Source organism: Planctomycetota bacterium (genome assembly GCA_035384565.1).
GTDB lineage: Bacteria > Planctomycetota > PUPC01 > DSUN01 > DSUN01 > DAOOIT01.
The window spans coordinates 1-40,904 of the sequence record DAOOIT010000053.1; the positions used below are offsets into that span (position 1 = coordinate 1).

23 protein-coding genes and 1 tRNA gene are annotated in these 40,904 nt (G+C 67.7%); 8 read left to right on the top strand and 16 right to left on the bottom strand.

Annotation, left to right across the window (positions count from 1 at the left end; all coding sequences use genetic code 11):
- The first annotated feature begins 139 nt into the window (after positions 1 to 139).
- Complete coding sequence (locus PLE19_17635; protein HPD16773.1) at positions 140 to 2,425, top strand: hypothetical protein; 2,286 nt, start codon at positions 140 to 142, stop codon at positions 2,423 to 2,425.
- Between the two features lie 15 nt (positions 2,426 to 2,440).
- On the opposite strand, the gene PLE19_17640 is transcribed toward PLE19_17635, so the two are convergent.
- Entirely contained in the window at positions 2,441 to 2,875 is a 435-nt protein-coding gene (locus PLE19_17640) for an FHA domain-containing protein (GenBank protein HPD16774.1), read from the bottom strand.
- 630 nt (positions 2,876 to 3,505) lie between these two features.
- On the opposite strand from PLE19_17640, the gene PLE19_17645 reads away from it, so the two are divergent.
- Complete coding sequence (locus PLE19_17645; protein ID HPD16775.1) at positions 3,506 to 5,314, top strand: hypothetical protein; 1,809 nt, start codon at positions 3,506 to 3,508, stop codon at positions 5,312 to 5,314.
- Here PLE19_17645 and PLE19_17650 read toward each other — a convergent pair.
- Together PLE19_17650 and PLE19_17655 are read right to left on the bottom strand one after the other, a co-directional pair.
- The gene (locus PLE19_17650; GenBank protein ID HPD16776.1) at positions 5,311 to 5,943 is read right to left on the bottom strand and encodes an NAD(P)H-dependent oxidoreductase; all 633 of its coding nucleotides are present in this window, start codon (positions 5,941 to 5,943) and stop codon (positions 5,311 to 5,313) included. The genes PLE19_17645 and PLE19_17650 overlap by 4 nt on opposite strands.
- Before the next feature lie 82 nt (positions 5,944 to 6,025).
- Positions 6,026 to 8,452 carry a hypothetical protein gene (locus PLE19_17655; GenBank protein HPD16777.1) on the bottom strand — a complete coding sequence of 809 codons (2,427 nt, stop codon included), beginning with the start codon at positions 8,450 to 8,452 and terminating at the stop codon, positions 6,026 to 6,028.
- 271 nt (positions 8,453 to 8,723) lie between these two features.
- Here PLE19_17655 and PLE19_17660 point away from each other — a divergent pair, with 271 nt between their 5' ends.
- Positions 8,724 to 9,707: a uroporphyrinogen decarboxylase family protein gene (locus tag PLE19_17660; GenBank protein ID HPD16778.1), complete on the top strand. Its 984-nt coding sequence runs from the start codon at positions 8,724 to 8,726 to the stop codon at positions 9,705 to 9,707.
- Positions 9,708 to 9,712: 5 nt separating this feature from the next.
- Here the strand turns inward: PLE19_17660 and PLE19_17665 are convergent, their stop codons facing one another.
- The 4 genes from PLE19_17665 to PLE19_17680 form a co-directional block, all read right to left on the bottom strand.
- Positions 9,713 to 12,751 carry a VIT domain-containing protein gene (locus PLE19_17665; GenBank protein ID HPD16779.1) on the bottom strand — a complete coding sequence of 1,013 codons (3,039 nt, stop codon included), beginning with the start codon at positions 12,749 to 12,751 and terminating at the stop codon, positions 9,713 to 9,715.
- A gap of 232 nt (positions 12,752 to 12,983) precedes the next feature.
- Entirely contained in the window at positions 12,984 to 13,715 is a 732-nt protein-coding gene (locus PLE19_17670; protein HPD16780.1) for an amidohydrolase family protein, read from the bottom strand.
- Between the two features lie 178 nt (positions 13,716 to 13,893).
- Positions 13,894 to 14,655 carry an amidohydrolase family protein gene (locus tag PLE19_17675; protein HPD16781.1) on the bottom strand — a complete coding sequence of 254 codons (762 nt, stop codon included), beginning with the start codon at positions 14,653 to 14,655 and terminating at the stop codon, positions 13,894 to 13,896.
- Positions 14,648 to 15,988: an aminotransferase class I/II-fold pyridoxal phosphate-dependent enzyme gene (locus PLE19_17680; GenBank protein HPD16782.1), complete on the bottom strand. Its 1,341-nt coding sequence runs from the start codon at positions 15,986 to 15,988 to the stop codon at positions 14,648 to 14,650. The genes PLE19_17675 and PLE19_17680 overlap by 8 nt, the downstream gene beginning before the upstream one ends.
- Positions 15,989 to 16,117: 129 nt before the next feature.
- On the opposite strand from PLE19_17680, the gene PLE19_17685 reads away from it, so the two are divergent.
- Positions 16,118 to 17,197, top strand: coding sequence for a uroporphyrinogen decarboxylase family protein (locus tag PLE19_17685; protein HPD16783.1), 1,080 nt, complete (start codon positions 16,118 to 16,120; stop codon positions 17,195 to 17,197).
- Between the two features lie 33 nt (positions 17,198 to 17,230).
- On the opposite strand, the gene PLE19_17690 is transcribed toward PLE19_17685, so the two are convergent.
- Entirely contained in the window at positions 17,231 to 19,645 is a 2,415-nt protein-coding gene (locus PLE19_17690; protein ID HPD16784.1) for a heparinase II/III family protein, read from the bottom strand.
- 295 nt (positions 19,646 to 19,940) lie between these two features.
- A tRNA-Ala gene (locus PLE19_17695) sits at positions 19,941 to 20,016 on the bottom strand.
- Positions 20,017 to 20,082: 66 nt separating this feature from the next.
- Between PLE19_17695 and PLE19_17700 the strand changes: the two genes are divergently transcribed.
- Both PLE19_17700 and PLE19_17705 read left to right on the top strand, forming a co-directional pair.
- The gene (locus PLE19_17700) at positions 20,083 to 23,292 is read left to right on the top strand and encodes a hypothetical protein (protein HPD16785.1); all 3,210 of its coding nucleotides are present in this window, start codon (positions 20,083 to 20,085) and stop codon (positions 23,290 to 23,292) included.
- 114 nt (positions 23,293 to 23,406) lie between these two features.
- A complete protein-coding gene (locus tag PLE19_17705; GenBank protein HPD16786.1) occupies positions 23,407 to 26,151 on the top strand; it encodes a hypothetical protein in 2,745 nt (914 codons plus the stop codon).
- On the opposite strand, the gene PLE19_17710 is transcribed toward PLE19_17705, so the two are convergent.
- From PLE19_17710 to PLE19_17735, 6 genes are all read right to left on the bottom strand, one after another.
- Positions 26,138 to 28,324 carry a hypothetical protein gene (locus PLE19_17710; GenBank protein HPD16787.1) on the bottom strand — a complete coding sequence of 729 codons (2,187 nt, stop codon included), beginning with the start codon at positions 28,322 to 28,324 and terminating at the stop codon, positions 26,138 to 26,140. The two genes, PLE19_17705 and PLE19_17710, sit on opposite strands and share 14 nt — an antisense overlap.
- A gap of 79 nt (positions 28,325 to 28,403) precedes the next feature.
- Positions 28,404 to 30,737: a DUF4838 domain-containing protein gene (locus tag PLE19_17715; GenBank protein HPD16788.1), complete on the bottom strand. Its 2,334-nt coding sequence runs from the start codon at positions 30,735 to 30,737 to the stop codon at positions 28,404 to 28,406.
- Positions 30,738 to 30,904: 167 nt separating this feature from the next.
- Complete coding sequence (locus PLE19_17720; protein HPD16789.1) at positions 30,905 to 31,855, bottom strand: aldolase catalytic domain-containing protein; 951 nt, start codon at positions 31,853 to 31,855, stop codon at positions 30,905 to 30,907.
- Positions 31,856 to 31,898: 43 nt separating this feature from the next.
- Positions 31,899 to 32,945 carry a 3-dehydroquinate synthase gene (gene aroB / locus PLE19_17725; GenBank protein ID HPD16790.1) on the bottom strand — a complete coding sequence of 349 codons (1,047 nt, stop codon included), beginning with the start codon at positions 32,943 to 32,945 and terminating at the stop codon, positions 31,899 to 31,901.
- Positions 32,946 to 33,164: 219 nt separating this feature from the next.
- A complete protein-coding gene (locus PLE19_17730; protein HPD16791.1) occupies positions 33,165 to 34,358 on the bottom strand; it encodes a prenyltransferase/squalene oxidase repeat-containing protein in 1,194 nt (397 codons plus the stop codon).
- The gene (locus PLE19_17735; protein HPD16792.1) at positions 34,355 to 35,824 is read right to left on the bottom strand and encodes an efflux RND transporter periplasmic adaptor subunit; all 1,470 of its coding nucleotides are present in this window, start codon (positions 35,822 to 35,824) and stop codon (positions 34,355 to 34,357) included. Before PLE19_17735 ends, PLE19_17730 begins: the two co-directional genes overlap by 4 nt.
- Positions 35,825 to 35,979: 155 nt before the next feature.
- Here PLE19_17735 and PLE19_17740 point away from each other — a divergent pair, with 155 nt between their 5' ends.
- Together PLE19_17740 and PLE19_17745 are read left to right on the top strand one after the other, a co-directional pair.
- Positions 35,980 to 37,407 (top strand): beta-glucosidase, encoded by a 1,428-nt coding sequence (locus tag PLE19_17740; GenBank protein ID HPD16793.1) that lies wholly within the window; start codon positions 35,980 to 35,982, stop codon positions 37,405 to 37,407.
- 10 nt (positions 37,408 to 37,417) lie between these two features.
- Positions 37,418 to 38,803 (top strand): hypothetical protein, encoded by a 1,386-nt coding sequence (locus PLE19_17745; protein HPD16794.1) that lies wholly within the window; start codon positions 37,418 to 37,420, stop codon positions 38,801 to 38,803.
- Between the two features lie 225 nt (positions 38,804 to 39,028).
- Here the strand turns inward: PLE19_17745 and gltA are convergent, their stop codons facing one another.
- Positions 39,029 to 40,450 carry an NADPH-dependent glutamate synthase gene (gene gltA / locus PLE19_17750; protein HPD16795.1) on the bottom strand — a complete coding sequence of 474 codons (1,422 nt, stop codon included), beginning with the start codon at positions 40,448 to 40,450 and terminating at the stop codon, positions 39,029 to 39,031.
- Positions 40,451 to 40,904: the final 454 nt, after the last annotated feature.

A 40,904-nucleotide genomic window follows, 5' to 3' on the forward strand; every position in this document is an offset into this window, starting at 1 on the left:
GGGCTATCCCATTTCGCTCCTTCGGAGCTCCCGCAGCCACCTACAATTCCGGCCCGCAACCGTCCCACCGCGCTTGACACCGCGCGTTCAGCGCCTACGATAGGCCCCAACCAACCCGTTGCTTCAAGGAGGCCCAGGCATGCTGGCTCACTGCCTAACCACGCTGTTGCTGTCGGTCGCGTTGCTCGTCGTGGGCCTCGCCGCCCTCGCGGGGGCAGGGGAGGGCTTGCCGGCCGGCGCTGCGCCGAGGGCGTTGGACTTTCCTCACTTCCCCGACCGCCTGCATGCCTTCGTGTGGCGGAACTGGGGCTTGGTAGACCTCGACCGCCTGGCGAAGGTGCTCGACACCTCGCCGGCGAACGTGGCAGCGGTCGGGGCCTCGATGGGCCTGCGGCCGGCGCCGCCCGTGCCGCCCGAGCAGAGGGCCCGCGGCTACATCACCGTGCTCCGGCGCAACTGGCACCTGCTGCCCTACGACCAACTGCTCACGCTCCTCGACCTGTCGGCCGAGCAGCTCGCCTATGCGCTGCGCGAGGACGATTTCCTGTTCATCAAGCTCGGCTCGCTCAAGCCGCAGTGCGAACCGCTGCGCTACGCGCCGCCGAGCGAGATCGCGAAGGTTCGGGCGGCGGAGATCAAGCGCACCATCGAGGAGGTGTTCGGCGACGAGTGGTTCGAGCCGGCCGAGCCGCGCTTCGCCTTCGTCCGCGAGCTCAGCGCGCCCCTCGCCGCCCCGCCCCCGAAGCCGGCGGATGGCCTGCGGTTCATCTACTCCTACTTCGCCCTCTTCGGCGACCCGTTGATGAACCCCGACCTGGACCCGTTTCCCGACGGCCTGCTCCAGCGCCTCGCCGCGCTGGGCGTGAACGGCGTGTGGATGCACACAGTGCTCTACACGCTGGCGCCGAGCGCCATGTTCCCCGAGTTCGGCGCGGGATGGGAGACACGGCTCGCCAACCTGCGGAACCTGGTCGAGCGGGCAGGGCGCTGCGGCATCGCGGTGTATCTCTACATGAACGAGCCGCGCGCCATGCCGGCGGCGTTCTTCAGGAACCGCCCACAGATGCGCGGCGTGCAGGAGGGCGACCACTTCGCCCTGTGCACCTCGGCGCCCGAGGTGCGCGCGTGGCTCAGCGACGCCCTGGCCCACGTGTTCCGCAGCGTGCCCGGCCTCGGCGGGGTGTTCACCATCAGCGGTTCGGAAAACCTCACGAATTGCGCCTCGCACGGCCAGTGGCTCAAGTGCCCGCAGTGCAAGAGCCGCGCGCCGGCCGAGATCATCGCCGAGGCCAACGCGGCCATCGAGGCCGGCGTGCACCGCGGCAGCCCCGAGGCCAAGGTGATCGTGTGGGACTGGGGCTGGAACGACGCCTGGGCGCCCGACATCATCGCCAGGCTGCCCAGGTCGGTGTGGCTCCAGTCGGTGAGCGAATGGTCGCTGCCCATCGAGCGCGGCGGGGTGAAGACGGCGGTGGGCGAATACTCGATCTCGGCCGTCGGCCCCGGCCCGCGGGCGACGAAGCACTGGGCGTTGGCGAAGAAGGCCGGGCTGAAGACCTCCGCCAAGTGCCAGTTCAACAACACCTGGGAGATGTCGGCCGTGCCCTACCTGCCGACGCTCGACCTCGTGGCCGAGCACTGCGCCAACCTGGCGGCCGCGGACGTAGACGGCTTTCAGTTGAGCTGGAGCCTGGGCGGCTATCCGTCGCCCAACCTGGAGATTGCCGCGCAGTTCAGCCGGCGTCCGTGGCCGACCCGCGACGCGGCGCTCGATGCCGTGGCCCGCGGGCGCTTCGGCCCCGACGGCGCGGCCCTGGCCCGAAAGGCGTGGACCGCTTTCAGCGACGCCTTCCGCGAGTTCCCCTACTCGTGCGGCCTCTACACGGCCCCGATGCAATACGGCCCGTCGAACCTGCTCTTCGAGCGGCCCACCGGCTATCACGCCACGATGGTGGGCTTTCCCTACGACGACCTGAAGTCGTGGCGCGGCGCCTATCCGACAGACGTGTTCCTGTCGCAGTTCGTCAAGGTCGCCGACGGCTGGAAGCTGGGCCTCGGGCCGCTGGCCCAGGCCGCGCAGAAGGCGCCGCCCGAGCGGCGCGCCGACGCCGAGGCCGAGTTGCGCTTCGCCGAGACTTGCTGGCTGCATTTCCAGAGCATCGTGAACCAGACGCGCTTCGTCCTCGAGCGCGACGCCTTGGTCGCCGGCCCGGCGCCGCGCTCGGCAGGCGAAAGCATCGAACGGATGGAACGAATGCGCGCGGCTCTGGAGAGCGAGATCGCCATTGCCCGGCGCCTCTACACGCTCTCGCGCCTCGACTCGCGCATCGGCTACGAGGCGTCGAACCACTACTACTACGTCCCGCTCGACCTTGCCGAGAAGGTGCTCAACTGCCGCCGGCTTCTCGTGTGGCTGGGCAGGTGATCAGGGGCAGGCGTGTCAGGAGACCCTGCGCGTGGCGGCGGCAGACAGGGCCTCTGCCTCGCCATCCCGCATCTCGGTGACGCGCGAGTCTCCAACGTCGGAGTCCCCGGGGTCGCGCGGCTCGACGGCGATCAGGGCGGGGGCGCCGGCCTCGGTCATCAGCTCGAACACCAGGGTCACGTGGCCCAGCCGCAGCGAGTCGCCATCGGCCAACGGCTCGGTGGAGACGGGGCGGCTGTTGATGAAGGTGCCGTTGGAGCTGCCGACGTCGGTGACGAGCCACTTGCCGGGGGGCACGCACGAGAGCTTGCAGTGGCGGCGCGAGACTGAGGGGTGCTTGATCACGATGTCGGCTCGGTGGGAGCGCCCGACCAGGTAGCTTCCCCACGCGCGGAGGGGGAATTCGCGGGGCTGATCCAGGCCCGCTGTGGCCACGAGCTTGGCATTCATCAAGTCACCTCAGGCCCTCCACCAGGGGCAAGGCAACGGACCCGTGCTGCCCGCGAATGGTAACACGGCTGCGGCGCGATGTCAACGGCTGGACAGCCGCAGGCGCCTCAGCGGAGCATGGCCCCCCGTTCTGGCGGCCCCCGCCACGGAGGCATCCAAGCCCTGCCTGCTCCTCACCTGTATCACCCTGTGAGAGCGAGAGTGAGGCAGATAGGCGCAACGGGCACGGAAGGCCCCGGGGCGCCCAGGCGCCATACTTGCTCACCCCAGGGGGGAGGGAAATGAGCAAGTATGGGCGGGAAGGGCATAGAGCCGCCCGGATCGCCAAAGCGCCATACTTGCTCAACTGAGAGGGGGAGGAAAATGAGCAAGTATGGGCAGGAAGGCCGTAAAGCCGCCCGGATCGGCAAAGCGCCATAGTTGCTCAGCCCTCGGGGGCGGCACAGGTGAGCAAGTATGGCGACGCGTGTCTGGTTTCCAAGACGATGGGGGAGGTCGGAGGGGGGCAGGCGTTGGGACTGCGGGCCATGCTTGCCCAGGCTCCCGCGCTTGAGTTCGTGTGGGGCATTGCGTATCCTGAAGGCGGTGACCGCCATGGACGGGAACGAGCATTGGCAGAAAGGAAGAGCCGTGAGGGCAAGCGTGTGTCTCGCATTCGCTCTCGCCGCGGGCGCCGCTGCGGGAGACTTGCCCAGGAAGGTCTACGCCCATTACATGGGCTGCTTCTGCGCCGGCACCGACGCCATCTGGTGGCACGCGCAGAGCGGCCTGGGCACGATGGACTTCCCCGGCGAGGTGGTCAACCAGAAGGACCCGCTCAAGCGTGACATTGTGAGCGTCATCAACCGCGCGAAGAACGCCCCGTCGTTCGGCGGCACATACCGGAACTTCGCGCTGGCGCCGACCAGACGCCTCTCGCGTGAGGTGGCCGCCGATCTCGAGATCCGCCGGGCCATGCGCATCGGCGTGGACGGCTTCACCTTCGACGCCTGGGCCGGCGGCCAGGGGGCGCGCGACCTGTTCGACCTGATGTTCCGCATCTGCGAGGAAAAGGATTACCCCTTCGAGCTCACCGTCACCCTGGACACCACCTGCCTGGATGTCAACGACCCCGGTCTCAAACAGTACCAGGGCAATCAGTGGGTGAAGACCCTCAAGTGGCTGGTGGACAAGCACGGCAAGAGCCCCAAGCTCGCGCGGCGGAACGGCAAGCTGCTCGTCCTCGGCTACCAGTCTGTATGGCCCTGGGTGGGCCACCTGTGGGATGTCGTGGGCAAGAGGATCGGTTGGGAAGACAAGGCGAAGATCGAGGCCGAGGTGATGCGGCTGCGGTCCAGTCCCGAAGGCTGGGCGCTCATCGGCGAGGCCTACCGCGAGATCGAGCGCCAGGTGGGCCAGCCCATCTACTGGGAGTTCTGCCTCAGCGCCTTCGAGCACGGCCTCAGCCCCGCCGCGCGCGCGAACTTGAAGCCCTTTGGCCCCGACCCGCGCGTGAGGGCGGTCGAGATCATCGCGAAAGACCTCCCCGCCATCGGGATGTTCCTGTGGGAAGGCCAGGACGTGCCCGGCGTGGCCAAGGCCGCGCTGGCCGCCGGCGCCGAATGGTGCCACCCGATGAAGCTCCAGTACGAGAACTACGGCTGGCTCCAGATCGCCAGCCCCGGCCTCGACTGGGTGCGGGGCGATTGGGCCGCCGCGCGCGAATGGCCCTCCACCCTCATCCAGCTCATCACCTGGAACGATTACCACGAGAATACCAATGTGTCGCCCGGGATCAACACGCGCTATGCCTATTACGACCTCACGGGCTACTTCATCCAGTGGTGGAAGAGCGGTAAGCTGCCCGCACCCGACCACGACCGCGTTTACGTCTTCTCCCACAAGTACACACACGGTTCGAAGATCTTCCCCTTCAAGGAGAAGACGCGGGCCGACAATGTGATCGAAGTGCTCACCCTCCTGCCGAGGCCCGCGAGGATGCGCCTGCCGGGACGCGAGGCGGAGTGGGACGCACCGGCGGGCATGTCGTTCAAGCAGGTGCCGCTCACCGCCGGACCCGTCGTGGCCGAGCTTCTCCGCGAGGGCAAGGCGGAGATTCGCCTCGAGCATCCCGAGCCGGTCAGCGATCGCCCGTTCCGCCAGGACACGGGCAAGACGGCCATCTCGACCGAGGAGGCGCGGCTGTGGCGGGAGGACTTCGGCCCGGACGAACCAATGTACGGCTACAGCGAGTATGGCGATGCGGACGGCGACGGCCTGCCCAACTGGTTCGAGATGCTGTGGTTCGGCAAGTTCGGGGACATGGCCACGGCCGCGGTGTCCGAGCCCGATGCGGACCCCGACGGCGACGGAAAGACGAACCTGGAGGAGTGGCGGGAGCAGACCGACCCCACCCAGCCGCCGGCCGCTCGGCCCGTGCCGTCCGAGCCCAAGCCCTAGAACCTGGCCGCCAGCGCCTTTGCCTTGGCGATGGCCTGGGCCTGCTTCGCCGCGGCGACGTCCGGGCCGCCCATCAGCGTCGGTTCGACCACCACCGACCTGATGTCGGTGAAGCCGATGAAGCCGAGGGCCAGCTCCAGGTACTTCTTCTGGAGGTCGTACGCTTCGCCGGGCGTGCCCTCGGGGTACTCGCCGCCGCGAGCATAGGCCACGAAGGCGGGCTTGCCCGTGACCAGGCCCGTGTAGCCCTTCTCCGGGTCGTACGAGAAGGTGTAGCCCGGCTGGATGAGGATGTCGAGGTACTGCTTCAAGCGATAGGGGATGCCGAAGTTCCACATCGGGACGGCGAGCGCGTACTTGTCGGCGGCCTTGAAGTCTGCGATGATCGCCTCGACGGCCCGCCAGGCCGCCAGTTCCTCGGCCGTGTGCTGCTTGCCGTGCAGGATGGTGTACTTCGCCTGAACCGCCAGGCCGTCGAAAGCGGGCAGATTGGCCTGGAAGAGGTCCAGCGTCCTCAGCTCGTCGCTCGGGTGTGCCGCCCGATATGCCTCGACGAAGGCATCGGCAACCGCGACCGAGTGCGACCGCGCCGCGCGCGGCGATGCTTTGATGTAAAGAAGCTTGGCCATGTTCGACCCCTCCTTTTCGGGATGAAGGCCCGTCCCCGCTCTCTGATTATAGCGCGTCGGGCGCGCGGGGGCGCAAGATTCCTCACGGCGCGGCGTCTTCGGTGACATCGAGCGTCTTCGGCTCCAGCCTGAGCACGAACATGCGGCGGTAGCACGACGGCGCCCACAGCACGCCTCGCTTCGCGTCCCACACGGGCGAGAAGGTGATGCTGCCGATCAGCGACTCTGTATCCTTCGAGCTTCGTTTGGCGAACGACCACTGGCCGTCGGCGCCGCGCTCGGCCTGGAAGCTGGCCTTGGGGATGCCCAGGCGCACCCAGCGGTTCCCTGCGGGATCGTAGGCCACCTGCCTGCCGTTGAGGAACCCGATGCCGAGAAGCACCATGTCGAGCGGTGGCAGGTAACAGGTCTCGCGGGGCCTCACGCGCTCATCGCCTTCCACCATGCCCGCGTTTCTCGGGTTCAGGGCCTCGATGGCGCCGCTCTGAAAGTCGTAGCGGAGGACCTCTCCGCTCATCTTCCCATAGGTTCTCGATGAGTGCAGGTAGAGGATGTTGCGCTTGGGGTCCCAGGTCATGCCGTCTTCATCGCCGTGGACGGCTTTCGGGAGATTCCCCTTCACGGGCAGAGCGGTCCACTTCATCGCCCTGGCATCGAAGACGCCGAAGAAGGGCTGCGTCTGCGTCCCTTCCATGCTGCCGCCTGTCCAGGCCACGACGCCCTTCGGCGTGCCGAGGCACTTGGTGGTGTAGGTCTCGTAGCCGAACGGCTGCTCGCGCGTGAAACGGGTCCAGTCGCGCTTGTCGGGGTCGTAGACGTGGGTGCCAGCCTGGTGGGGCGCGACGATGAGCTTCGTCACGGGGTCGAAAGCGAAGTTCTTGTAGGTGTGGTTCAGGCAGTCGGGGCGGCCGGTGAAGAGGGTGCCCTTGCCGATGCCGCCCGCGATGTAGCCGATGCTCCAGCGGTTGATTGCAACGTGATAGGTGTGGACGGCGTCCGACGGGTCGGCGCAGTGGCCGCCCGACCAGGTGTAGAGCTGCTCCCGGTCGGGGTCGAAGAGCGCCGTGCCCCACGAGGTCTCGCCGCACGTGGCAGGCGGCCTGGGCACCTCGATCCAGTGGTTGGCGGGCATGGCCGCGAGCATGGAGTCCACCTCCTCACGGCTGCCGCGCGGCGCGGCGTCGTACCATTGCGGGTTGTACTCGGGCACGACGCTGCGGTAGAGGCGGACGGGCGCCGGCTCAACCGCGGCCGGCGGGGAGGGCAGGGCCTCGATGCGGACCATCCAGGTGCTGCTCGACATGAAGTCGCGGTAGTAGTTGCCGCCGATGGCGAGGGCCACAAGCGTGTCGTCGGCGAGGGACACAACCGGGTTCAGGTTCATGAAAAGGGGGAAGTCGTCCTTCGTCTTCACCTTCGTCTCATCGCCCGCTTTCACGGCGAGTTGCCAGCCATTGTCGGGATCGAAGAGCCACACGTCGGGCGAGCAGGGCTGGAGGAAGTTCTGGTAGGTGAGCTTGCGGCGGGCCGTGTTGCCGCCGAGGAGCGCCAGCTTCTTCGCCTTGGGCAGCCAGACCATCTGCGCGCCGCAGCGGGCCTCGGGCACCGCCTTCGACCGGAACTGCCGCCACGCCCGCTTGGCGGGATCATACAGCCATGTGTCGGCCAGCACATAGTCCCCGTGGTCCCCGCCGAACAGCACGAACAGCTTCCGCTCGGGGTCATAGCCCACGGTCGGCGCATAGCGCGGCGTCGGCTCTGTCGCCAATGACGCTGCCTTCTCGTCGAGGCGCCAGAAGGCGTCCTCGGCCTTGGCGATCGAATCAGCGGACAGCTTGCCATCGGCTGCGGGTAGCATGGCGTAGTAGGCATTGCGGGCCGCCGCCACGTCGTCCTTCTGACGCTTGGCAGTGGCCTCAATCGCGCTCCGTTCCTTCCCCGTCCCCTCGGTCACCATCGCTGCCCATTCGCTAGTTCTGAGTGATAGAGCCCAATTGCCCACGGAGCCGCGCTCCATGCCGCCGGCGAAGCCGCCGAGGAGGAGGATTTCCTTGTTGAACGGGTCGGGCACGAGGGCGGCGCCGATGAGGCGGGGGTGTCGGGTGCGCAGGAAGCAGGGCGAAAGGTCGGCGAGGGGCGAGTTCTTCGGCTTCATCTCGCCCGCGAACTGCTTCAACTCGGGAGGGAGCTCGACGACGAGTTTCTGAAACGGGTCGGCGATGGTGAGGATGGGAGGGGAGGGGGGTAACTCGCCCTTCCACGCTTCCCAGGCGCCGGTCGCGGGGTCGAAGGCCATGTCCTTCGATGGCGGGTCGTCCTCCCGCTTCGACTTCTTCAGGTCGCCGCCCAGGGCGAGGAGGCGCTTTGCCGCATCGTCCCACACCACCCTGGCGCCGAGGCGGTTGCCAAACGTGTGCTGGTCTACCAGCGTCCACTTGTTGGCGGGCAGTTCCGCTGCGACGGCGCCCCCGCAGGCCATGGCCAGCAGCACGCTCATCAGTGATCGCATCGAAGCCCCTTTCCCGGTTCGGGCGCGAGAGAACCTGCGCAATTCCTGGAGGCTGTCATCGTGGCCTGTCGAACGACCTTTCAGGGGCTTATCGTCTCAAGCCCGCTCGCATCCTTCGCTGAGCGCCAAGCCATTGAAAGGTGCCTCGACAGGCTCGGCATGACAGCGCCGCGAGGCGCATCCTACTTCGGCGACCGCCAAGGGTCAACTGCGGCTTGACACTCAGAGGCATCCGGGCTAGAAGGTGCAGAGCGTTTCTGAGGAGAGGTGCATGACCAGCCGCGAACGCTTCCGCGAGACAATGCGCTACGGGACGCCCGACCGCGTGCCGTACTTCGAGGAGGGGCTGCGCGACGACGTGCTCGAGCGGTGGCACGAGCAGGGCTTGCCACCCGACGCCGACCTCGCCGCGATGTTCCACGTGGATGCCCGCGAGCGAATGCCGGTGAACATCGAGCCCATCCCGCCAATGGAGCGGCCCATCACGACGCGGGCGGATTTGGATGAACTCCGTCGCCGCCTCGACCCCGCCGATCCGCGCCGCCTGCCCGACGACTGGCCTGCGCGCGTCGCCGCCTGGCGCTCGCGGCAGCACGTGCTCGAGCTCCAGCTCCACCGCGGCTTCTTCCTCTCGATGGGCGTCCGCGATGCGCGGACCTTCGACCCCGTAGTCTACCTGCTCCACGACGACCCGCGCCTGGTCCACGACATTCTGAACCTCTACGGCGAGTTCGGCGCGCGCCTCGCCGAGCGAATCCTCACCGAGGTGGGCGCTGACTGCGTCGTCTTCTCGGAGCCAATCGGGGGCAACGACCGCCCGCTTCTTTCGCCCGAGACGTACGGGCGATTCGTGTTGGCCAGCTATCGCCCGATCCTCGACGCGGCGCGGCGGGGCGGCGTCGAAACGCTCGTCTACATGACCTACGCGAATGCACGCCCGCTCCTCCCCGGCGTGGTGCGGGCGGGATTCAACTGCCTGTGGGCCTGCGAGGTGAACGTGGCGGCGATGAATTACCTGGCGATCCGCCGGCGCTTCGGCCGCGACCTGCGTCTGATCGGGGGGATTGACCTCGACACGCTGCTTCAGGACAAAGCGGCCATCCGCGCCGAGATGGAGCGCGTGATTCCCCCCCTCCTCGCCCAGGGCGGCTACGTGCCGCTCGCCGATGGCCGTGTTCGCGCCAACGTCCCCTTCGAGCACTACCGATACTACCGCCAAGTGCTTGAGGAACTCACTTCCAGCCCGGGCTTTTGATCTCCTCAGAACTCGATCTGCCCGACGGTGAAGGTTTCCTTCTTCTCGGTGAGGCGGAGGGTCAGGCTCTTGCGCTGCTCGTTCGGGCGACCGTAGTTGGTGAACACGTCCACTTGCAGTGTGACGGCGCCGATGAGCTGGGCCGCGCTGGAGCCGTAGTAGTTGGCCTGGATGGTGTACATTCCCGGCATGGCCTTCTTGAGCAGGTACTCCTCGGGGCCATAACCCTGGGTGAAGTCGCGGCTCACGTTGCCGCCAATCGTGGTGCGCTGGTGGCCGTAGAAGGCGCGCTCGCCCGAGGGCTCGACCACGTGGAGGTCCATGTCCGTGTTGTCCGCGTCCCAGGTGAGGATGATCCGCACATCCACATCCAGCAGCTTCACGAGGCGGGGGTCCACGTTGGGCTTCTCGATGCCCGCGGCCTTGGCCTTGGGCAGCAGGGCGTTGAGTTCCATGAGGGCGATGAGCTCGATCTGCTCGAAGCGGTCCCAGGTGTTGAGCACCACGTGATAGAGGAGCTCGATGGCGCGAGAGTAGAGGGCTGCAATCTCGGCCTTGTCCCGCTCGGCCTGGTCCACCGAGCGCTTCTTGTAGGGGATCTTGCTCAAGGCGTCGGCTCGGCGGGCGAGGACGAGGGCGAGGTCGCGCCACGACTGCGGCTCCTCGGGGCGCATGCGAAGCGCTTCCTCGAAGAGCATCGAGGCCAGCTCGAGGTTCCGCAGGCCGTCGAGCTGGGCCAGGCGATGGGCCAGCACGCGAACGAGGGCGGCGTTCTCCAGTTCCAGCTCGGCCACGTTGGATAGGACCTGGAGAGCCGTGGCCTCCTGCTTGGCGGCGAGGAAGTGGTTGGCGCAGTCCAGGAAGAAGGCGGGCGAGGTGCCATACTCGTCGCGCTGCTTGAGGTACGCCGCGAACGCCTCGTCGGGCTTCGCCCTGCGAATGGCCTCGATGTAGGGGGTCTTGGGGTCCCAGGCCTTGATGGCGATGGCGGGGGCGGTCGAGCGCTCGTCGGCGGCGCCGTTCCTCTTCGCCTCCAGCCGTGAGAGGAGTTCCCCGCCGCGCGCCGCGCCTTGCACCGGGGCATCGTCTGCGTCGGCCATAGGTCGGCCCGTGGTCGCCGGCGCGGCGGGGCGGGCTCCGTGCGGGTCGCGGGCGGCGGGGGCTGGCGCCCCTTCGGCCGGAGGCGCTCCCGCCCCGCCCCGGGCAGGCGCCTCGTCCTTCGTCTCCTGCTCTTTGTAGCGGAAGTTCGCGGGGTACCGGAACTCGGTCTCCCACCACTTCACCCGCTCGTTCCAGAGGGCCACAATGGCCGCGAGTTTCTGCTCCTTGCTCTTCTCGTCGGCGAGGCGCTGCTTCTCGACGATCTCGATGTACTGCTCACGCACCTTGGGCAACGACTTCGGCGGCAGGATGCGGTGCTGGACGTACTGCTCGAGGCTGTCGAGCACGATGAGCGAGGTGTAGGGGGTGACGATCTCGTACTGCTTGCCGACGGCCACGATCTCGCTCTCGTTCCTCTTGAGGAAGACCTCGAGGTCGGCGACCTTCTTCTGCGCCCACAGGCGGCGGAGCAGATTGCCCTCGACGGCCTGGGAGCGAAGCACAGTATGGACGCTCCGGGCAGACGGCTTGCCGCCGGCGCCGTAGGCGAGGGTGACTTTGCCTGTCTCGCCCTTGAGCTTGCCGGCGAGGGTGAAGCGGCCGTGGACGGGCTGCGTGAGGCGGGGGAACGTCTCCTCCACGCTCGCGCCATCGGTCGTGGCGCTCAGGAAGGCGAAGGCCGCGTTGCCGATGTTGGGCACGATGGCCTTGTTGTCGAGCTTTGCCAGGTTGAAATACTCGCCGCCCGTGGCGAGGGCCAGGTAGCGCAGGAAGGCGTGGTTCGCCGTGGCCTGCCCGTTGAAGATGTAGAGCGGGCACTGGATGCCGGTCGGCTCCTCCTTGCCGAAATTCGAGATGCCGTCGGTGAAGAGCAGGCACAGGTCGGGCTGGTCGCCCGGGGGCAATGCGATGCTGCCGATCTGGGTGCCGCCGTCGTAGACGACCGACTTCAACTCGGCGAGCAGGGCATCCACGCCGCCCAGGCGCTTCGGCGGCTCGGCCTCGTGGCGGAAAACGATGAGGTCTATGGCGGGCGTCTTCGGCAGCGAGCCGAGATAGGCGATGAGGATCTCGAACTCGCGCGCGTGGTCGGCCTTGGCGCGCGAGGCCGAGGCGTCCCAGAGGACGGCCACTCGGCCTGGTGCTGGCCTCAGCGTGTCGCCCGGGGCCTGGACGGCTGGGAACTCGTTGATGCAGAAGTAGACCTGGCCATCGGGCGCCTTCTCCACCAGCACCGCCTGCTTTGCCACGTCGGGCAGGGCGACGACGAGGTCGCTGTCGAGCGCCACGTCCTTGCCCTTGCTCTCGGCGAGGTAGGTGTCCTGGAACTTCGAGAACTGGAGCCCGGACGGGCCGCCCGTGGCCTTGGGCTCGGCCGCGCCCTTCACCACCTCGATGCGGAGGGCGAACTCGTCGAGCTTCTCCTTGAACGCCAGCGGCAGATGGTAGGCGGCGCTGCCTGCTTTGTCCACCAGCTCGGCCACGTAGTCCACGCGAACCGTGCGCGTGCCTTTGGCGGGGATGGGGAAGACGCGGGTCTTGAAGTTGTTGCCCTTCGTCCACTCCACCAGGCCGGGATCAATGCCCTGGCGGACGATTTTCTCGTAGACCGTGCGCCCCTTCTCCTTCTCCACCACCACGCCGTCCACCATCGAACCCGCGATGTCGAGGGCATAGCCGCTCACGGTGGAGCCTTCGGGCAAGGGGAAATACAGGTCGCCCTCCAGCACCCGCTCGTGGGGGTTGAGGAAGGTCATCGTCATCTTCGTCTCGGCGAGGTAGCCGAAGATGCGACTCTCGACCGTAAGTTTCGTGATACGAAGCGCTTCGGGCTTCGGGGCATCGGGCCGCACGCGCACCACCAGCGCGGGCGCCAGGCTTTCCCCCGCCGCTGCCGCTGAGCCGACCAGGGCGGCTGCCAGCACGATCAGTAGCCTCTTCATCGCAGGTCTCCAGTGCAGGTAGCGAATCGCGCCATCGGAGCGCATCATATCCCGCTACTTAGACGCGCGGCGGCCTCTCCGGTTCCTCCGAAGACTCAGGCATCTGGCACGGCACCCGCCCATTGGGCGCAGCAGCCTTCTGGAGTGCGGCGGGGGGCGCCGCCTTGGGATGGCTTCCGTGGACCCTTGCCTCCTGCGGTGCCTGGCAGCGCGCCCCCCTGCGCGCCTGGCGTCATTTCATCACGTGGCGGTCAAGCACGCGCTGCGGGTTGGCGTAGAGGACTTTGCGCTTGACGCTATCAGGCACGCGGGCGTAGAGGACGGGGCCGAGGCCGAAGGCCATGTCGAGATCCAGGAAATCGGACCCGTAGATGATCTTGTCCGTGTCGAGAACCTGGCACATCTTCTCGAATTGGCCCTTGTGAAGGACGGCGCACGTGTTCTGGTAGACGTTGGGCAAGCGGTTGACGGCCTCGGCGAAGTCGGTGGAGGCGTGGCCGATGATGAAGCAGGCGCGAGGAAAGTCCGTTGCCCACTGCCGGAGCCTGGCCGGGTCGTCCCACGAGTGGTTGAGAATGGGGCAGCCGTGCGCATCGGCCCAGGCCAGGACGGGCGTGAGGTCCACATTCAGGCTCGTCTTGCCCTGGTAGTGGGGGATGAGCTTGATGCCGCGCAGGCCGGCGGCCCAGCAGCGGTCGAGTTCGCCGAGCCAGAGCGCAGGGTAGTTGACGTTGAGCGTGGTGAAGCCCACGAAGCGGGTCGGGTGCTGCCTGACGAGGCGGATGATCGCGTCGTTGCCGAGGGTGTAGTCGGACCCCACCCCCGTGAAGGAGAACGTGAAGGCTTGCACGATGCCGTAGCGGTCCATCTCGCGGACGACCGCCGCGTCGGTGCTGTAGGGGATGTGGTAGTAGCTGAAGCCCGGCTCGAAGTGGGTGTGGGTGTCAATGATCGCCTCGCCCACGGGCAGAGCGCCCCGGCGAGCTCTGTCCAATAGCGGTTCGGTCATAGCTTCCCTCTGGCTGCCGCCTCAGATGATGGGGCTCGAATGGACAAGCTGGACATGGTGGACACGTCGCAAGTCGTCCCCAGTGCGTCGTCCACGTCGTCCATTGTGTCCATTCCTGTCCATTCTCTCCTTCCTACTCACTCACTCCTGCGAGAAGCGCCTGGAGATTGCCCGAGGCAATGGCCGCTTTGGCCTCGTCGGGGATCTCGGCGAAGCGGAGCATGGCGACGGGAATCGCCGGGTCGAAGGCCGGGAGGTTGGTGCCGAATACGAGCCGCCCCGCGCCGAACTCGGCGACGATGTGGTCGAGGTTCCTGTAGAGCCAGATGGCGGAGGTGCAGACCCGCAGGTTTGGGCACAAGGCCAACGCGCGGAACAGCATGCGGTTCGAACGGATGCGGTACTCTGTTGTGATGACGGGCAGATCGCAGAACGCCCGGCACACGGCGATCAGGGCCAACCAATCGGTCTGGAACTGGCCGTAGCTCGTGGTCGTCGAGAAATCTACGAGGAGGGGCATGCGATGCTCCTGCATCGCCTCGCAGAAGTCGCCAATGGCCTCGACGCTGAAGGGGACGAAGAACTCGCCTGGGTAGAAGCGCAGGATGCGGACGCCGGACGTGAGGGCGGCGCCGAGGAAGCGCGGGGCGTCGGACCTGTGGCCGACCGAGGGGACGAAGCTCCATGCAGGGACAAGCCGCTCGCCCACAAAGCCCAGGGTGGCGGGATTCCCGATCTCGGGGTGCGCCTGCCGGGCCGCGTAGTGGCTCACCACGGCCCGGGCGATGCCATAGTGGTCCATCTCCGCGAGCAGCGCCTCGGGCGTGTCGTACCACTCGGCGGCCGGCTGGACGGGCTTGCCCACGTGGGCGTTGAGGTCGAAAAGCTCAAGCATAGACCGAAAACACCTTGTTGATGGCGTTGGCCACCTGGCGGCAGTCGCGGGCGGTCCACCACTGGTTGATGCCCACGCAGACAGCGCGATTGGTGAGCGAGAGGGTGCGTGGGCACATGCCCTCGGCGTAGTGGGCCGGGGCGTCGCCGAGGTAGTAGGGGCAGGTGTAGGGGCAGCCCTCTTTCGTGGCCGACTTGCGTTCGAGAATCTGCTCCCAGTACTGGTAGTAGTGCCAGTCGCGCCCGCCGCGTGTGCCGCGCGCCCAGGCGCCCACGCCCTCGGCGCGGAGGGCGTCCGAGAGCTTGTCGGCCAGGGCCTCGTCCTCGGCGATGAAGAACAGGTTGTTGCCGATGTCGCCGTGGAGGTCGTTGCTGCGGCGCGGGACGACCCGCTTGAACGCCTTGACGCCGGCCAGCACGCGGCGCGCGTTGGCGTTGAACCGCCGCGCCTGGGCCTTGGCCTTGCGGAGCTGCACGAGGATGACGGCGCCCTCGAGTTCGCTCATGCGGTAGTTTTCGCCGCAGAACAGCTCGCCGGGCCGCCGCTCGCGCGCGTAGCGGTCGGGCCGCCAGCAGCCCGAGCTGTCGTGGAAGCCGGTCGCGCGGGTGTGCAGCCATTCGTCGTTGGTGAGCACCAGGCCGCCCTCGCCGCCGCCCGTGATCTTGAACGAGCTGACGCTGAAGCAGCCCACGTCGCCCAGCGTGCCCAGGAACCTGCCCTTGTACGTGCCGCCGCAGGCCTGCGCCGTGTCCTCGATGACGAGCAGCTTGTGCTTGCGCGCCACGGCCCGCAGCGCGTCCATGTCGCACGCCAGGCCGCTCATGTGCACGGGCACGATGGCCTTGGTGTGCGGCGTGATCTTGCGCTCCACATCGCGCGGGTCGAGGGTCAGCGACTCGTCCACCTCGGCGATGACCGGGATGGCCTTGGCCGTGACCACCTGCGACGCGGTGGCGTAGAAGGTGTAGCCCGGCACGATCACCTCGTCGCCCGGCCCGATGCCGCACGCCACATAAGCCGCAGTGAGGGCCGATGTGCCCGAGTGCACCGCCAGAGCGTGCTTCACCCCGAAGAGCTTGCGCGCGTAGGCCTCCAACTCGTCCACCTTCGTGGGCTTCTTCGGGCCGTAGTAGCGCGCGAGCCAGGCCGAAGGGACCTCCTCCCGCTCCAGAATGCGTCGGACCTTGCCGCGCGTGGCGGGGCTGTAGCCCCACACTTCGCACAGCGCGAGCAATTCCTCGACGCCGATCTTGGGCTTGCCCTTGCCCTCGAAGGCCGTGACGGCCTTGTCGCCACCGTTCAGCGCCAGGTCGGTCTCACTCCATCGCTTCATGATGAGTCTCCTGTGGACCCGATGTTATACACCTTCCCGCCGCCGACGCAAGCGTGCTTGACCCTCGTATGCGTTTCTGGTTCAGTGGGACATCGCCTCAGCGGTCCCGACAGTTCCAGGGGATGGCCGATGAACAACCGCGAGCGCTTCCTGCGGCTGATGCGCTACGAACCCGTGGACCACCCGCCTCTCTCGGTGGGCGGCCCGTGGGCAGAGACGCGGGCACGCTGGGAAACCGAAGGCCTGCCGAGCGGCGTGGACCTGTACGACTACTTCGGCCTCGAGCCGCTCCGCATCGCCAACGTCAGCCCCGAAACCCGCCTCTTCCCGCCGTTCGAGCCTCGCGAACTCGAGCGCACCGCCGACTACGTCGTCAAGATCAACTCACGCGGCGTCAAGGTCCAGATGTCTTGCGCGATGGAACACAGCGGGCCCGAGCACTACCTGGAGTACCCGATCAAGGGCCGAGCCGACCAGACATGGCTGGCGGCACGCCTCGACCCCGCCGCGCCAGGCCGCGACGCCAATGGTTGGCGACAGCGCCTGCGGAAGGCCCGAGCTTCGGACGCCCTCACGCTCGTGGACTTCGGGTCCTTCTACGGCGACCTGCACGAGCACATGGGCACCGAGGCGATGAGCCTGGCCCTTTACGACCAGCCCGAGTTTGTCCACTGGTACAACGACCGCATCGCCGCGCTGTGCGAGAGCGCTATCCGCAAGGCCGTGGGCACGGGCCGGGTGGACCTGATGGGCGGACACGAGGACATGTGCTTCAAGAACGGCCCGCTCGTTTCGCCCGCCATGTTCCGCGAATTCCTCACCCCGTACTATCGCCGCACGGTCGGCCTCGCACGCTCGATGGGCCAATGGCTCTTCTGGATGGACTGCGATGGCGACATCCGCCCCCTCATCCCGCTGTGGCTGGAAGTCGGCGTGAACCTGTTCGCCCCGTGCGAGGTCGCAGCGGGGGTGGACGTGCGGGCGCTTCGCGCCGAGTTCGGCCGCGAGGTGCGCCTGCTCGGCGGCATTGACAAACGCGCCCTGGCCGCCGGCCCAGCCGCCATCGAGACCGAGGTCGTGCCCAAGCTCGCCCTCGCCCGCGACGGCGGCTACCTGCCCGACATTGACCACGGCATCCCGCCCGACGTGCCCTTCGCCCACTATCGCTACTACATCGAGCTGCTCAAGGCGGAGTACGGCGTCCGATAGAGGCCCCGCCGGGAGGGGGCTAGCCTGCCCTTCCTATCTCGGGGTGGAGAGTTCCCCGATAAAGTTGCGGAATTCCGGCCGCTCGGCCCACGCCCTGTAGCGCGGGTCGGCCGACCATTGTCGGTAGTTGTCCTCCACCGTGTTCGTGAGCCGACGGTCGAGGAGGGGTCTGCCGGCCTCGGCGATGCGGATGTGGCCGCCGACCTGCCCCGACGTGTCAAAGACCACCTCATACGTCGTCTTGCCCGCGACCACGATCCTGGCTCCCAGCCTGCCTTCGACCTCGATGCGTTCGACCACAGGCATCGCCTCGGTCTGCTGGTCGGCGGCGAAGAGAACGACCAGGAAGCGCGTCGAGGCAGGACGCTCCCGGGGCGAGAGCTCGATCCTCCAGCCCTCGACGCCAATCGAGTTCTCCCTGTTGTGCTCGTTGCGGGCGCCTTGGTGCTTCGCATAGGTGTCCTGGGTCGGGCCGTAGTTGATCCCGTCAACCTCGAAGTCGTGCCACGGCCCTCCGATGGTGCGGATGACCCGTGCCTCTTCGCTCGGCTCCAGGATGCGCGCGAAGAGTCGTCCCCTCATTCCTGGCCACTGGTCGTCAATCTTGAATGTGTCGCCGCCCGTGTGGAGGAAACGGCCGCCGGGTCGGGGGTTGGGCAGCTTCGCCTTTCCATCGGCGCTCAGTGCGAACTGCTTGTCGGGCGGCAGCGACTCATCGGCCTCCCTCCTCCCGTTCCACCCCGGCTCATAGAGGGAGTGGAGCATCCAGACCGTCTCCAGGCCCGCTTCCGCCGCGATCACTCGGTCGAAGACCACGAAGATGTCGGGCCGCAGGTAGAGGAACTGGCGGGTGATGGACTTCACGCGCGTGGGCGGGTAGGAGTGCGTGGCATCCCCTGCCGCATAGTCGAAGAGCGGGGAGGTCTCGTAGGCGACGATCTGCCCCTCGCGGAAGGGCCGGTCGGCTGGCTTCGGCTCGGGCAGGCCCCAAAGCGGCCACCACGCCTTCGCCTGAACAGGGGACTGGCCGCCCCTGCGGACCACGTTCCCCGTCGGCCTGCCCTGCCAGTCCACGTGGGTGATCGGCTCGCTGCCCACGGTGATGGAGTTGTGGGCAATGGTCTGGCGGGCGTACTCCGTGATGTGGGGCAGGCTGTCGCTGTGGACCTGGGAGCCGGCGAAGCCGAGTGCCGCGTTGTTGAGGGAGTGGACGGCCCCCGTGTCGGCGGCCAGCATCCCCCGCTTCTCGATGATGAAGTGCAGGTTGTCCGCGTTGTTGCGCCCCCACCAGCCGTCAATCTCGCCGTAGCGGCCGCAGCGGAAGAGCGCATACGTGGCGTCGCGCGTCCAGTCCGAGCGCATCACGACGTGGCCGTTCTCCGGGAAGAGCCGCGCGGGGGGCAGGTGGGCCGGTTCGACCCTCGGGAGTTCGGGGTCATACCAGAGCAGCTTGCCCCAGACGCCGCCTTGGCCGAGCGCGCTCTTGCCCCAGCCCATCGAGATCTTCGAGATCACCTCGTCAACCCACCACTGGCCCAGGCCGTCGTGGAACCGAGTCGCCGCCAGGACCGCCAGGCTGTCGCCCTCGAAGCATGCCGGCGTCACGGACATCCAGTGGCCGCACATCGCGTTCACGCCGATGTGGACCACCATGGGGCTCGGCGCCCACGGGCGATAGTGGAAGAGGTACCACTCGGGCGTGTGGGCCGCAAAGTCGCACTTCGAGACCCAATCCTGCCCCGTCGCGTTCGACCACGCGACAGCCATCGTGAACCACTCGCTGTAGAAGTGCTCGCCATAGTAGCCGTGGCTCATCGAGCTGCCGCCGCGGCCCTGGGACCACAGGTTGTTGTACTCGATGCCGCGAACCAGGTCGCTCGGATAGCGCTGCCTGAGGTCCTGGTCGAGGAACTCGTCGTGGCCGTGGCCCCAGGCGGCCAGGTCGAGGACGACGTGGGGCCGCCACCGCTCCTTCCGCACGATCGCGACGATCCGGTCCGCCTCGGCCCTCTGTTCCTCGGGGGAGAGGCCGGCCATGACGAGATCCGCCGCGAGCGGATAGGTCTGAACCCACGACGGCTCGAGCTTCGCCCGCGCCTTCTCCAAGTACTGCCGGTCCTCCGTCAGGTGGTAGAGAACGCCCAGAAGGATCGCAGAAGCTTTGCCTTGGCTGGCGAGTTGCTTCGCCCATACGAGTTCGCGGGCGAGCCGGGGCTGCGTGAGCCGCTCGCGCAGGCGCGGCAGGTCCGCCTTGGTGAAGAGCAGCCGCGGATGTTCCTTCCGCGCCAGCGGGCAATCGGCAGGCACCTCCACGCCGCCGATGACCACCCGCTCCGCCGAGAAGGCCGGGGAGGAAGACGGGGGCGAGAGAATGAGGAGAAGGGACAGAGTCAGAACCGGTCCCACGGCCTTGGCGAGCGCGCGGATGAACCTCACCCGTCTTGCCATGCTGGCCTCCTCTCCGAGAGCCCCGCTTGCCCCAAGGATGCCCTGCGAAGACTCCTACCACGTTCCATCGCTAGGGTCAAACTGGGGCACATCTGGAGACGCCAGAGAGCGTGTGGACGCGGTGCGGGCGACCTCTGGGACGCGCCTGGGCAGGGGGGCGTAGCCGTTCGGGCGGCCCACGCGGCCATGCGGCACAGCACGACCGAGCGGGCAAAGAGATCGGAGAGGCGAGAGATGTGGCTTGCCGCAGAAAACCGAAAGCCCGCGGATTCGCGGGTCTTTCGGCCTTCCGGGCTGGTGGAGATAACGGGGCTCGAACCCGTAACCTCCGGCTTGCAAAGCCGGCGCTCTCCCAATTGAGCTATATCCCCTTTTCTGCTTCAATTGTAGCGTGCACGTTCCGCAGAGTCAACCTTCGGCCGCACAGGAGAGCCGACGTGCAGATTCGAGCGTTCACTCTCGTCGCCTTCGCAGCCGCCATGTCGCACGCCGCCGACGTGACCATCCGCAGGTCCGACCCCACCCACACCGAGTTGGCCGACAAAGAGGCTCCCGCCTACATGGTGAAGGCCGATACCTACGCCGCCGAGGTCTTCGCAGACGGGCGCGTGCGATTGCGGGCGGGCAAGACCGTGCTCATCAGCAACCTGGTCCTCGAACTTGGCCGCAAGGTGAAGTCCCTGCGCGACATCGTCCTCGACGCGCAGGAGCGCCGCATCACCCTCCGCGAGGGCGAGCCGGCCGAGAGTCCGCAGTCCGCTATCCGCCATCCGCAATCGGACCTGCCCGATCTGCCCGGCTTCACGCTGCATTTCCTGCCCGACAAGGTCGAGATCATCCCTGCGTCGCTCCGCGCGCCGAAGGGCAAGGGCAAGGCCGACGCGCCGACGTTCGACATCTCGGGCGTCTTCGGCGACGAGGCGCTGGCGGTGAGGAACCTCCGCAGCGGCGACGAGGATGCCCTCCCGGCCAACTACATCTGCTCCCGCCACATCTTCTCTTTCTACCAGATGTACGGCCGCTACTGGCCAGAGATCGAGGTCGCCTATGCCGACGGCACGCGGCTGGAACTTCGCGGCATCACGGGCGTGGCGCACTACGCCATCGGCAAGCGCGACCCCTACACCAACGAGGCCCTCAACTCGAAGCGCGGCTACTTCGCCCTCCGCGAGGCCAAGGGGGAGAACGTCATCACGCTCGCCATCGCCCCCGGCAAGGGCGCCATCGAGCCGGCGCCCTACTTCACCCTCCGCCCCGACAAGCCCCGCAGCCTCTTCTACGAGGATGAGCGGGTGCTCTACCACCTCGACTTCGCCAAGGACTACCTCGTCCCCGGCAAGTGGCTCCTCCGCTGGCGCACCGAGGACCACCTCCAGCGGGAGGTCGCCGAAGGGGAGCAACCATTGACCCTCGAGGCGGGCGCGCCGTCCGAAGTCGTGGTTGACCTGACGCCGAACGAGATGGGCTACTTCCGCGCGCGTCTCACCCTCGCGCGGGCGGAAGGGACCGCCGCGCTTTCGCGCGAAAGCGCGACAATCCGAAGCGCCCAGCGAATCTGGGATGTCTCCTTCTCGCGCATCCGCCCCGAGAACCCCAGTCTCCGAGCGCTGGATGGCAAGGGCGGGGTGGACAGCGAGATGCTGTGGGCGAATATCCTGGGGATGCGCGGCATCCGCCTCAACCCTTCCTTCGCCAACACTTGGCGCGAGCACCACAAGGCCGACGGCTCGATTGACTGGGAGGCCTGGGCGAAGAGGTTTGCCTCGTACCTGGAGCCGGCAAGGCAAGGCACACTCAAAGGCCTCTTCTCGTTCACGGGCCTGGACTGGTCGGGCGACCTCGACAAGTGGTTCGCGGAGAAACACCCCGATGCGGAGCAACGCAAGAAGGCCATCGTCGAGGCCAAGGCCCGCTACCTCACCGAGTATGCCCGCGAGGCCGCCAAGTTCGGCGTCGCCATCTGGGAGCCGATCAACGAGCCTGACCTCTCCATGCCGCCCGAGAAGTACATCGAGGACATCCTCAAGTTCCAATACCCCGCCGTGAAGGCGGGCAATCCCCAAGCCAACTTCCTCGGCGGGTCCCTGTGCGGACTTGACAAGTATCGCTGGCTCCGCCGCCTCTACGAGCTGGGTGGCGACAAGTTCTTCGATGGCGTGTCGTTCCATCCCTACACCGGCAACGGCTTCCAGGAGGTCTATCGCTCCGAGCTGGACGAATGGTGGCAGGTGCTCCGCGACCACAAGGACACCTCGCACGGCATCTGGATGACCGAGAGCGCGTGGCACCGCGGCTGGATGTTCAACGACTACGTCTACGACCGCTTCAACGCCTTCCGCCAGAGCCAGGCCCGCCACGCCGCCCTGATGCACCTCAATGCCGAGGCGATGGCCATCCCACGCGACCGCATCTACGACTTCTACCTCGTCGAGCATGGCTACAACGAGTTCTTCCTCGTCACCTACAACTACCCCACTCCCGCCGCCATCGCCATCCAGGTGATGAACGAGTGCCTGCGCGACGCGAAGTTCGAGCGGGAGATTCCGCTGCCCACGTTCGGCCACTACTTCCAGCTCTACCGCGACGCTTCGCGGACCGTTGCCGTGGCTTTCACGAGCGACGAGCCGGCAGAGCTGGACCTTGCTACCGACGCCCCCGAAGTGGTAGCCACGGACCTGATGGGCAACCGCCGCACCATCAAACCCGAGGCAGGCAAGCTCCGCCTCACCATCTCGGGCGACCCGACCTACCTCGCCGTGGGGGCGAAGAACAGGATTGAGCCGCTCTACGACGGCCTCCGCGTCCGAATCAACATGGCGATACCCACGCTCGGCGCGACCGCCTCGGCCTCCTCCGTCGCCAAGCCCAAGAAGGGCGAGCCGCTGCCGCCCTCAACCGCCATCGTGGGCGACCCCACCTGCTGGTCATCGGCAGGAGCGCTCACGGGTGCCCGCCGCGGCTGGGATGAGGACGAGTCCGGCAAGGACCAGTGGCCCGACTGGTTCGAGGTCAAGCTCCCCAAGCCCGTCCCCGTCGCCCGCGTCCGCGTGTGGCATGACTACGGCGCCTGGGAGCGTGTGCTGCGCGACTGGGACGTCCAGGCGTTCGTGGACGGCCAATGGAAGACCGTGGATTCGGTTCGCGGCAACCGCCACCGCTTCGTCACCGAGCACCGCTTCGAGCCTGTGACGACTGACCGTGTGCGGGTGCTGGTGCACATGGTCAATTCCTGCCTCTTTGAGAGCATCGAGTGGATCCCCAAGCTCTCCACGCTTCGGGCCGTGGAGGTCTATGGCTTGGACGGCGGCCCGGCCAAGGCATTCTTCGTCCACGAACTGCCGAAGAAGCGTATCGTCGCTCCGGGCGGCGAGGCCGAACTCCGCTTTCGCGTGCGCAACATCACGAGCTCCGCCATCCAGGGCGAAGTGGGCTTGAGCCTGCCCGAGGGCGTGACCGCGGAGCCGAGAACCAGGCCGGTGGCCATCGAGCCCAGGGGCGAGGCCGAGTGCGTGTTCAAGGTGAAGCTGGGCGGGCAGGCGGCGGAGGGCCTTTACACTGTGCTGGCTTACCTCACCGATGAGGGAAAGGCCGTCGCCAGCGCCGATTTCGCGGCTCGCGTGTTGTGTTGCAAGCGAGAGAAGAGATAGGACGGATAGGACCGATGGGACAGCCAGGGCAGGAACGGACCTGCCTTATCTGTCCCATGGGTCCCATTAGTCCTATCCGTCCTGTCTGTCTTACCAGCAAGGAGCGTGACGACCATGCGGCGAGGCATCGTGGCGTTCTCAATCGTGCTGGCCTTCGAGGCAATGGCCGCCCAACGGCCCATTCAGGTGCTGGCGACCACGGGCGACTGGAAGAACCAGCCCTGGTATCAGAACCTCTGGATGCGCGACAAGGAGGGCAAGCCGCAGATCTACCGCGGCCGGTACATCGAGCAGAAGGTGGAGGCCATCGCCCCAGGCCGCTTCGCGTTCACCCATATCCCCAACTACATCGCCCAGCAGTATCTCGATGCCGATTATCTGAGCCAATTCGACGTTCTGCTCATCGGCGACCTCATGGTCCACCTCTCCGACCAGTTTCAGACCGCGGTGCGCGATTTCGTGAGGAACGGCGGCGGCTTGATCTACTGCGCCAACCACAAGTGGGGCATCGGGATGAAGGTGAAGGGCCAGCCCTTCGAAGAGGCCCTGCCCACGGCGTGGCCTGAGGCCAACGAGTGGGGCGAGTTCGAGAACTGGGTGGATGTCGAGAGCTTCATGCCGGACCTCCTCAGCCGCCGCCATCCGATTGTGAGGGGGCTGGACTGGGCGGCCGCTCCGCCCCTGGGCCGCGCCGTGAACATGCCGGCCAAGAAGGGCGCCACCGTGCTCCTCGCCACGCCCCGCATCGCAGTCCTGCCCTGGCAGGTCATCGGCCCCTGGCCGAATCCAGGCGGCACGGGCGGCTGGGACGTTGCCTACGAGCCTGAGAGGAAGATTGACCTGTCGGCCAGCTATACGGTCGAGGGGCAGAGGGAGCCTCTCAGGTGGCAGCGCGCCAGGGCCCGGGGCACGGGCGTCCTCGACCTCAACAAGCTGCTCACGCCGAACGACAATGTGCTGGCCTATGCGGTGCTCTATGTCAAGAGTCCCGACGCCCGCAAGGTGCTCTGCGCCGGCTTCGCCGACGACGGGATAAAGGTCTGGGTCAACGGGAAACAACTGCCCGGCGATCCCAAGAAGGCGGGCGCGTGGCCCGGCAAGGCCGAGGCCGAGCTGGCGCGCGGCTGGAACGAGGTGCTGATCAAGTGCGTCGAGAAGACCGGCTGGTGGGGTTTCAAACTCGAACTCCTCACGCCCGACGGCAAGCCGATGCCCGACCTGGCCTTCTCCTACAAGCCCGCGGCCATGCGGGCGCGCGAGCAGGAATACGTCGAGCAGGCCCCCGTGCTCACGGCCTGGGACTTCGGGCGGGGCCGTGCCGTCTTCTCCGCCTCCATCTTCGCCAACGACGAGCAGTCGGAGAAGTTCGCCCAGGGTTGGCAGGATTTCGGCAAGTACTACGCCCAGCTCTTCGAGTGGGTCGGAGCCAACTCGAAGAACCAGAGGGCGACACTCAGGGATGCCCAGGCCGAGGTGAGGGCCAGCGTGGACTTCACGAGACCGCTCAACGCCATTGCCCCCGGCATCTTCAGCATCCACGGCAATGAAGGGATCAGGGACGTCGCCCTAGAGAACTACATGGCCCTGAACCCCAAGGGCGCCATCTCGCGCGGCTATCCCGATGCCACGGCCATCGAGGGCGTACCCGCGGGCGACAAGGGCGACAAGTGGGAGCCGCAGAACGACAACGACGACCCGAACGTCACTGACTGGTCGCGGATCAACAAGAAGGGCATTGACGCCTACATCGCCGAGTGCCAAGCCTACGGCACTGAGCCGATCCTGTGCTGCCACGGCATCCAGTACGGCTCGCCCAAGTGGATGTGGAAGGAGGGGCACTGGCTCGGCGAGGCGACAGAGCGCGACGCCGCCGAAATCGCGGAGATGGTCGGCGCCTTCCTGGAGCACGCCAACCGCGGCCGCAAAGGCAGCCCGAATTACGAGCTGAACGTGAAGTACGTGGACCTTGGGAACGAGCCCGAGCTCGACCACAAGAGCCTGCCCGGCTGGGTGCGAATCGTGAAAGCCGTCGGCCAGCGGGTCCACCGCGACCACCCGGGCGTCCTCGTCGGCTCCTACGCCCCCTACCAGATGCGCTACATTCGCCAACTGCTCGACGAGGCGGGCGGTGAGATTGACTGGCTCTCCTTCCATCCCTACGGCTGGACGGCGAGCGAGTTCTACCGCTTCACCGATGGGATTCAGGCCTACGCCCGCTCGAAGGGGCTGAGCAACCTGAAGCTGATGATCACCGAGTGGGACTTCTGGATCCAGGGCCGCGAGAAGTTCGACTACATGATGACCCGCTGGTTCGCGTCGGTGCCGCGCGAGGACCTGTTGGGCACCATTCACTACCGCCTGTGGCAGTACGTCGAGCCGATCTACATGTTCGGCGTGCTATGGGCCGGCTGGGGGCCGAAGGACGTGGTGGGCCCGAGGGGCACGCCGATCCACGACGCCTACGATGCCTTCTGGATCTGGCGCGACTTCCGCGGCCGTCGCGTCGCGACGACGAAGGCGCTCGCCTCCGCCGACACGAGCCCCCGCCTCCTCGACCACCTGCACCTCGATGCCAGCGAGAACGGCGGCAAGCTCAACGCTCTGCTCTACTACGGCTGGGCCTACGACGGCACAGGCTACAAGGACTATGCCAAGGGAATCGCTTACCCGAGGGTGAAGGTGAGCCTCAAGCTCGCACTGCCGCCCGCGACGGCGGCGCGAAACCTCACTATCTCGAGAGCCACGGGCGAGGGCTTCGAGGTCCTCGCCAAGGGGGTAGCGATTCCGGCAGGAGCGAAGGAGCACGTGCAGGCGATCGAGGCCGAGCCGCTGACGGCCTACTCGATCACGGTGGAGTGAGCCGCCACAGCCGCGTGCGATAGGCGGGCATGGCCACGCGAATCGTCTCGCTCGGCTCGGGCGAGCGCTCGCAGGTCCACAAATCGGTCGCGATGGCGGGCCGGGGCAGGCGAATGACCTTGTCGCCCGCCGACGCGGTGTGGAGGCAGACGAGTGAGCGATTGGCGTAGATCACGTCGTCGCTCTCGCACCACACGTGAGCGCCGGCGAAGCGGGCCAGGTTGCGGAGGAGCTTCGGGCCGAAGTTGAGCATCGCCAGGTACACGCTCCGCCAGCCGTCGTGGTGGCGGAGGGCGAAGGCGGGCTCGCCGCCGTCGCGCAGGCGCCCGAAGACGCAGGCCTCCGGGTCGTCGGCGAAGAAAACGGGGCCTACCGAGCCTTCGGTGCCGAAGCTGAGTCCCTCGCCGCCTCGCGTGAGCGGGTAGCCGCTGTCATCCACCATCACGCGAATCTGGCGCCGCTCGCGCTTCCAGCCGAGGCGCAGGCCGACGAGTTCCGCGCCAGTGGCGGGGTCGAGGCGCGTCTCGTCGAGGACGGCGGCCGCGTAGGTCCAGCAGAACACGCGGTCGCCATTCTGCCAGCGGCGGATGCCCTCGGCGGCACGGGGCGAGACATAGGCGCAGTTCACGAAGACGAGCAGGCGGTACTGGTCGCCGGGGAAATCGGGGTGCGCCAGGTCGTGAAGCTCGTAGGTGTCGAAGGGCACGCCCGCGAGGCCCCACTGGCGGGCCGCGAGGTCGAGCAGCAGCGGGTGGTGGCACTCCAGCTCGAAGCGGATCAACTCGCCGCTCATCGCCGCCTGGAACATCGGGGTGTCCTCGGAGCACACGAAGGCCACCTGGCTCGCCGAGCGGCGGTTCCACTCGACCGCCCGCTTCCCGATGTCCGAGAGCCGCTTCATCTCCGCCACGATGGGCGGCGGGGTGTAGTTGCGGCAGCGAATGTCGAACCACCAGTAGGGCGTGCCCGTGACCAGGTTGTGCGCGTGCTCGCGCTGGAGCAGTGCAATCTGCTCGTCCATGTCGCGCCCGCAGAAATTGAGGTCCCACTTCCACAGCTTGTCGGGCAGGGGGGGAGACTGCGGACCGCGGATTGCGGGTTGCAGATTGGCCTCTGGAATCGCCGCCACGGTGACGAGGTCTACTTCGGTGTAGTGGAGCTTGCCGCCCAGGTGGAGGCTGTGGGGGAGGCCGAGATAGCCCGAGGGGCCGCCGGGATAGCGACCGTCGTAGCTCGTGATGTCCGACACGAAGTCCACCCACGGGCTGTCCTTGAGCCGCTGAATCAGGCCGTGGCCGTATTCCTGGATGTAGCTGTAGACGCCGGTCTCCCACCACAGGTAGCTGTGGAAGCCGCCGCACAGGATGGGCGTGCCCGCCGCCTCCTTGGCGGCGCGGCAGACGGCGATGAGATGGTCGGCCAGCGTGGTGTTGAGGAATCGGTAGTAGTCAATCGCCGGCCGCTCGACGGCGGGGTCGCGCAGGCTGAACGGCCCCCAGATGTGGCTGCCCTTGCGCAGGTGGCCCGTGGGGCAGGTTGCGGTGTCGAAGGCGGCCTTCGGGTCGTTCCACGCCGCGCGGAGGGCCGCCTCGTCGGCGTAGGTGCGGCGCAGCCAGGCCCGGAACTCGCGGGGGTAGACCCCGTGGTAGCGACCGCGCGTGGTCTCGTCGGTGTCGAAGATCAGCCACTCCTCGGTCGAGCCGGCGTTGAGCATGAAACCGATGATGCGCGGCGCCCAGCGGGTGGTCTTGAGCCAGGCTACGAAGTCGCGCACGAGGCCACAGACCTTCTCACACCAGACCGATGAGGCGATGTTGCAGACCGACAGATCGCCGCCTTTGTGGACTTCGCTGGGATAGGCCTGGGCGAACCAGGGGGCGAGGAGGCCCAGGCGCACGCGGATGATCCAGCGGGTGTCGCCGCCGTGCTGTTCGAAGAAGGCCAGCTTCCTCTCCGCGTAGCCCCAGTCGTAGCTTCCCTCCCCCTTCCAGCAGTGAATGCCGGCCTCGATCCAGATCATCAGGAGTTCGGCGCCGCCCTCGACGAAGCCCCGCACGACGGCGGGATCGTCGAAGGCGCAGCTCGTGGCTGTCATGCCGTGGAGCGGCTGGCCCTCCACGACGAGGGTCGGAACGCCATTGCAGGTTTGCACTTCCGCGCGGGCAAAGGCCAAGACGATGTCTCCTGGCAAGGGCGAGGACGGCCTGAAGGCGGAACTCCAACCCAGGACCGCCTGAAGGCGGGACTCCGAACTACTCCGTGAAGCGAATGGGGCCGAAGGCCATCATGTTGTTGCTGGGTCCCGCGAAGGTGGTGTTGAGGCGCTGGTACTCGCGGGGCTTGCCGTCGCACACGCGATGGCGGGTGAAATTGCCGAACCACTGGGCGCCCGGCGCCGGGGCCACGGCGTCGGCGAACGCGGCGATGGGCACGAAGACCTCCAGGCTCCAGAAGTCGGCCCCCACGTGCGCCGCGGCCTTCAGGCCCTCGCACGTCCACTCCACGCTGCGCCCTTTGGCGTCGAACACGGCGCCGTTGGGGTTGATGATGAGCTGGTAGTAGCCGGTGCGCTGGCCGGTGGCGTCCAGGAACAGCTCGACGTTGTCGTTCCACCACGCGAGGGAGTCGTCGCGTCCCTGGATGTCGCGGCGGAGCCTGTCGGGCGTCGGTTCGGTCATGCGGAAGCCGAAGGTCACGCCGCGGGGCGTCCACACGGCCTTGAGCGTCGTGGGGAACTGGCACTGGGGGCTCGCCTTGTCGGTGGCGCGGATGAAGGTGACCGCTTTCGCCTTGTTCCAGACCTCTTCGTCGAGCTTGCCGTCAATGATCGGCTCGGCGGCGGCTCTGGGCACGACGAGCGGCGTGCGGTTGCCGCTCTCGGCGTAGTCGCGGGCCTCGGCGAAGAAGTCGGCCAGAGGCTTGCCGAGGTAGTCGAGGCGCTGGAGCACCAGGGCATCGCCCGCCGCCTCGCGCCGTGCCTGTGCGAGCAATGCCTCCATCCTGGCGATGGTTTCGGGCGGATAGCTCACCTCGTAGATGCCCTTGGGCGAGAGCGTGGCGTCGGGCCAGCGGCTCTTCTCCCAGCCGTCTGTCTGGAGGGCGACGAGTTCGCGCATCGTGGCCGCGGCGGCGCCGAACATGCGGCGGCAGTATTCGGCGATCACGGCGTCCACGTCGAGGTCGGGGTTCCACAGGCACTTCATCCAGACGTAGAGGCTGAGGTTCTGGCGGTCCCAGTGGTCGCGCTCGCCGTTGATGAAGCTGCCGACGGTCTTGCGGCGGTTCGCCGCGTAGTGGCGCTGGACGACGCGGGGGAAGAGGTAGGCGGCGCGGGTCTGGTCCTCGGGCCAGCACGAGTAGTGCCAGTTCTGGATGCGGCGGCCGGTCAGGCGCACCCAGCCATCTATGTTCGCCTGCTCGCTGGCGGCGATGGCCGGCTCTTTGCACTGGGCGAGGCCGGGCATGCCGCAGAGCTGGACCTCGACATTGTCGGGGAACTCGACGCCCGGGGGCACGTTGGTGTAGTTCTGGTAGGGCAGGTAGATGACGGTCTTGTCGGGCCAGCGCTTCTTCACCTCGCGGGCCAGGTTGGCCACGAAGGTGGCGATGACCTTCGACGCGGTGCCGTACTGGCCGCCTTCGGGCTGCCAGAGCTTGCGGCAGTGCTCGCAGGTGCACGAGACGGCCATGTCGTTGGGCGACACCGTGATCGAGTTGCCGATGGGCGGCTTGCCGCCCCAGGGCGCCTTGTCGCCCCTCTCGTAGAAGGCGGCCAGGGTCTCGAGGTAGGTTTCGAGCGTGCGGGGGTGGCCGTAGCAGAGCATGTCGAGGTTCCGCGAGCCATCGGAGCGCCGCTCGAAGCACTCGGGCCGCTCCTTGCCGTAGATGGCCGGCCAGCCCGTGGGGCTGTGCACCTGGAGGCGGACGGGCCAGGCGTCGTTCGACCGCATGCGGCGGTGGTGGGCGCCGGTGTGCGGTGTCACCGTGGGGCCTCCCGAGGGCCAGATCTCGCGCTTGAGGAACACCGGCGCGTCCTCGACGAGCACGGGGGGGACCACCAGGTCTCTGCTTGTCGGCACCGAGGCGCCGATGTCGCCCGGGAAGTACCAGCGGACGCCAACGAAGCGCTCCAGGAAGTCGTAGATGCCCCAGGCCGTGCCGCAGGACAGTGTGTGCGGGGCCACTTCGCCGTCGCGGCCGGCGATGAGCACCTTGTCGCCCTCGGCCCGGATGGCGAATCCCTCCACGGGCATGCGGTCGCCGCCGAGGCTCGGCTCGCCGACCACGATGGCCGTGCCGTGGAACTTGCCCTGGATGATGGGCAGCTCGGCCCCTGTGGCCAGCTTGATGAAGTGCTGGAGGTCCTTCACGGCGGCCTGGAGGGCGGCCGAGTGGCGCTCGTTGGGCACCACGACAGCGATGCAAGCCTTCGGTTGCCCGTCCTGGACGAGGACGACGGGCGGGCCGCCCAGGCGCCGTATCGTGCGTGGAGGCGTCAGGTCGCCCGTTCTCGGCACTCCGCAACCTGCTGCGACGAGGCCGACCACGACAACGCCGACCGTCTGGAGGCTCTTTCGGCCGCTCACGGGCGCTCTCCTTTCGGTGCTAACCTCCCGCGGGTTGCGAACCCGCGGGAGGTTGGGGTCGGGAGGGTGGGGTCACGGGCGCTCGCCCTCCGGCGGCACGTCCACGACCCCCCAGACTCGCCCATCTTCCTCGCCCCAGGGAGTCTGGGGAGACTGGGACCGAACCCTCACGCCAGGGTATCGTCTGTGACGACGCTGTCGTAGAATCCCACAATATCCTCGCGGCGGTCGGACTCCATCCAGGCCATGGCGGCGCGGGGGTGTTCGTTCATGACGCCCGAGACCAGGTAGGGGATGTGGTAGCCCCAGTAGATCTGTTTGCTGAGGGGGATGATCTTGTCCTGAATGGCCTTGAGGAGGGGCCGGACGCGGAACTTGGGGTTCTTCAGGAACGACATGAGGCATTCGAGGGGGCAGTTGCCGGCGCCGCGGCCGACGCCGAGCAGCGAGCCGTCGAGCATGTTGCAGTTGTGGATGATCGCCTCGATGGTGTTGGCGAAAGCGAGCTGCTGGTTGTTGTGGCCGTGGAAGCCGATGGTGCGCCCGGGGAGGGCGGCGTGATACTTCTTGGCCAGGGCCTCCACCTGCTCGCAGTACATGGCGCCGAAGCTGTCCACGATGTAGAGCACGGGCACGCGGCTCTTCGCCACGTCGTCGAGGGCCTCGTCGAGGTCGCGCTCCATGACCTTCGAGACGGCCATGAGGTTGATCGTCACCTCATAGCCCTTGTCCAGGCAGTGCTCGGCCATCTCGATCGCCTTGTCCATCTGGTGGACGTAGCAGGCGACGCGGATCATGTTGAGGACGCTATCGGCCTTCGCCGGGATGTCGTCGTGGTCCACGCGCCCGATGTCGGCCATGGCCGAGAGCTTGAGCTCGGTGTGGTTGTCGCCCACGATGCGCCGCAGGTCGGGCTCCGAGCAGAACTTCCAGGGGCCGTTCTCCGCCCGCGAGAAGTACTTCTCGGAGCTGATGTAGCCGATCTCCATGTAGTCCACGTGGGCTTCGGCGCAGGCGTGATACACGGCGCGCACGAAGTCGTCATCGAATTTCCACTCGTTCATCAGGCCGCCATCGCGGATCGTGCAGTCCACCACCTTGATCTGCGGTCGAAACATCAAGCTCTCCTTGGCTTCATGGGCGTGGGGGCAGTCCACAGCTTCATTGCCCCCGGATGTCCTTCAGCGCGGCTCGGAGGGCCTCGGGCGGCACCTCGATGGCGTATTGGCCACACGGCGCATAGACCTGGCCGATCGCCTCGATGAGCACGAAGCGCGGGGCGCCGCCGCGGGCCTTCTTGTCCCGCGTCATGAGATCGGTCAGTTGCGTATCCCGAAGCCCCTGCGGCAGGTGTACGGGCATGCCCAGACGCTCCAGCACGGCCACGCAACGGCGCGAGACGGCGGGCGCGGTCACGCCCAGGCGCTCGCCGAGGCGGCAGGCTCCCACGATGCCGATTGCCACCGCCTCGCCGTGGAGGAGCGCGTAGCCCGTGGCCGACTCGACGGCGTGGCCGATGGTGTGACCGAAGTTCAGTATCCGCCGCAGGTTAGCCTCCTCGGGGTCGCGGAACACGACGTCGCCTTTGATGGCGCAGTTGCGGAGCGCCAACTCGGTGAGCGTCGCCGGGTCGCGGGCGAGCACCTCGACCAGGTGGGCCTCCAGAAAGTCCAGATAGCCCACATCAGCGATGAGGGCGTGTTTGACCGACTCCACCAGGCCGGCGCGGTAGTGGCGATCGTCGAGGGTCGCGAGCGTCGCCACATCTATATATACGGCAAGCGGATGGGAGAAGGCACCGTAGGCGTTCTTCGACAACTGGCTGTCCACCCCCACCTTGCCGCCGATGGCCGAGTCGGCCTGGGCGACCGTGGTGGTGGGCACCTGGACGCAGGGTACGCCGCGCTTGAAGATGGCGGCGGCGAAGCCCGCCACGTCGCCCACCACGCCGCCCCCCAGGGCGATGAGCGTGGTGTCGCGGCCATAACGCTCGCGTTCAAGGACACTTACGATGGACTCGACCGTGCGGAGCGTCTTTGCCCCCTCGCCCGGCGGCTCGATGACGAACGCGCCGATGCCTGTCGCGCCCGCCAGCGTGGCCAAGTGGCCCGCGCGTTGGACGTTGGAGTCCGTGACCACGAACAAGCGATTGGCGTCGCGCCCGGGTCTCAGTTCAGGCACGAGCCCCCCTAGAATGCCCCTGCCCACGCGTACCTCGTAGCGCGACTCTGCCCGCGAGGGGATTCGCACCGTGTGGATGTGGACGCCTGTGGGCACCTGCCTTCGCTCCCGGCACTGGGTATCGGGGAAACAAACACCAGGGGCAAGATCATATCGCCAATGGGCGTCGAAAGCAAGCGCGCGAAGCGAAGCGGGGCAGGCTGGCGCAACCTCAAGACTCCCCAGACTCGGCAGGCCTTCTGGGGGCTAGCTAGCGGGCAGGCAGCGCACCAGGCTCATGAGGGCGAAGGCGGTGCCGTACGCTTGATGGTAGTCGTAGAGCGGGTAATCCCACCACGAGCCGTCCTTCTCCTGGCGCGCGAGCAGGATGTGGGCGAGGTGGCCCTGGAAGCAAGGGCGATCGGCAGGGTCCAACTGGCCGATGCACAAGGCGGCATAGTAGTGGCCGAAGTAGTAGAAGTAGCCGGCGACCTGGAACCAGGATTCGTGCGGGATCGGCCTCTTGGCGCCGATGCCCAGCCAGTCGTTGCGGGCGAAGAGGCGGTTGAGCCAGGCCTTGAGGATGCCATCGGTCACCGTGGTGTCGCCCCAGAGGCGCATGGCGATGTTGCCGGCCTGGGAGCGGCCCAAACTGCCGCCGGGGAGGTTGATATTGGCCCTGGGCCACCAGCGGTGGTTCTCGCTGTAGAGGTAGGTGAAGTCGGGGCTCCGCTGGCGCCGCATCGTGGCCATGGCCCGCTCGACCAGACGGTTGGGCACGGCGACGCCGGCGGCCTTGGCCTCGTGGAGCGCGACGAGCGCGGCGGCCGTGGTGAAGCTCGTGGGGTGGCTGTCGGGCCTCTGCGTGTGGGCGCCGAAGTCGTAGTAGCCCCAGCCGCCGGCCACGGATTCGTAGCGTTCGAGCATCTGGACCTGCTCCTGCGCCAGCTTCAGAAGCCGGTCGCGGCGGGCGGGGTCGGCGGCGTGGCGCTCCGCGAGGCGCACGAGGGCCTGGATGCCGTAGGCGTGGCTCCAGCAGTTGTAGAGGGCCGCCGGCTCGGCGCGGCGCACGCGGGGCAGGTTGGCCACGAGCCAGGCCTCACCCCGGTCAATCGCTTCGCTGGCCTGAGCGCCCCCAGCTTCGATGAGCGCCGCCACGGCGAGCGCCGTCACGGCGCCGTGGAACGCGTGGTGCGCGCCGGGCACGGGGGCGTAGATGTTCAGGCCCTTCGTGCGGCGGGCCGAGCCCCACGAGCCGTCCTTGTTCTGGGTCGTAAGGAGGAACTGGACGCCGCGCTGGATGGCCTGCTCGACGGCCTGGCGCGCTGGGGGCGTGATGGGCCTGGGCTTGGGCCCCCGCTCGGCCAGCGGCACGCGCGCGCACCCCGCGAGCGCGATGGTCAGAGCCAGCGCCCACCTGCTCAGTCCGCACTCCGCACTCTGCACTCCGCACTCGCTCACTTCTCGGGCCTCTCGAGCAGCACCACGTCGCCCGCGCTCAGCCCCTTGGTGATCTCGGCCTTGCCGTCGGACCGGCGCCCGACGGTGACCGCGCGCTTCTCGGACCCGCCTTCGGCCTTCTGGACCCAGACGAACGTGGCCTCGCCCTCCGTGGCCAGCGCGGCCACGGGCACGGCCAGGGCATCTCGCTTCTCGTACGACGTGAGCTTCACGTTGGCGTTCATCCCGGGAACCAGCGGCGGCGCGCCCGGGGGCACGGTGACGCGGAACTTCGCCTCGAAGTTCCCGGGCGTGACGGGCACGGGCGACAGGCTGTCGAGGCTCGCGGCGAGCTTTGTGCTGGGGAAGCCGACCGGCACGACCTCGGCTTCGCCGCCAGGGGCCACGCGCTCCAACTGCTCCTCGGGCACGGCGGCACGCACGAAGAGGTCCTTGGCCACGACCACCGACATCACGACGTCGTGCGGCTTGAGCTGCGCGCCGCGTTCGAGGGTCTGGCCGAGTCTCGGCCAGGCCCCGCGCACGCAGCCGCCCATGTACACCACGCCGTCGCAGGGGGCCTTCACGACCATCGCCTCGCGGTCCTTCTTCATCTTGGCCAGCCGTTCGGCGGCCTTCGCCTGGTCGGTCTTGCCTTTCTCGACGTCCAGCCGCTTCTTCGTGAGCGAAGCCGGGATGGCCACCTTGGCCTTCACCAGGCCGACCGCCTGGCGCGTGGCGCTTTCTTTGGTCGCGATGTCCTGGCGCGGAAGCTCGATGCGGAGCGTCTGGTCGGACTTCTGCTTCGCGAGTTCAAGGGCGAACTTGGCCCGTTCGACCGTGTCGCGCTGGCGCTTGAGGATGATCTCCTCCGTCTCCTCGGTCAGGTCGTCGGCCTTGTACATCTTCTCGAGCTGGCGCAGCTCCTCGGTCTCGTATTCGAGGTAGTTCGTGGCGTTCTGGACGGCGACGTGCGCCTGCTTCACCGCCATCGGGCGGTCGGTCTCCGTGTAGCGCTGGAGGTCCTCGTCGGCGTACTGCTTGGCGCGCTCGGCGGCGGCGAGGTCCATGGCGAGCGTCTTCTCGGCCGCGGCGAGTTCCTCCAGGGCCACCTTCAGCGCGGGGTCCATCTGCGCCAGGGCGGCCTCGGCGTCCTTGATCGCCTCGTCAATCTTCTGCGGGTCGAGCGACAGGATCACGTCGCCCTTCTTCACCGGGGTGCCCGGCGCGGCGGCCTCGAGCACCGTGAGCTCGGCCCAGGCTTCGGGGCGGAAGACCACCTCGGCGACGTGGGGGGTCTCGAAAACGCCCTTGAGTTGCGCCTCGACCTTGAAGAGTTCGGGCTTCACCGTGTGCGTGGTGGGCTTCGGCGCCTCTTTGGGCGCGTCCTTGGGTGCCTCCTTCGCCGCCTCGCCGGCGCCGGCGTGCCGCGCTGCCAGCGCCACGAGCACCACCAGCAGCCCCCCAGCCATCGTGCGTCGTCTCACGGTCGTCCTCCTGGAGTCCGGGTGTTCAGCCTTGCTCCATCCATATACCTGAGATCGCAGCCCGGATCAAGCGCGGGTTTGCAGCGGGTGCCCAGCCACGCTAGAATGGCCGCAGGTGCACGGCCGGAACCCTCGGGAGATCGCTCGTGCCGGGCATGGCTCGCCGCACTTTCCTGAAGTCCGGGGCTCTGGCCGCGGCAGCGTGGGGCCCCGCGGCGGCGCTCGCTGCCGAGGCCCCGCATTCCGCCATCGCCTTCGAGGCCATCGGCGTGGTGGCGCCCCGCGACGCGCGCGCCATCGCGGCCTCGCCGCTGTCGGTGGGCTTCGAGACTCTCGACCGCCGGCACTTCGACCCGGCCCGCGCCTGTCCGCTGCTGGCGAAGCTGGGCGCCAAGTGGGCGCGCTGCCAGACGGGCTGGTGCCGCTGCGAGACCGAGAGGGGCAAGCACGATTTCGCCTGGCTCGACGACGTGGTCGACTCCTTGCTGAAGATCGGCGTTCAGCCGTGGTTCAACCTGGGCTACGGCAACAGGCTCTACACGCCCGATGCCGACGACGCAGCGGTCGGCTGGGCGCCGGTATTCGACGACGCGGCCCGCCAGGCCTGGGTGCGTTTCGTGCGGGCCGTCGCCCAGCACTTCGCCGGCCGCGTGAAGCACTGGGAGCTGTGGAACGAGCCGAACATCGCCCAGTTCTGGAAGCCGGCCAAGCCCGAAGCGGCCGACTATGTGGCCCTCGTGAAGCTCACGGCGCCCGAGATTCGCAAGGCCGTGCCCGACGCGGTGCTCATCGGCGGCGCCACTGCGGGCATCCCCATGCCCTACATCAAGGCCTGCCTCGACGCCGGCCTGGCCGAGCACGTGGACAAGCTTTCGTACCACCCCTACCGCCCAGTGCCCGAGGCCGGCTACGACGGCGAGATCGCCGCCCTCCGCAAGCTGCTCGACGGCTACAGGAAAGGCGTCGCCCTCTGGCAGGGCGAATGTGGCTGCCCCTCGCAGGGCGGCAAGGAGAGCACCGGGGCGCTCGCCAACCTGGACTGGGACGAGGCGCGCCAGGCCAAGTGGCTGCTGCGCCGCATCCTCTCGGACCTGCGCCTCGGCGTCGAGCTGACGAGCTATTTTCACACGGTAGACCTCGTGGGCTATCGCGGGAAGACGAATTTCAAAGGCCTGCTGCGCGGGACCGACTACACGCCCAAACCCGCCTATTTCGCCTATCAGTGCCTGTGCGCCCTCTTCGACGCCGAAACGAAGCGGCGGCCCGACCTCACGCTCGCCCTCGTCGGCCAGCAGAAGGCGAACCTCCAGGACGCCGCGTTCGCCCGCCAGGGCAAGGCCATCCACGCCTACTGGCTCCCCGCGAGCCTTCAGGCTCCCTTCGAGCCGCGCACGCTGAACATGGAGGTCGCCACGGCGCCCGACGCCGCCCTTGCCGACCCCGTGCTCGTTGACCCCATGACGCGCCGCGTCCATAGGCTGCCCGGGGCCAGGACGGCCGGTCGCGCGCTGGCCCTCGAGAACGTGCCCGTGCTCGATTATCCCCTGCTCGTCACCGATCGGGCAGTCGCGTTGGCCCAATGAGGAGAGAACGATGAAGGCCGTGTTCGTCGGCGGCGGCGCCCACCGCCACCTGGGCATCCTGCGGGGCGCCATGGCCCGCCAGGGCATCTTCGACGGCGGCGAGATCGCGCTGGTGGACCTCAACCTGCCGCGCGCCGAGGCGATGGGCCGCATGCTCCGGAAGACGCCCGAGTACGCCGCCCTCTCGTGCAAGGTCACGTGGACCGCCTCGCTCGACCGCGCGCTCGACGGCGCCGATGCGGTGAGCGTGGTGCTCATGGCCGGTTCGCCCCGCTCGTTCGCCCTCGGCCATCTGGCGAGCCAGAAGCACGGCTTCATGAGCTCCGACCAGCTCTCGCCGAACGGCGCCTTCCTGGCGCTCAAGGGCGGCCCCATCCTGATGAGCATCGCCCGGAAGATGGAGCGCCGCTGCCCCGAGGCCTGGCTCATAGACTTCGCCAACCCCGTGGCCGTGCTGAGCGCGGCGGTGAACAACCACACGAAGATCCGATGCCTCGGCGTGTGCGCCGGCTACCAGAATCACGCCTGGGATCTGCCGCGCCTGATGGGGCGTGACGAACTGTGCCACGACTTCGTGCTCGACGTCGCCGGCGTGAACCACCTCAGCTTCATCCTGGGCGGCACCTACCGGGGCCAGGACCTCTACAAGCTGCTGGCGAAGCACCTCACGCCCGACTGGCGCCCGCCCCGCTACCAGCCGTGGTGGAACGCCGTCACGAAGCAGAACATCACCTACGGCCTCCGCCGCCTCGTCGAGCTGTTCCACAAGTTCGGCGTCGTGATCTTCTCCACCGAGGGCGACGGCATGGCCCACCTCTTCTACGAGCAGATGATGGCCCGCAACCAGACGCGGCTCACGCGGGCCGGCATCGAGGCCGGCCTCAGGTACGGCCCCAAGGCCCGCGAGGAGGCCGACCGGCGCTTCCGCGCGCTGCTCGACCGCGACCTCGATGCCGCCTTCTGGGCCGAGCACTGGAAGAGCGACTTCGCCTTCCGCCGCGAGGACCACGACATCATCGTCAAGATCCTCAGCGCCCTGGCCGGTCTGGGCGAGGAGCGAATCGTCGCCAGCCACCCCCACCGGGGCGCGGTGGACGGCTTCAAGGACCGCACGGTCCTCGAGTACTCGCAGCTTCTGGGCGCCCGGCGCTTCCGCGCGGCGGGCCGCTACGCCATCCCCGACGCCTTCCACGGCACGATCAGCGCCCTGGCCACCCACCAGACGCTGCTCGGCGACGCCATCGCCACCGAGGACCCCCGCACCCTCTACCACGCGCTCTACGCCTATCCCGTGAGGCACAACAGCCCGGCCGCGCACGCCCTCTACCGCGACCTGCTCGAGATCAACCGGGACGAGATTCCGAAGGCGTTCCAGGGCGCGGCAGCCTACTTCTGAATGGCTTGCAACATCTCAGCCGGATGAACGGAGCGCCTGGAGTGCGGCCTCCGGGCCGGAGGGGAAGGGGGGAGCGGCATCCCCGAGGCTCGGTTCGGTTGTCCTGGGCAATGGCTGCCCGCCCGCACGTTCCAAGGCAGCCTGAAGGCTCCTCGGGCGGACCGAGGGCGTGTCGGGCATTCCGGAGCGTCTGTGCGTCTGCGGGCGGGAGGCCCGGTGCAGGCGTCAGCGGGGAGACGACACGAGGTACTGCTGAATGGCCCTGGCGGCGGCCTTGCCCGCGCCCATGGCCTTGATGACGGTGGCGGCGCCGGTGACGATGTCGCCGCCGGCGAACACGCCGGGCTTCGAGGTCTGCCCCGTGGCCTCATCGGCCACGATGTTGCCCCACCGCGAGGTGGCCAGATCGGGCGTCGTCGCGGGGACGAGCGGGTTCGGGCCGTTGCCGATGGCCACGATGATCTGGTCGCAGGGGAACTCGAACTCGGAGCCTTCGATCGGCACGGGGCGCGGCCGGCCCGACTTGTCGGGCTCGCCGAGCTTCATGCGGATGCAGCGCACCGCGCGCACCCAGCCCTTGTCGTCGCCCAGAATCTCGATGGGCGCCACCAGGAACTCGAACCGCACCCCTTCGTCAACCGCATGATGCACCTCCTCGATGCGGGCGGGCATCTCCGCCTTCGTGCGGCGGTAGAGGATGTACACCTCCTCCGCGCCCAGGCGCAGCGCCGTGCGAGCCGAGTCCATCGCCACGTTGCCGCCGCCGAAGACGACGGCCCGCTTCGCCCGCCGCACAGGCGTGTCGTGGTCCGAGCGGTACGCCTTCATCAGATTGGTGCGCGTGAGGAACTCGTTGGCCGACAGCACGCCGTTGAACTGCTCGCCGGGAATGTCCAGGAAGTGCGGAAGCCCGGCTCCCGTGCCGATGAACACCGCATGGTAGCCGTTCGACAACAGCTCGTCCACGGTGTCCAGCTTGCCGACCACGTAGTTCGTCAGGATCTCGACGCCCATCTTGAGCAGGGTGTCTACGTTTCGCTGCACGATGGCTTTGGGGAGGCGGAACTCGGGGATGCCATAGACCAGCACGCCGCCGGCCTTGTGGAAGGCCTCGAACATGGTCACCTTGTGGCCGAGCTTGGCGAGCTCGAAGGCCGCGGTGATGCCGGCCGGCCCGGCGCCCACGATGGCCACCCGCTTGCCGGTGGGCGGCGCGATCTCGGGGATGACCGTTTGCCCCTGCCGCATCTCGTAGTCGGCCGCGAAGCGCTCCAGATAGCCGATCGCCACAGGGTCGCCCTTCTTGCCCAGCACGCAGAACTTCTCGCACTGGTCCTCCTGCGGGCACACGCGGCCACACACCGCGGGCAGCGTGGTCTGCTCCTTCAGCTTCCGGATCGCGGCATCGAAGTCCCCCGCCGCGATGTGCTTGATGAATCCGGGGATGTCAATGCACACCGGGCAGCCGGTGACACAGGGCGGCTTCTTGCACTGGAGGCAGCGGCTGGCTTCGAGCTGCGCCTGTTCGGGCGTGAGGCCAAAGGGCACCTCGTCGAAGTTGTGCACCCGGACGTCTGCGGGCTGCTCCGGCATCTTCTGGCGGGGCGGGCGTTCCTTCTTCGGCGGCTTGGCGACGGGCTCGGACACGGGATGCTCCTCTATGCGGCGCGCTTGCGCGCACGGTACACCGGGCCTCGGCAGCTCTGGCGAGGGAGATTGACGCAATCCCAGGTTCCCGGCTTGATGACATGATAGGAAACCCGCCTCGGGCTGTCAACTTCATCTCGCGCCACGAGTAGTGTCTGTGGTCCTGGCGCCCGTGTCCCCCTGCCTTGGAAGCACAGGCTTCCCTCCCGAAGGTTCCAATCCCTTCGGGAGGATGGTTGGAGGGGCGAGAGCCGGGGGCATTAAGCCACCTTGTGTCTCTCGCCCCTACGCTCCGCCTGGGGGCGATGACCCGGACGCTCCAGCGTCCAACCCCAACCTCCCGCGGGTTCGGAACCCGCGGGAGGTTTCCGACTCCCGTGTCCTGTTTCCCCGGAAGGCGAAGAGGCCGCGGAGCGGCCAAGAGGCCCGTCCCCACGCAGAGCGTAGGGACGAG

Coding starts and splice junctions, on each gene's coding strand:
- PLE19_17635 (HPD16773.1), top strand. CDS start 140: ATGCTGGCTCACTGCCTAACCACGCTGTTGCTGTCGGTCGCGTTGCTC.
- PLE19_17640 (HPD16774.1), bottom strand. CDS start 2,875: ATGAATGCCAAGCTCGTGGCCACAGCGGGCCTGGATCAGCCCCGCGAA.
- PLE19_17650 (HPD16776.1), bottom strand. CDS start 5,943: ATGGCCAAGCTTCTTTACATCAAAGCATCGCCGCGCGCGGCGCGGTCG.
- PLE19_17655 (HPD16777.1), bottom strand. CDS start 8,452: ATGCGATCACTGATGAGCGTGCTGCTGGCCATGGCCTGCGGGGGCGCC.
- PLE19_17660 (HPD16778.1), top strand. CDS start 8,724: ATGACCAGCCGCGAACGCTTCCGCGAGACAATGCGCTACGGGACGCCC.
- PLE19_17665 (HPD16779.1), bottom strand. CDS start 12,751: ATGAAGAGGCTACTGATCGTGCTGGCAGCCGCCCTGGTCGGCTCAGCG.
- PLE19_17675 (HPD16781.1), bottom strand. CDS start 14,655: ATGCTTGAGCTTTTCGACCTCAACGCCCACGTGGGCAAGCCCGTCCAG.
- PLE19_17680 (HPD16782.1), bottom strand. CDS start 15,988: ATGAAGCGATGGAGTGAGACCGACCTGGCGCTGAACGGTGGCGACAAG.
- PLE19_17685 (HPD16783.1), top strand. CDS start 16,118: ATGAACAACCGCGAGCGCTTCCTGCGGCTGATGCGCTACGAACCCGTG.
- PLE19_17690 (HPD16784.1), bottom strand. CDS start 19,645: ATGGCAAGACGGGTGAGGTTCATCCGCGCGCTCGCCAAGGCCGTGGGA.
- PLE19_17705 (HPD16786.1), top strand. CDS start 23,407: ATGCGGCGAGGCATCGTGGCGTTCTCAATCGTGCTGGCCTTCGAGGCA.
- PLE19_17720 (HPD16789.1), bottom strand. CDS start 31,855: ATGTTTCGACCGCAGATCAAGGTGGTGGACTGCACGATCCGCGATGGC.
- PLE19_17740 (HPD16793.1), top strand. CDS start 35,980: ATGGCTCGCCGCACTTTCCTGAAGTCCGGGGCTCTGGCCGCGGCAGCG.
- PLE19_17745 (HPD16794.1), top strand. CDS start 37,418: ATGAAGGCCGTGTTCGTCGGCGGCGGCGCCCACCGCCACCTGGGCATC.